The organism is Sorangium sp. So ce128 (genome assembly GCF_051525245.1).
GTDB classification, from domain to species: domain Bacteria; phylum Myxococcota_A; class Polyangia; order Polyangiales; family Polyangiaceae; genus Sorangium; species Sorangium cellulosum_B.
The window spans coordinates 2,819,457-2,875,810 of record NZ_CP150313.1; the positions used below are offsets into that span (position 1 = coordinate 2,819,457).

The window sequence follows — 56,354 nt, forward strand, 5'->3', positions numbered from 1 at the left end:
TTGGCCTCGTGGGTTGGGTAGAGCCGGGAACGTACGCGTTCTCGAACGTGGTCAATCGGCCCGACCCGCCAGCATCGACGCCTCCGCTCGTCGCCTTCACGACGCGAGACATCTCGGACCGAACCGCAATCGCGGAGCTGTGCAAATTCGGCCATGTAAATCTCCGACAGCTGCGCAGACTGAACCACGAGCTTGCACTATGGCTTCGTAGCAACTGCACGATGGACGAACTTACCGCTGCCCATGATGGCACGCTGTCGGACGCGTGCCTCGGGTGACGACGATGGCCAGGCACGCCGCCGAACAAGCCGCTGCTGACTGACGGCCCGCGCAGCTTCGCTCCGCGCAGCAGCGCGGCCCGCGGCAGAGCGGCCAATCGTTGAGCCGGAAGAGTGCGGGGACGCAGGCACGATCCCGAAACAGGCGGCAGCGCATCGAAGGGTCCGGCAACAGGGCGGCGAGCGAAGGAGAATCCCTTGGCGCTGCGCCGCCGGGCTAGGCGCCGACCCCGATCGGTGATGCCGCGAGCCCTTCACCGTGGGCGACGCTGCGGCGCAGGGCGCCCCGTTGGGCCACACCGGAGCTGCCCTCGGCGGCGAAGCAGGCGGAAGCTACGAAAATCGCCACTGTTCCCGGCCGCCGTTCGTCTCGACCGGTTTCTCTGGCGGGATTTCTGACCCGCGGGACAAGGCCATCACGCCGCCCCGCGCGACCCGTCGCCGAAGAGCATCGCCCGCAGCGCCTCGGCCTCCCGCTGCGCCCGCGCCACGATGGGCATCAGCCCCACGAGGCACTCGACCGGCACCTCCCGCACCAGGATCACCCCGTTCTGGCTGCGGAACACGCGCACGCCGCGCGCCCGGAGCCTCGCCGGGCTGATCTCGAGCATCACGTCGACCTTCGCGCGCTTGCCCACGGCGCTGCCCAGCGCGTCGGTGCAGTGGACGTGCGTGCGCGCCGCCGGCCGGATCCCGTCGCGCGCGATGCCCCTCACGGCGTCCACGCTGGTGCCGTGCCAGATCGACGCGTCGCCGTGGACCTCCTCCCACGACGCCTCGAGGCCCGCGAGCGTCACCGGCATCCCGTCGCGCGAGTGCCCTTGCGAGGCGCGCACCCGGTCGCCGCGGATCTCGAGGCGGTTCTTCGTGTTCTTCTCCACCACCTCGTCGAGCACCGGCCGGGAGATCCGGAGCGCCTTGAGGACGTCGTCCACGGCCACCCAGCCGGCGTCGTCCATGGCGACGCCCTGCGAGGGCGCCGCGTGGCGGAGCAGCCAGGAGAGCTTCTTGCTCGTGTCGGTCAAGCGATCGCGGCCCATCGTCAAGCTCCATTCCCGTCTCGTGAACCGGAGCCGCGGCCCGCGATTCGCGCGGGCACGCAGAGGCCTCCGGAAGGTCCCTGGACGGCGCAGGGACCGGGACCGAAACCGTGAAGGGAATCGGCAAGAGGAAAGAATAGACGCCCGGTTATCATCCGGAAGAAGTATTTCTGGAGTCGCTATCGCGTTTCTCGATAGCTTGCCGCCATGCTCAACCTCGACTGGCTCGGCGCCTTCGTGGTGTTCACCGAGCACCTCAACTTCACGCGCGCGGCGCGGGCGCTCCACGTCTCGCAGCCTGCGCTCCACGCCCAGATCGGCAAGCTGGGCGAGGCGCTCGGCGTCACGCTCTACCAGCGGCGCGGACAGCGGCTGGAGCTCACGGCCGACGGCAAGCGCGTCGCCGCGTTCGGGCGCGAGGTCGGCGAGCGGACGCGCTCGTTCCTCGGCGTGCTCCGCCGCGGCGAGAGCCGGGAGCCGGTGGTGCTCTGCGCCGGGGAGGGCTCGTACCTCTACCTGCTCGGCGAGGGGATCCGCGCCTTCTCCGCGCGCGCCGCCGCCCCGCTCCGGCTGCTCACGCCGACCTGACGCGCGCAGGATCCACGAACCGCCCGCGTGTCTGCGTGTAGTCGAGGAACGCCGGCACGAGCACGGGGGCGAGCTCGTCGGCGCGCAGCACGATGGCCTTCATTTTGTCCGGGAGGATCACGCGCGCCATCGCGCCGTAAAACCACCACGCCGCATCCAGGCCCGCGCACACCGCCGCAGTGGTCTGCTCGAACGACGGCCACACGAACTGGTAGCGGCTGTACGCGAGCGTCACCACGAGCGCCCACAGATTGCGAGCTCGCTGCGTCGCTGGGTCCAACAGCCTACCCATCAGGCCGAAGTCGATCTGCGCGACCTCGCCGGGCTCGGTGTCCGCGACGCGAACCGTCGGCGTCTTCTTGCGCCACGCGAGCTCCTCCATGGCGAAGCGCCGGAGTGTGTCGTAGCTCGCGCTGACGCCGTGGTCGCGCTCGAGCAGCAGGTGGATCTTCGTCAGCTTCAGCGGCCGAGGTTGGGCGAGCCAGGCCTCGATGCGTGCGCGATACGCGTAAAAAAACTGGGTCACGCCCCCGCGCGGGTGGCCCCTCCTCCTGCGTTTGGGGTGGCCCCATGACCCTGCAAAAAACGCGTCAGATGGCCCCATGAGGCTGCAAATTGGCACCCCCGCGAACGGCAGCACCCGCACGCGACCCAACGTGGGAACCGATGGCGTTCGGGTTCGATGCGGCGTAGCTGGGCACACCGCCCGAGCCCGTCATGGCGAGCGCACGCCGCCGTCCTCGAGGCACAGCTCGCGGTCGCGTCCTCGGAAAGGGGGGGCGACGCCTCTTCGGTTTCGGTCGTCCTGGTCGACGGCGCCCTTTGTCACGAAGGCTTGGCCGCGTCTTTGGGGAACGACTCCGGCGCCGGCAAACGAGCGAGAGGCTCCCCCATGGGCGGCGGAGCGAGGTGCCAGCTCAGGACCCCCAACACCGCCACGGCGACGTAAATGACGAGGAAGACGCCAAGCCCGAAGACCACGCCCTTTTCGGAGGCATAACCGAGCACCGGAAAAACAAGCGAAAAAAAGAGCTCGCGCACGCCGATGCCAGAGACAGAGATCGGCAGCAAGCCGAGCAGGCTGGCGACGGCGAGCAGGCAACAGATATCGAAAAAACCAATAGGAGCCCCGAGCGCGCCAGCCAGCCAGTAACCTTGGAGGAAATTCAAGAGCAGCGCGGAGAGCGAGAGCAAGAGCGCGAGCCCGACGTGATGCGCCCGCTGCGCCCGAAGCGCGGCGAGGAAACGCTCGAACCCTTCGCTCGAGAAATCACCGGGCAGGCGCCGATACACAGCGCCGACCGCGCGACGAGCGAGCGGACGATAGAAAAGGACCAACGGCCCGAGCGCGACGAGGCCCACGCCGAGCCAGGTGATCTTCGCGAGATCCCCGGCGATGACGCTGGAGAAACGAGCAATGCCGACCGCGACGAACGCGAGGAGGACGTAGAGATCAAAGAGCCTGTCGAGCACGACGAGCGCCATTCCCTCGGAATAAGGCATCTCGATGTCGTGCCGGAGATACTGGACCCGCAAGACATCGCCCACGCGCCCCGGGGTCATCAGGCCGACGTAGACAGTGGCGAGGAACGACGTCCAGGCCCGCGCCCGAGGGAGGCGAAGCCCACGCGCCGCGAGCAACACATCCCAGCGGAGCACCTTGAACCATAAAACGCCGAGGTTCACGGCGAGGGCGAGGAGCAGAGGCGTGACGTCGGCCGCGAGCAAGGCGTCGAGCGCGACGCGCGAGTCGCGCATACGAAGGAAAACGAGCACGAGGAGCAGAGGCCCCACGAGCTGAATACCGAGCCTGAGGAGCCTCCTCCGCGAATCCTTCGAATTCTTCGACGCCACGGGCCAAAGCCCTACTCAGGGTCCTTGCGACCGAGGATGCAGAGGTTGATCATGAGCCGGGAGACGACCTGCAAATGCTCGTCGAAATAACGAGAAAGCTCGTGGAGGCCAAACTGGAACGGGAAGAGATGCAGCCCCTTGCGCCGGATGATCTTGACCCCCCCGTCCCCGAGAGGACGCGCGAGCGACCCCCACGTGCTGAAATTCTCGTGGCCGTCAAAAGCCCGAAGCTCGAGGCGAGACGCGAGGCGGACGACAGGCTGCCACAAAAGATTCGGCGTGCTGAGCGAGAGATACCCGCCGGGCTTGAGCACCCCCGCCATTTGCCGGAGGCAAGCCTGCGGATCCGGGGTATGCTCGATGCACTCGGACGAGAGCACGAGATCGAATCGATCGCGGCCGAATTGATCGACGAGGCGGAGGGCGTCGGCGACGACGGCCTCGCAGCCGACCCTCTTGCGCGTGGCCTCGACGAGGTTCGGGCCGAGATCACAAGCCGTGACGATAGCCCCGCGCTTCGCGAGCGCCTCGCTGAAGTACCCGAGGCCGCAGCCGACGTCGAGCGCGTGTTTGCCGCGGACCATCTCGTCCGTGAGAAACTCGTCGACGAGCGTCTCGACGCGGCGCCGCGTATCGTACTGGGAGAGCGCTCTCTCGAAGCGATCACCGAGCCGGTCGTGGGAGTATTCTCGTTGATCGGGCACGCGGCTTGACATCGTCATCCCTGCTCATTCGCGAACTCGAGGGGCGCCTCCGTCCGTGCGTTTTTCTTGGCCGCAGCGGACGTCGCGCGCCTCGGGCGCTCTTCGGGGGTTTGTTTGAAAACGTAAAGGGGCCTGCCCTTCACCTGCTCGAATATACGCGCGAGATATTCACCAATGAGCCCCGTGAACGCGAGCTGAAGCCCGCCCAGGATGAGCAGCGTGCCGAGCAGCGAGCTCCAGCCGGGCTCCGTGTCGTGCAGCCATAACGCACGCCCGATGACGTACACGAGGTAGAGCGCCCCGAGCGCGGCGATCCCCACGCCGACCCGGGTCGCGAGCCGGATCGGCGCGACGGAGAACGCGAAGACGGCATCGAGCGCGAGCCGCAGCATCTTCCGCAACGAATACTTCGAACGCCCCGCGGCGCGAGGCGGCGCGACGTACGGGAGGTACGCGCGGCGAAAACCCATCCACGCGACAAGGCCCCGGACAAACCGGTGCCGCTCGGGCATACCGGCGAGCACCTTGCGCGCCTTGCGCGACATCAAGCAGAAATCAGCCGCGCCAGGCTCGATCCGGGTGTCGCTGAGCCAGTTGATGACCGTGTAAAACCCATCCGAGCTCAGCCGCTTGAAGAGCGTGGCGTCGTCCGTGCTCCTCCGGACGGCCGATACGACGTCATGCCCCGCCCGCCACGAAACAAGCATCTCCGGGATCAGCGTCGGCGGATGCTGGAGATCCGAGTCCATCACGATCGTCGCGTCCCCGCGCGATTTCGCGATGCCCGCCGAAATGGCCACCTGATGCCCGAAATTGCGGGACAACGAGTACACGAGCACCCGCTCGTCCCGGTCGGCGAGGGCGTTGAGCTCGTCGAGCGTCGCGTCGTTGCTGCCGTCGTCGACGAGCAGGATGCGGTGATCGATGTCCTTCAGCGAAGAAAGAACAGCCTTCAGCGCGTCGTAAAATGCGCCGATGACCTCTGCTTCGTTGTAGCAAGGGCTCACCACATAAAGCACAGGCTTTTTGACGCTCATCAGGCGCGGCTCGCGCATGCTACCCGCGCATGCTACCCGATAAGCTTGCCATGTCAACGACCAATCACAGACCCCGAGGCCTCACCCGAGCCCCCCCGGGCACGCCTCGCCGCCTCCGCGCGCCCGCTCTTCGCCTCCGCGCGCCCGCTCTTCTGCCCGCTCTTCTGCCCGCTCTTCTGCCCGCTCTTCTGCCCGCTCTTCTGCCCGCTCTTCTGCAAGTCCGAGAGGTAGTCCGCCGTCCGACCGAGCCCGTCCTCCCAGCGCACGCCGGGCTCGTACCCGAGTAGCTCGAAAGCCCGAGAAATATAGGTGAGCGAGTGATGCACATCCCCAGCCCTCGGGCCCTCGTGCTCGATCGACAGAGGCCGGCCAGGGTGCCGCTCGAGCTCTCGGCAAAGCGGAATGTGTCAATGTAATTGAGACACCAACTGGTCGAGATTACTGTAGCTCTGACACCGTATCGTCGGGGGCGGCGCCCCCGAGCCCCCGCGCCTCGGCCATGTCGCCTGCGCCCTGCGCGGCGTGGCGAAGACCTCGGCCGGCGGAATGTGTCAGCGCTCGGGATGCCTGCCGGCAGGTCCAGAAATGTCGAAGTACCACCAGCGGAGGAAGGAGGAGGCGCCCTACGCCTACAAACCGATCACGCCGGTGGTGCGCTCTGTCGAGGAGGCAGGGATCGCGCGGCGTGTGGCGCGGTTGTGGCCACTCGTCACGGTCAAAGGATAGGAGACGATCCAGGCGGCCGCTCCGCCCGCGCGGGTGCCTGAGCGCCAGGACGATCACGTGTCCGGCGGGACAGGTCGAAGTATTCGAGCCAGGCGACATGGTCGAGTTCGATCCCGAGGAGTGTGGCGCGTGCCCCCTCCGAGCCCAATGCACCCAGGCTGCCTCGGGGCGAGGTCGGACCGTCGCCATTGCCGAAGATGAAGCTCTGTCGAGGTGACGCGCGCGGGGCCCGCGTGCTCCAGCTGGACGTCCCATGGGACCGCCCGCGGGGCGCGCGCGAGAGGGAGAAGGACACAGAAAAGGGGGGCGTCGGCGGGGGGGCGGGGCGGCGTAGGAGGACGGCGGCGCGGCGCATGCGCCGCACCATGGTTGTGCAGGACACGAACTGTCGTGAGCCGGAGCCGCAGCCCGCGATTCGCGCGGGCACGCAGAGGCCTCCGGAAGGTCCCTGGACGGTGCAGGGACCGGGACCGAAACCGTGAAGGGAATCGGCAAGAGGAAAGAATAGGCGCCCGGTTATCATCCGGAAGAAGTATTTCTGGAGTCGCTATCGCGTTTCGCGATAGCTTGCCGCCATGCTCAACCTCGACTGGCTCGGCGCCTTCGTGGTGTTCACCGAGCACCTCAACTTCACGCGCGCGGCGCGGGCGCTCCACGTCTCGCAGCCTGCGCTCCACGCCCAGATCGGCAAGCTGGGCGAGGCGCTCGGCGTCACGCTCTACCAGCGGCGCGGGCAGCGGCTGGAGCTCACGGCCGACGGCAAGCGCGTCGCCGCGTTCGGGCGCGAGGTCGGCGAGCGGACGCGCTCGTTCCTCGACGTGCTCCGCCACGGCGAGAGCCGGGAGCCGGTGGTGCTCTGCGCCGGGGAGGGCTCGTACCTCTACCTGCTCGGCGAGGGGATCCGCGCCTTCTCCGCGCGCGCCGCCGCCCCGCTCCGGCTGCTCACGCGCGACCGCGAGGGCACGCTCGAGGCCGTCGCGGCGGGCGAGGCCCACCTCGGCGTCGCGCCGCTCGAGGGGGCGCCGGACGGGCTCGCCGCCGATCGCCTCACCGAGGTGGCGCAGGTCCTGGTCGTTCCCGACGGCCACCCGCTCGCCCGGAAGCGCCACATCCGGCTGCGCGACCTCGAGGGGGCGCGGCTCGTCGTCCCCGGCCCGTCGCGGCCCCACCGGGCCCTGCTCGCGCAGGCGCTGCTCTCGGCGGGTGTCCGCTGGGAGCCGGCGGTCGAGGCGAACGGCTGGGAGCTGATGCTCCACTTCGTCCAGCTCGGGGTCGGCATCGCGGTGGTCAACGCCTGCTGCCGCCTCCCCCGCGGCCTCGTCGCGCGCCCGCTGCCCGAGCTGCCGCGCAAGGTCTTCTATCTCGTCCGCCGGCGCGGCGGCGAGCTCCAGGGCGCGACCGCGGAGCTCCGGGACGCGCTGCTCGCGCACGCCGCGGCGTGGCAGAGAAATCATGCGTCGGGCGCGTCGAGCGCGCCCGACGCCGCCCCGACGCCGCCCCGACGCCGGCGCTGAGCCCCGGCATCGCTATCGCTCTTCCTGCCGCCTGCCGGTCTCTGCCGGTCTCCCTCCCGGACTCTGGCTTCCGGGCTCAGGCCGCCTTTCTCGACTTCTGCTTGCCCTGCTTCGCCTTCTTGCCGCCGACGTCGTCCGGGCGGCTCACGAGCTTCGAGAAGTAGCTCGGCTCGCCGCTGGCCTTGGCCTCCTGGTACACGAAGGCCAGGTTGGACGATTCGAACTTGTCGAAGAAATCGTCCCACGAGATCTCCTCCAGGGTGTCTTCCCCGCTGTACCCCGGGAAGTCGATCCGGAGGACGCCGGGCTCCCCCTCTTTCTCGGTCCGCGCCACCGTCGCCGGGTGGCCGCCGCGCGCCTCGACCCACGCGCGGATCTCGTCATGGTCGATGGTCATGTGGGACGCGTGGTCGCCTTCGGCGCCTCTCTGGCGGGTCTGCTTCCCGCGAGGACGCTGCTCGGCGCCGCCGGGCTCCCCGTCGAGATCGATCTGGACCTCCACCTCGACGTCGAGCTCTTCCTTCTCGCGCTCCTCTTTCGCGCCCCTGGCGCTGCTCGCCTTCTCCGTGCTGCCCTTCGCCGCGCGCGACGTCGGCTTGCCCTTCTGGACCATGTCGTCCGGGCGGCTCACCAGCTTGGAGAAGTTGCTCGGCTGCCCGTCCGCTGTCTTCTCCTGGTACACGAAGGCGAGGTTCGCCTCCTCGAACTTGTCGAAGAAGTCCTCCCACGAGATCTCCTCCAGGGTGTCTTCCCCGCTGTACCCGGGGAAATCGATGCGGAGGATGCCAGGCTCGCCGCCCTCCTCGGTGCTCTTCACCGTCGCCGGGCGGCCTCCGCGCGATTCGGCCCACTGGCGGATCTCGTCATGATCGATGGTTGTCTTCGATGAGCTGGCCGACATGGTCTTCCCTCCTGTGCTCGTGCATCGATGGCGCGGGGACCGGCAATCTGCATGCCAGAGGTCGATGAGAAGATCCGGGCACGCGATGGACGACCTCGGCCATACGGCGGCTCCCTGGACCGAGCGCGGCGCGCCGCGGAGCCCGTCGCGCTGCCGAACAACCGTGCCGTCGTGCCTGCGACGCGTCGCGGTCACCAGGCGGAGACCGGGGTGAAAGCAGGGGAGCTCTGCTGTGGTCGAGGATGGGCTCGGCGATGCAATTTGCCCCGCCTGCGGCGAAATGCTGCCGGCCGGCGCAGGTCCTCGTCGGAGATCGCGTTCCCCTGGATCCGCTTGAACCTGAAGCAGACAGGCCGACAGACTGCCTGCTTGAATGCTGACAGACAGACTGCCTGGCTGACAGAAACAGACCGACACGCGACGCGCGGCGCTCTCATGGAGGCACACGTGTACGCAGTGAGGGCATCCCGGTGGCGCTCGCCACGGAACCAGGCGTCCCCAGTGTAGCTCGCGCTCGATGGAACCCACGTGCGCCGGGCCAACCCGGTTGGGCGGCCGAGAGATCGAGAGAGCGCGTGTCGACGCGGGGGAGCCGGTCGTGCTACCTAGAATCGAGCGCCGCGATGCGCGCGCTGCCGAGGCCGAGGACGTGACCGCCGCGCACCATCTGCTCCTCCGGGTCGCTGTGATCGTCGTCGCCACGGCGACCGCCGCGACGGCGGGCGCGCGCCCGCCGCGCCCCGCGCCGGCCGCCCCGCAGGCCCACCCGCCGCGCCCCGCGCCGGCGGCCTCGCCAGTGGGCCCGCCGCGCCGTGCGCCAGCCCCCTCGCCGGGGCGCCCGCCGCGCCCTTCGCCGGCCGCCCCGCAGGCGCCCCCGGCTTCGCCCGCCCCGCCGGCCCTGCCTTCCGCGGCTTCCCCCGAGCCCGCGGCCTGGCGCGCGCTCGTCGTGGGCGGCGGCCCGAGGCCGCCCATGAACCAGGTGGCCATCGAAGGCCACATCCGGTACTTCCAGTCGCTGCTCCCGGCCAGGGCGGAGCGGCGCGTCCTCTTCGCCGACGGGCGCCGGGGCACGCGCAGCGTGCAGTTCCTCGACGGCGACCAGACGCGCTACCGCGCGCCCAGGCTGCCGCGCATCGACGGGGCGACCACCCGGCCCGGGTTCGACGCGATCTGGCGCAGGTTCGTCCACGCGCGCCCCGCCGACCCGTTGCTGCTGTATTTCGCCGGCCATGGGAGCCCGGATCCAGGGCACGACCTCGACAACAACGTATTTGACCTCTGGGGCGGCGGAGCGCTGTCCGTGCGCGACCTCGCTGCCCGCATGAAGGAGCTGCCCGACGGCACTCCCGTCGTCCTCGTCATGGCCCAGTGCTACTCCGGCTCGTTCGCGAACCTCCTCTTCGAGGGCGGCAGGCCCGACGGCGAGCTGGTCGAGCGCGACATCGTCGGCTTCTTCGCGGCGACCCGGGACCGCCCCGCGTCGGGCTGCACGCCCGAGATCGACGAGGCCGATTACACCGATTTCAGCAGCTTCTTCTTCGCCGCCCTCTCGGGCGTCGATCGCCTCGGGAAGCGCGTCGACGGCGCCGATTACGACCGGAACCAGCTCGTGGGGATGAACGAGGCGTTCGCGTACGCCCTCCTTCACCAGGAGACGGGCGATGTGCCGGTCGCGACGTCCGATGTGTTCCTGCGCCGCTTCGTCAACAAGCCCGATCACGAGACCATGGCGACGCCCTATTCCAGGGTCCTCTCGTGGTCGACCCCGGCGGAGCGGGCCGCGCTCGAGGGGCTCTCGGACGCGCTGGGCCTCCACGGAGAGCACCGCCTCCGGGCCGCCTACGATCGCGAGTTCGGGCCCCGGGCGGGCAGGAGAGACGTCGAGGACGTGGACTCGGCCCACCGCCTGCGGTTCATCCGGCTCGCCAAGAGCGTCGTGCTCGCGCGGACGCTGCGGCAGAGCGGCAACCGCGCGAGGATCGAGCGCTTCGAGCGGCTGCGCGCCGCGGAGGCGCGCAATCCGCTCGTCGAGGTCAGGGCGGCGAGCCTGGCGCGACAGGACAGCCGGCGGCGCGCCGCCCGGTGATCCCGGGTTGGCCTCGCTCGCCCGCCCAAGGTGCTATCAGACCACCGGACAGCCGCGCTCGCCGCGGGGCGAGGCGCGCGTCATCGCCCGCGGCTCTCGTCCCGCAGCATCGCGATCAGATCGGTCGCGCCAGGGTCGATTCCCCTCTGTGTGAGCAGGGTGGTCACCTGACCGCGGTGATGGGTCTGATGATTGAAGAGGTGCCCCACGGACCACCAGAGCGGAGAGGTGTAGACCGTCCCGCTCCGCGTGTACGTCAGGTCGCCCGCGAGCGCCCGGTCATCGATCTCGTGCACCCAGGCGAGGATATCCGCGTCCGTCCTGGCGCGCTCGCGGGAGAGATCGCCGAAGTCCGCGTAGAGCTCCTGCGAGAGCGCGGTGAACTCGATGGCCTTCCCGCTCGGATCGCGGGAGGTGAACCGCTCCGCGTCGCCGGTGAAGCGCCCCATCCAGATGCGGTCGGCGAGCAGGATATGGTTCAACGTGCCGTGGATCGACCGGAAGAAGGCCCCGCGATCGCGCTTGCGCTCCGCGTCGTCGAGCTCGCCGACCAGCGCAAAGAGCTTGTCGTTCATCCACCGGTTGTAGCGAGCCAAGGCGCGGTACTGGTCGATCCAGCTCATGAGCGACTCCTCGTGGTTCGAGAGCTGGCGCGAACGCTACCACGCCCGCCCGCGACGGCGAAACCTGGCCAGCAACGCCGCTATCGCCCGCGGCGTCACGGCCGGCGCGCACCCCCGGGACCGCGCGCCTCGGACGCATCGCCGCCATCGCGCGCAGCCGTCGAGATCACGCTTGCTCGGTCCGTTATGACGGACTATTGTCCTCGATAACAGACGCGTGGCGCTCGGGGGGAGACCCTCCATTCGGACCCGTCTTTCGCCGATCTCCACCTCCTCTCCCAAGGAGCCATGATGGTCAGCCTTTCGCTCGATTCAGCTGTCCTGGCCGAGACGTATGATCGCGTCAGCGATCGGCAGTTCAACCACGGAAAGCTGCTCATCGAAGATCTCCAGATTTCCCCGGGCGAACGCGTCCTCGACGTCGGGTGTGGGACGGGCCGGCTCGGGGCTTACGTCGCGGATCTGGTCGGCCCCTCCGGCGCGGTGGCCGGCGTCGATCCGCTGCCGCTCCGGGTCGAGCTGGCGAACGAGAAGCGCCGGCCGAACTTCGGCGCCAGCGTCGGGCAGGCCGAGGATCTCTCGCAGTTCGCGGCCGGGAGCTTCGATGTCGTGTTCCTGAACAGCGTGCTCCACTGGCTGCCCGAGAAGCTCGGCCCGCTGCGCGAGGCGCGCCGGGTGCTCAAGCGGGGAGGGCGTCTCGGCATCAGCTCGGCTGCCAGGGAGCGCCCGCACGAGTTCGAGCAGGTGATCGAGGGTGTGCTGTCGTCTCTCGGCCTGACCGGCACCGCGGAGACGCTCGGCAGCACGACCTACAAGGTGACCTCCGACGAGCTGGCGAGCACCCTCCTGCTCGCCGGCTTCGAGGATCCGAGGCTCCAGATCCGCTCCTTCACGGACCATTTCGCGGACACGGACGACGTGATCGCGTTCTACCTGGCCAGCTCGTTCGGCAACTTCCTGTCCGACCTCGATCCGGCGGAGGCCGCGCGGGTCAAGGCGGCGCTCGCGGCCGAGCTCGAGCGCCGCCGCGCGCCGGAGGGGATCCGGCTGCAACGTCACCTGATCTTCGCCGTGGCGCGCGCGGGAGGGGCTTGGTAGGTCGATCCTCCGGCGAAGGCCAGGGCCTGCCGGATGTCCTCGTCGTCCTCACGCCTGACCCGGAGGGGGCTGGCAAGCTCGGCAACCGGCGGCCAGAGGCGACGGGCGGCCGGCTCGAGCTCTCCAGAGCCCTCTCCGAGGTAGCGCGCGCCGGTTGCGTGGCCGCGCCCCTCTGCGAGGATACGGCGCCGGCAGGGGCGGGGAGCCGGGTGAGCGCCCGCGCGCGCTCGACGACGACCGACGAGCGCCGAGGAGCGCTGAGCCCGCCGCTCGGAGGGCAGGTGAGCGAACGACTCGACGTAGAGGTGCTGAGCCGCCGCGAGGAGCTCGAGGCGCTGCGGGAGCCGTGGAGCGCGCTGTGGCAGCGCTGCCCGGCGGCGACGGCGTTCCAGCGGCCGGAGTGGCTGATCCCGTGGTGCCGCGCGCTCGGGCCCGAGGAGGTGCTCGCCCTGGTCTTCCGGTCGGACGAGGGGCTCGTCGGCCTCGCGCCCCTCGCGGTTCACCGCATCGGCGACGAGCGCGTCGTCGCGCTGCTCGGCGCCGGGATCACCGATTATAACGATGTCCTGGCCGCGTCCGGGTACGAGCGCGCGGTCGCGGACGCGGCGCTCGCTTGCCTCGAAGAGCGCGCCGACGCGTGGGACGTCGCCGATCTCCACGACCTGCGCGCGTCGTCGCCGCTGCTCCTTGCCGAGGCGCCCCCCGGCTGGTCGGACGAGGTCGAGAAGCACGAGGCATGTCCGGCGGTGACGATCCCCGAGGGCGCCGCGCCGGACGAGCTGTTTCCGCCGGGGATGCGCGCGCGCGTCGCCCGCGCGCGGAAGCGGCTCGCGCGGGCCGGGGACCTGCGCCTCGACGTGGCCGACGCGGCGAGCGTGGACGAGCTGCTCGACGCGCTGTTCGCGAACCACAACGCGCGCTGGCGCTCGCGCGGCGAGGGGGGCGTGCTCGACGAGGCGCTCCGGCCGTTCCACCGCGAGGCCGCGCGCGCGCTGTGCGCTCGGGGCGCGCTGCGGCTCTTCGGCCTGCGGCTCGACGGGCGGATCATCGCGTCGCTCTACGGGCTCGCCGAGCGCGGCGGGCTCGCGTCGTACATCACCGGCTTCGATCCGGAGCTCGCGTGGTACAGCCCGGGGCTCGTGATGCTCGCCAGCGCGATCGAGCACGCGGCGCGCGAGGGCGCGCGGACCGTGGACTTCCTCCGCGGCCGCGAGCCGTACAAGTACGACTGGGGCGCCGTCGACCGCTGGACGTTCCGCCGGCGGCTGCGGCGCCGGGGCGCGCGCGGGCCCGGGCAGGACGGCGGGCAGAGCGACGGTGAGGGCGCGGTGCAGGCCGTGATGTCCGGCGAGGCGTCGCCGGAGGTCGGCCTTGTGCGGCTGCTCGGCGCCACGGGGGACCTCGCGGCCGCCGCGCGCGCGATTGACGCCGCGCACGCCGCGCGGCCGGCGGCGGCGGAGGGGGAGCGGGCGGCGCGCCTCGAGGCGCTGCGCCGCTGCCTGGACGAGCGGCGCGCCGCGTGCGCGACCGTGGCGGCGATGCTGGGCGCGCACCGGGACGCGGGCCTCGCCGGGGCGGACGCGCGGGGGGCCTGTCGCTCCGCCGCGCGGCTGTTCGACGAGCTCTGCGAGCGCTCGGAGGAGGCGAGCGTCGCCGCGTACTCGCTCGGCGATCCGGAGATCCTCGAGCGCGCGACGCGGGAGGTGGTCGAGCTCCTCGAGCGGTGGGGCGCGATCGGGGAGGACCGCGCGATCCTGCAGATCGGCTGCGGGATCGGCCGCTTCGAGGCGGCGCTCGCGCCGAGGGTGCGCGAGGCGTGGGGGCTCGACGTCTCGCCGCGCATGATCGAGGCCGCGCGGCGCCGCTGCGCGGGGCGCTCGAACGTCGTGCTCGCGGCCTCGTCGGGCGTCGATCTGGGCGACGCGCCGTCGGCCCGCTTCGATCTCGTGTACGCGGTCGACTCGTTCCCGTACGTCGTCGCCGCGGGCGCGGAGGTCGTGGATCGGCTCGTCGCCGAGGCGCGCCGGGTGCTGCGGTCGGGCGGGGAGCTCGCCGTCCTGGGCTACTCGTACCGCGGCGACCCCGCGCGCGACGCGGCCGACGTCGCGCGGCTCGCCGCCCGCCACGGGTTCGACGTCCTCGCGAGCGGTGAGCGGGCGTTCTCGCTGTGGGACGCGCGGGCGTACCGGCTGCGAAGGATCGAGCACCGGTGAGGGGCGCTCGAACCGTGACTTCACGAGGGAGATCGACACCAGGCCGACCGAGGACGAGGCCTGTCGGAATCCTGCCGTCCCGGCGGTTCAGCGAGGAAGAAGCGCTCGCTTGCGCACGTAGCAATCGACACAAGGTGCTTGCCATGAAGACATCGATCCACGCTGCGTTCGCTCTCCTCCTGTGTTGCCTGACCCTGCCCGCGTGTGCCGCCGTCGAGCTCAACCCGGGCGCCGAGAAGGTCATCGTCACCAAGCAGTCGGCCCCGCAGGGGTGCCGGTTCCTGGGGACGGTGATCGGGGAGCAGGGCGGCTCCGTGTCTGGAGCGTTCACCAGCAATGCGAACCTGCAGGAGGGCGCCGTCAACGACATGAAGAACAAGGCCCATGGCCTGGGCGGCAACTACGTGGTCCTGGAGAACACGAATGCCGGGACCACCATCTCCGGCGACCGCGGCAACATCTCTGGCCAGCAGACCGACGTCACCCACATGGGCAACGCGTACAGCTGCCCGCCGCAGCTCGTCGGCCTGTAAAACGGCCCGAACACGCGAGGTCGCTGCGGCGATGGTCCGCAGCGCGAGGCTCCCGAAGGCGCCGCCGGCGGGAGCCTCGTGCTTCGTGGACAACGCGGCAACGCGGCTTGTCCGGGCGCCGCCGGGGAGGCGTGCTCGACCAGGCGAGCCGATATCGAAACGGTCCGACCGCAACGCGGTGGGCCGGGGCTCATCCAAATCGACGAAGGGCGTGTGGAGCGCGTCGTCTCGGCGGGGTGCCCGCCGGTCGACCGTGCGGCCTGCGCCAGCCGTCGGATGGCTCCACGGTCGGGCGCGGCCGCTGCCGCGCCTCGGTCCGCGCCGAGGGGGCCTGCCGCAGGGGGAGATGAAGAGATGGAGATGTCGTTGTCCAGGCGTACGGCCGCAGAGTTTCTCGGAACGTTCTGGCTCGTGCTCGGAGGCTGCGGGAGCGCCGTGCTCTCCGCGGCGTACCCCAGGCCGGGGATCGGCTTCCTGGGCGTGGCGCTCGCGTTCGGGCTCTCCGTCCTGACGATGGCCTACGCGGTGGGCCACATCTCGGGCGCGCACTTCAACCCTGCCGTGACGCTCGGCCTGATCGCCGGCGGGCGCTTTCCCGCGCGAGACCTCCTGCCGTACGTCCTCGCCCAGATCGCCGGCGCCATCGTCGCCGCCGGGATCCTCTATGCGATCGCCAGCGGCGCCGCCGGGTTCGCCGTGCACGCAGGCTTCGCGTCGAACGGATATGGCGGGCGCTCGCCCGGCGGGTACTCGCTCTTCGCGAGCCTCCTGACCGAGATCGTCCTCACGTTCGGCTTCGTGATGGTGGTCCTCGGCGCGACCGATCACGGCGCGCCGCGCGGGTTCGCGCCGATCGCCATCGGGCTCGCGCTCACGCTGGTCCACCTCATCGGGATCCCGGTCACGAACATGTCGGTGAACCCGGCGCGCTCCACCGGTCCTGCCCTGTTCGTCGGCGGAGGGGCGCTGTCTCAGCTCTGGCTCTTCTGGCTGGCTCCGCTCGCCGGCGGCGTGCTCGCCGGCGCCCTCTATCCGGTGCTGGTGGGCCCGAGGCCGGTCCGGGCCGTCGTCACGTCGCCGCCGGTAATCTGACGAGGCCGAGGAAGGAGGAGGCCGACGGCGGGGATCAGGCCGGCCCGGCGCCCGGCTTCCCGGCCTGCCGATCCCCGGCGGCGGCCAGCGCGTCCTTCGCCGAGATCCGCTCGATGAGCAGCGCCGCTCCGGCGCCCAGGAACGTCACCCCGATCTGCAGCACGTACAGCCAGAACACCGCGGCGGATCCGGGGCCGATCACGTCGCGCGGGGCGATGTACATCGACAGCCCGGCGTAGACCGAGATCTGGAACGCGCCGAAGAACCCGGGCGCGTTGGGCACGAGCACCCCGAGCGCGAGCACGCCGATCACCACGCACGCCTGGCCGAAGGTGAGCCCGGAGACGCCCGCGCCCCGGCACACCATCCAGATCCCGGCCGCATTGACGGCCCAGTACACCAGAAGATGCGCGCCTCGCTGGTGCGCACGCCCCACGACGACTCCACGCCCTCCTCGGCCTGCACGTCGAGGAAGACCGCGCCCGCACGCCCGAGAACGAGGGAATGGGGCAGGTGGGCGCCTCCACGGACCCGGAGGATCGGAATGAACGACGGCTCCGGAACAGCTCCGCGATCACGGCCGGAACTTGGTCGAACCCGCCGCGCGCTTTCAAGATTTCACGCACGCCATCTTGCCACCTATGCTAGGGCTCGCGCCCCGAGATGAGGACCAAGATCGGGACCGGGCCCGGGGCGCCCGAGGCCGAGGCCGACACGGACGCTGCCGCCGGCGCGGATGACGAGATCACCGCCGACGCAGACGGCGAGGAGAGCTCCGGCGCGGAGGGCGCAGACGGCGAGGAGTGCTCTCCGCGCGCCGCGCGGCCCGAGGCGGCCGGGCCGGCGCGGCCCTCGCCGCGGCAGAGGCTCGCGCCGCTCCTCCGCGAGCTGCCGGCCGCGCTCATCGCGCTCGTCGTCTCCATCTGCTTCGGGCTGAGCTACGGCGTCAATTACGGCGTCAGCAACCAGACGGCGTACATGCTGGGCGCGCTCCGGCTGCTCGATCCCAGCGTGCTCACGAAGGACTGGTACGCGACCGGCTCGGCCAACTACCACCCGGCGTTCTCCTACGTGGGCTGGCTGCTGCTCGCCATCGACCGCGGCGGCGCGGCGGTGGGCTGGGGCCTCGTGGTCACCGCGGCGCTCGGCGCCATGTGCGTGTACTGGCTCGCGGTCGAGCTGCTGAACGAGCGGCGCCTCGCGCTGGCCACCTTCCTGCTGGTGATGGCGATCGCCTTCGTCACCCGCACCGACAGCGTCGCGGTCAGCTACATCTTCGATTTCACCCTGCAGCCCTCCACCCTGGGCAGCCTCTTCCTGCTCGCGGCGCTGCCGCCCCTCGTGGCCGGCCGCTACCTGCTCTCGGGCGTGTTCCTCGGCCTGAGCGGCCTGTTCCACGCCAATTACCTCGTCCTCGGGATCGGCACCTTCGGCCTCACCCAGCTCCTGCTCGGCTGGAGGGACGGCTGGAAGGATCTGGCGCGGCGCATCGCCATGCAGGTCGGGCCGGCCATCGCGGTGTTCCTGCTCCTCTCCCCGCTCATCCTCCGCTCGGTGCGCTCGCCGGACGCGGCGTTCGCGCAGGAGATCCTCTTCAACATCCGCGCTCCGCACCATTACGCGCCCACGACCTACAAGGGCAGTTTCTTCCCGGTGGCGGCGTGGCAGATGCTCGGCCTCGGCGCCGGCGGGTGGCTCTTGCGCGGCCGGGAGGGGCGCGGGCGCCGCCTCGGCGCGGTGGTGCTCGCGTTGGCGATCCTCATCTGGACCGGGACGCTGCTCACCACCTGGGTGCAGATCCCGCGCGTCGCGCAGCTCTTCGTGTGGCGCTTCGCGCCGTTCCTCGACCTCCTCATGCAGCTGCTCGCCTGCGCGGCCTCGGCGAGCATCGCGGCCCGCCCCTCCCTCTTCCGGCGCATCCCGCCCGCGGGCCTCACGCTGACGCTGGGCGGCTTCGTCGCCCTGGCCATGCTCGACAAGGAGGGGGATCTGGGGCGGCCGCTCGTGCTGGCCCTCGCGCCCGGCGCCGCGGGCGCCCTCGTCGGCGCGGCGGCGCCGCTGCTCGCGCGCCGGCGCGTCCGTCTCGCCCCGGCGCGCGCATTTCTGTTGCGCTTCGGCGCCTATGTGGTCGTCGCCTACGCGGCGTTCGCCTGCCTCCGCGTCGGCGTGCCCAAGGTGAGGGGCTACCGGGAGCGGTCCAGCGTGATCAAGGGCATGCGCGGGCCCGAGGCCGATATGTACGCGTGGATCCGCGCCAACACCCCGAAGGACGCGGTGTTCCTCACGCCGCCGCAGCTGGAGCGCTTCCGGCTCCTCGGCGAGCGCGCCATCGTCGTCGACTGGAAGAGCAGCGCCTACGTGCCCAGCGAGCTGGTGGAATGGTACCGGCGGCTGGAGGACGTCTCCGGGCGCAAGGGCTTCCGGCGCTCGGACGACCTGTCCGACGGCTACGGGGCTCTCGACGCCGCCCGGCTCGACCCGCTGCAGAAGAAATACAAGCTCGATTACGTGGTGGTGGCCCGTGGCCGTCAGAGGGACCTGCCCGGCAAGGTCGTCTATCAGAATTCGCGCTTCGTGATCCTCGACCTGGCCGGCTGAGACGTGATCGGGACTCGAGGCTCGCCGCGGGTCGCGTAGCGCCCGGGCTACGCGCCGAGCCGGTCCCACGCGAGCTTGGCCGTGAGCGTGAGGCCGAGCGCGACAACGAACCACCGCACCTTCCTGGGCTCGATGCGGCGGGCGACCACGGCGCCGGCGAGCGAGCCGACCACCGCCGCCGCCATCATGATCGGCGTGGCGACCGCGTCGACCGCGCCCGCGAACAGGAACGCGAGCGCCGCCACGCCGTTGATCAGGCTCGCGAGCACCGTCTTGATCCCGTTCAGCCGGTGGATGTCCACGTCGCCCGCGAACGAGGAGAGCAGCGCGAGCATCATGATGCCGATGCCCGCGCCGAAGTAGCCGCCGTAGACGCTCACGAGGAACTGGAGCAGGAACACGAGCCACGGCCGGGAGGGCAGCGCGAAGCGCTCCGCGCCGGGATCCGCCGCCGAGGATGGCGCCGCGGAGGGCTTCGCCGGGCGCAGGTTCTGCCAGAGCAGGAGCAGCGTCGCGACGAGCACGAGCCCCGGCACCGCGGCGTCGAACACCCGCTGCGGCGTCACGAGCAGGAGCGCCGAGCCCACGACGCCGCCGAGCAGCGAGGGCAGGAACAGGACGCCGAGGACCCGGTAGTCCCGGGAGAGCTCGCGGCGATACGCCCACGCCGACGCGAGCGACGCCGGCGTGAGCGCCACGGCGTTCGTCGCGTTCGCCGCGAGCGGGGGCAGCCCCGCCGCGATCGCCGCGGGGAACGACACCAGCGTGCCGCCCCCGGCCACCGCGTTGATGGCGCCGGCCACGGCGGCGCCGCCGGCGAGGAGTGCCGCTCTGGTCAGATCCACGGCGCGAGATCGCCCGAGCCCCGCCGGCCTGTCAACCGCCGCGCTTGAGGGGGCGGGCGCGGCGCCCCTAGGATGGAATGGCGGCCGACCCTGGCGGTCGCTCCTCCTCGGAGAGCCGAGCGACATGCCGCGATCCTTCCCGCACCTCCCCGCCGCGCTGCTCTCCGCCATGGCGTGCGGCGCGCTCGCGAAAGCGGCCGCCAGCGAGGGGCAGCCCGAGCGCGCGCGCGTCTGGGTGGCCGACGACGGCACGCGCGTCCGCCGGGAGGATGTCGGCCTGCCGCTCTCGCGCGGCGAAGGAAACGCGGTCTTCCGGCCCGGCGAGCCGATCCGGCTCGGCGCGCTCCGCGCGGAGGTCGTCGCCTTCCAGGTCGTCGTCGAGGCCGGCGCCGAGCCCGTGCGCGGCGTCACGGTCGAGCTCTCCGCGCTCGGCCCCGCGGCCGGCCCGGGCGCTCCGGCCAAGGCGCACGAGCAGCCCGCGCAGGGGCAGGGAGCGGCGCCCGCGGGGACGATCTCGATCCGCCGCTTCGTCGAGCACTACGTCGAGATCACGCGGCGCTCGCGCAACGAGCAGCGCCCCCTGGAGTCGCTCGGGTGGAGCCCTGCGGCGCGGCCGCCCGACGACGTGCACCTCGGGTTCCTCCCCGACGCGCTCATCCCGGTCGAGCTCGCGCCCCCCTGGGCGCCGTACCCGCTCGAGGTAGGCGCTCGCGAGACCCGGGCGGTCTGGATCGATCTCCACGTCCCGGAGGGCGCCCTCCCCGGCGCTTACGAGGGGAGGGTGGTGGTCGGATCGGCGTCGCACGGCGAGCTCGCGTCGCTCGATCTGAAGCTCGACGTCGCCCCGCCGGCGCTGCCGTACGGCGCTGTCGACTTCATCGCGTTCTACGACGCCGATCACGTCGCCGAGCGGGTCGGCGACGGGCCCGCCGTCGAGCAGCAGCTCTGGCAGCTGCTCCACGAGCACCACGTCGACGGCTTCGCGTCGGTCCGGAGCCCCGCCGAGGTCGAGCGGCTGCGCGCGGCGATCGACGGCTCGCTCTTCACGGAGGCGCGCGGCTACCGGGGGCCGGGCGCGGGCGTGCCGCCCGGGGCGGTGGCGCTCGGCGCCTATGGCAGCTTCGGCGATCCCGGGGAAGCGACCCTCCACCGCGTCGAGGCGGTCGCGGACCTCCTCCCGCCGGCGGTGGACGACGTGATGCTCTATGCGATCGACGAGCAGTGCGAGAGCCCCCGCGGGCCCGGCTGGCGCCGGCTGATCCGCGGCTCGCGCCTGTCGTCGCGCGTCCTCGTGGGGCACTCGTGCGGCGAGGTCCCTCCGGTGGAGCAGGACGTCGACCTCGTGCTCACGCCGGCGAACCGCTTCGACTCCACGTGGGCGCGGGCCGCGCGCGAGGCGGGCCAGCGGCTCTGGGTGTACAACGGCGCGCTGCCGAGGACCGGCACGTTCATGATCGACGCGCCGCTCACCGGGCTCATGGCCGACGGCTGGATCGCGGCCTCCCACGAGGTGGACCGCTGGTTCCTGTGGGAGACGGCGTTCTGGCACGACGGCAACCGCGGCGGCAAAGGGCCCATCGACCCGTTCACGGTCGCCGAGAACTTCCACAACCGCGACGGCGACGCGTGCCTCGGCGACGGCATGCTGCTCTATCCCGGGACGCAGCGGGGCGCGTTCTCCTCCCGATCCGTCGGCTTTCCCGGCGTGTTCCCGTCGATGCGCCTGAAGAGCCTTCGCCGCGGGATCCAGGACGCCGGCTACATCGCGCTCGCGAGGTCGGCGTCGCCCGGCGCGGTGGACGCGATCGTCAAGGAGGTGATCCCGGCCGCGCTCGACGAGGCGCTCGACAGCGCGCCCGCGGCGTGGAGCCGCGACGGCGCCCCGTTCTTCAGGGCGCGCTCCGCGCTGCGCGCGCTCATCCCGGCGGGCGCCTCGCTCGACGCCGCCGGCGTCCGCCGCGCGCTCGCCGAGGCGGCTGCGGCCCGCCGCGCGCTCGTCCCGCTCCCCCGCGCGGGAGGCGGGGCGGACAGCGCGGGACAGACCAGCCCGTGGCCGTTCGGCCGCTGGAGCACGACGGCGCGGCTCATCGCCGCCGCCGGGCTGGGCGCCGCCGTGCTCGCGCTGGTCATCGGGCTCTACCGCCGGGGGAAGCCAGGGCGGGGGACCGAGGGGCGCTGACCGGCGTACGCCTCACTCGCCTGCCTGGCGGCTCAGCCCGCATCCCACGAAGCTGCACCCCGCTATGAAGAGGGTTCTATCGCCGGCGGATGGAACGGCGTTTTGGGCTCGTCGGGCTCACGATGATCGCATGATGAGCTGCTGAGTCGCCTTGCGCTCGCCCACGACGGCGACCACCGTCTCGGAGGCGAGCCCCGCCGCGCCCTGCGACGTGCGGCGGATCGCGCCGAGCAGCGCGAACCAGCCGAGCTGGCTGCTCGAAATGGCGCGCTCGGTGATTCCGTCCACGCGGGCCAGCGTCTTGCGCGCAACCCGGAACATGCTCCGATCGACCCCCTCGAGCAGGTCGAGCGTGGCGCCGAGCCGCTCCTGCGTCTCGACGCGCACGTCCTCGAGGAAGCCGAACCCCGCGCGCACGACCTCTTCGACGACGCCGAGGCTGCCATCAACCCAGGTGGTGATCAGGCCCTCTTGCGGAACGCTGAGCTTCGCGCGTTCAGAACCATTGCTGCCGGCCGCGGCTTGGCCGGAGATGCTTTCGTCCATCTCGAACCCCCTTCCTCAAAATGGCTCGCAGGCCATTCGCCTGCTGCGAACCCACTATCAACAGCTGAGTTCTCGGATGGGTTATCACAGGGCAACAAAGGCGTGAACTCTTTCTTCGTCATCTCGTCATCGCGATCGCGCCCTCTGGTGCTCTGGTCGGTCGCGTCCGTTGCGCAGGTTGCGCAGGTTGCGCAGGTTGCGTCCGTTGCACCTTGCGTCCGTCGCGTCCGTTGCGTCCGTCGCGTTCGTTGCGTCCGTTCCCGGGGCCAGACGTGCCGCGCGGAGTGAGGTCGTGGTGGCGCCCTCCCACGCGTCCTGCCGAATCCGCTCTACCTGGGTAAATTCGCTGAAAACTCGCGATAAACGGCCAGCGCGTCGGAGACGTAAGCTGGCGGCCACCGAAGACCCTTGGTCCTTGGCAGGCGCGCCCCGGCTGGGTACGGTCCCGCGGTGCCCACGAGGCCCACGAAGATCGAGCGATTTCTGAGGGGGACCACCTTGTCCACGCTGCTTGCCGCCTCCTGTGTCTCCGGCGCACCGCACGGCGAGGCGCCCTCCGCGCCGCCTGCTGAGCTCTTGGCCTTCGAGCTGCAAGAAGGCCAGATAGACAACCACTTCTTCCGTCGTGGTCAGATCGCCGCCCATCTCTTGACGACGTCGGGCGTGTCGCCGCGGCTCATCATCGCTTTTCCGGCAGGGAACATGGGAATCGCGGTGTGGTTCGATTCTCTGCCCGCGCCGGTCGATCTCTCGGTGGAGGGGGACGTCTCTGACGTGGAGCGCGTGGAGCGGCCCGGCGTCATGCGCGGCGTGTCGGCGCTCCTTGCGAGCGAGGCGCCGGTGCTGCGTGTCCATCGGGTGCTCCTAGGGAGTGTCCGTACGCTCCGCGACGTGGGGCGCGACGCCGAGGTTCCGGCCTGGCTCGGGAACGACGTCGAGGCGTTCGCCTCGCAGCGAGGAGCGGCGATCGCCGTGCGGCGCACGATGCTGGACGGCGATCATCACCTCGAGCTGCTCATCGAGCCGCAGGACGGCACGACGGCCGCGCTCGGGGGCGACGGCCGGATCGAGCTGGCGGCAGGGCCGAGCGGCCTCCGTGTCCGGGTGACGGCGCTCTCGGACGAGGCGCCGCTCACGCCGGTGCCCCTCGAGGAGCTCGTGACGGAGCGCGCCAGCGACGATCCGCGCCACCGACAGGCGCTCGGCTTCCTCGCGTACCGGGAGAAGCTGCTGGCCGGGTCCTGGCGTTTCCTTACGTACTTCGGCCGGGACACCTTGCTCGCGGTGAGGATGCTCCTGCCCGTCCTCGATCCGGCGGTGGTCGAGGCGGGCATCGGCTCGGTCCTCGATCGGCTGAGCCTGACCGGTGAGGTCGCGCACGAGGAGGCGATCGGCGAGTACGCGGCGTTCATGCACCTCGATTCGGGCATCCCCGGGGCGCTGCGCGAGCCCGTCTACGATTACAAGATGATCGACGACGACTTCCTCCTCGCGCCGGTCGCCGCGGAGTATCTCCTCGGCAGCGCGGCCGGCCGGGAGCGCGCGGCGGCGTTCCTGTCGCGCCGGACGCCGGGGGGCGACACGTACGCGGAGGCGCTCGCGCGGAACGTGGCGCTCGTGCTCCACCTCGCCGCCCCGTTCGCCGAGACGGGGGATCCGATGACGTTGATCGGGCTCAAGGCGGGCACGAAGGTGGGCGAGTGGCGTGACAGCCAGGAGGGCCTGGCGGGCGGCCGGATCCCCTACGACGTGAACGCCGCGCTGGTTCCGGCCGCGCTCCGCGCGTCGGCGCGGCTGCTCGCGAGCCCGCTGCTCGGCGCGGACGCGGAGCGCGCCGGCCGGGCGGAGCGGCTCGCGCGCGCGTGGAAGGACGCCGGCGTGTTCTTCCGTGTGGAGCTGCCGGAGGACGAGGCCAGGCGGCGCGTGTCGTCCTATGCGGCGTCGCTGGGCCTGGACGCGGCGCCGGCGCTCGCGTCGCTCTCGGGGACGCTCTCGTTTCCTGCCGTCGCGCTCGACGACCAGGGGAAGCCGATTCCCATCATGCACTCCGACGACAGCTTCGTCCTCCTGTTCACGGAGCCGCCGCCCGCTGCGCTGGAGGAGATCGCGGGCCGCCTGATCCGCCCGTTCCCTGCCGGCCTGCGGACGCCGGTGGGGATCCTGGTCGCGAACCCCGCGTTCGCGCAGGATCCAGCGATCCAGAGGGATTTCACGGCGGCCCATTACCACGGGACGGTCACGTGGTCGTGGCAGCAGGCGATGCTGGCCGCGGGCGTCGAGCGGCAGCTCGGCCGCGGCGATCTGCCGCCGCGCGCGCGGGGCGCGCTGGAGCGGGCGCGGAGCGCGCTCTGGGAGGTCATCGCGGCGACGCGCGAAGCGAGCACGCGGGAGCTCTGGAGCTGGGCCTTCGAGGGCGGCTGTTACAAGCTGGTCCCCTTCGGCGCGGAGCGATTGCACCACGACGAGTCGAACGCGGTGCAGCTCTGGAGCACCGTGTACCTCGCGGTACGCCCCTGACAAATCCCCTCCATGGTTGGCATTTTTGGCGGGGAATTGAAGATCGCGCTCAGGCCTTTGCGCCGGCGATCAAGTCCATCAGCGATCGCCGCTCCCCGCCACGATCGGCCCCTTCAATCGATCCCAGCTCGACATCCGGCCGGATCCCCGTCCCGTGGATCGGCTCTCCGCCCGGCAGGACCATCCTCGCGGCCGGCGCGAGCACCGGCGCGTGATCCTCCGGATCCGCCGCGACCTTCAGCGCCGTCCCCTTCCCGTACGTGCGCTCCCCCGCCACGACCGCCCTCCCGTGCCACTGGAGGCAGCCGGCGAAGAGCTCCGCCGCCGACGCCGTCCCGCCATTCACCAGGATCCACAGAGGCGCGCGGCACGGATCCCGGTGGCTCGACCGGTACACGATCTCGTCGCCGTCCGCGTCGATCGCCCTCCCGAGGACGCTCCCCGGCTCCAGGAAGTCGCCCGCGAGCTCGAGGAACGCCGTCAGCTCCCCACCGGGGTTGTCGCGCAGATCCAGCACGAGCGTCTCCAGCCCTTCGGCCTCGAGCGCCCTCACCGCCGTGTGGATCCGGGCGGGCACGTCCAGCGAGAAGGTGCGGATCTTCACGTACCCGACCCCCGGCTCGAGCTGGACGCTCTCGACGGGCGACGCGCCGCCGCACGGGTGGAGCGACGCGACCAGCGCGTCCAGATCGGCCAGCATCGGGGCGCCGGCGGGCCGCGCGCCCCCGGCGCTCCCCGCGTTGTACGTGATGAAGACGTTGGTCACGCTCGGCAACACCTGGACGCCGATGAAGCAGTTGTAATTGTTGCCGGCCCTCGGAGAGAGCAGCGACGTGGCGGGGGCATAGTTGATGAAGACCCGCACGTTGCCGAACGTGTACTGGCCTGTTCCCATGAAGGTCCAGTGCAGCGTGCCCAGCCAGTCGCCCATCGTGAGGATCGCGCGCGCCAGGAGGCTCAGCGCAGGCCCCATCGAGAACCACACGTTGAACGAGAACGGGAACTTCACCGCGTTCGGGTCGAAATTGGGGAACGGGAACGGGCCGAGCGCAGGCGACATGCACACGTCGGGGAACCCGGCGCTCATGCCGGTACACTTGTTGTTCGCAGGCAGCATCGCGCCGGCCTCCTATCCCAAGAGGATCTGCTTGCCGTTCACCGTGACCGTCTCCTCGGTCAGGATCGTGGCGTTCTTCGCCTTCGTGAAGGCCGTCTTCTCCACGATCGTGTGCGACTCGCTCGCTTGAACGCTCAGCAGCGCGCTCACCCGCTGGACCATCGAGGTGAACCTCTGGACCACGGCGTCGGCCACCATCCGGATCTTGCCCGCCTGCACATCGAGTTCCGGCCCCCGGATCGCGACGCCCTTGTCCCCGGACAGCGAGAGCTCTCCGTCCCTCGCGTGCACCGCCACGTCCCCCTGGAGCGACAGCACCGTCCGACCCGCGCCGTGGAGCACGCCGATGGCGTAGTAGCGCTCCTCCCTGCCGATGACGAGCAGCGTGTCGCCCACGGCGGGCTCGTAGGGCAGCGCGAGCGCCATCTCGACGGCGACCGGCTGGCCGCCCGGCAGCTCCACCGCGATCGCGCCCCCCTCCGCCGCCGTGACCCGGCCCGGGCCCAGGTACTCCCTCGGGAGCGCCGCGGCGCCGTCCTGGCCCGCGTCGTCGGCCGCCGCGCCCCCGGCCCGCGGGAGGCCGATCCGAAGCACGTCCGCGCCGCGCGAGCCGTGCGCGCCGTACGCCCGGAGCGCGTGCTCCTCGCCCGCCGCCGCATCCACCCGCACGGCCGCCGCGCGATCGCTCTCCTTCATGGCTCCCATCGACATCGCTCCTCCTTCATTGCGAGCGCCGCTCGGGCGGCATCCATGCTTCGGCCTCGAGCCGATCGACGTCCGTGCGCCTCGCCGTGGCGAGGTTGGCATCGAGATAACGTGTCTTCTCGTCGCGGACGTGGTGCAGGTTCGCCCAGTGCAGGTCCGCGCCGGTGAAGTCGGCGCCCGAGATGTCCGCGTGCGAGAGATCGGCGTGGTGCGCCTTGACCCCCACGAACAGCGCCCCGGCAGCGCGGACCTCGTGCATCACCGTCTCGCGGATGTCGGCCCCCGCGAGGTTCGCCCCCGAGAGATCGGCCTTCACGAAGATCGCATTGCGGAGCATCGCCTGCGTCAGCCCGGCGCCGGCGAGCACGCCCTCGCCGAAGAAGGCGGCCTTCGCCATCGCGCCCGCCAGCGAGGCCTGCCGCAGGTTCGCCCCCTTGAAGTTCGCGTTCGCCAGGATGGCGCCGTCGAGCCGGGTCCGCTCCAGGTTGCACGAGGTGAAGTCGCAGTTCGACAGGTTGCACCCCGAGAGGTCCATCCCCGAGAGGTCCCCGAGCGCGAAGAAGCACCGCGAGATGGTCAGCCCGGAGAGCGACACCCGCGTCAGGTCCACGCCGGAGAAGTCCACGCAGTCGAAGATCGCCTTCTCGAAGGTGATGCCCTCCACGACCGCGGTCCGCAGCGTGGTCTGCGAGACGAGCGCGCGCGTCAGGTTCGCGCCCGTCAGGTTGGCCCCCTCCAGCATGCAGCGCACGAGCCGCGATCCGGACAGGTCGGCGCCCGAGAGATCGGCCTCCTTGAAGACCACCATCTCGAGGTCCTTGCCCGAGAGATCCGCGCCCGGCAGCCGCGCCCGGTACAGCATGCACGACCTCAGCGTCGCGCCCCGGAAGTCCGCGCCGGTGAGGTCGCAGCTCGCGAGCACCGTCTGGTCGAGCGTCGCTCCCCGGAAGCTCGCGCCCCGGAGGTCCGTTCCCTGGAGCGACGACAGCGTGAGGTTCGCGTTCTCGAAGCTCACCCCCGCGAAGTCCATCCCCTCCAGCGCCGCGCCCGCGAGGTCCGCCCCGGAGAGGTCGAGCCGGCCGAGGCGCGCGCCGTCGAACACCGTCTTCGTGAGCTTCTTCGGGAGCACGGCCTCCCGGAGATCGGCCTTCAGGAACACCACCGTGTCGAGCTCGGCGCCCGACAGATCGGCCCGCGTCAGGTTCGCCTCGGCGAACGACGAGCCCTCGATCCGCGCCTGCGACAGCGAGGCGCCCGAGAGGTCCGCCCGCGTGAACGACGACTGCGAGACGGTCACCCCGTCGAGCGCCGCGCCCGACAGGTCGGCGAGGTCGAGCCGCGTGCCCTTCAGGGTCGCGCCGGACAGCTCTGCCCCCGCGAGCTTCGACTCGGCCAGGTTCGCCTCCTGGAGCCGCGCGCCGCGCAGGTTCGCCCCGGTCAGCTGCCCGCGGACCAGGCTCGCCCCCGTGAGGTTCGCCCCGGCGAGGTTCGCGCCCGAGAGGTCGCTCTGGGCGATGGCCGCGCCCTGGAGATCGGCGCCCGACAGGTCCGCGCCGCGGAGCGCGCACCAGGCCATCTTGATGCCGCGGAGATCGGCCCCCGAGAGGTCCGCGCCCTCCAGCTGCACCCGCCCGAGCTTCACGCCGCGCAGCCGCGCCTTGCGGAGGTCGGCCCCCCGCAGATCCATGTCGCCGAGCGTCCTGCCCTCGAGCGCCTCGCCCGCCTGGAGCAGCGCCCTCAGCTCGTCCGGGGTCATCGATCTCGCTCCAGCGTCGACTTCTTCAGGTTCGCCCCCCTGAAATCACAGCCGGATCCCGAGGTCTCGTAGAATTTTGCATCGTAGAGGTTCGCGTCGACGAACTTCGCCTCCGGGACCCGCGCCTTGAGCAGGTCCGCCTCGAAGAGGTTCGCCCGCGTGAAGTCGGCGCGCGTGAGGTTTGCCCGGTCGAACCGGGCGCCCCGCACGTTGGCCCCGAAGAAGCTCGCCCCGTCGGCCGTGGCCTCGCTGAAGAGGGCGCCCGTCAGCACGGCGAGGCTGAGATCCGCGCCGGTGAGGGTCGCGCTCATCCACACGCTCCCGTCGCCCCGCGCGCCCGTGAAGACCGCGCCGGTGAGGTCGGAGCCGGAGAAGGACGTGCCGGTCAGGGTGGCGCCCGCGAACGTGGCGGAGGCGCCCTTGACCTTGGACACGAAACACCGCGTGAGCGAGGCCTGCGACAGGTCCGCGCGCTCGAGCACGGTGCCTTCCAGGAAGGCAACGGCCCACGCCGCCCCGCGCGCGACGGCCCCCGTCATGTCCGCCCTCGAGAAGACGAGCTGCGACCCTTGCGTGCCCGAGAGATCGGCCTCCATGAGCCGCGCGCCGTCGAACGTGGTGCCCTCCAGCGTGGCGCCGCGGAAGACGGCGCGCTCTGCCCAGGCGCCCTGCAGGGTGGCGAGGCTCAGGTCCGCACCCGTGAAATCGGCCTCCCTCACGTCGGCGTCGAACAGCACGGCCTGCTTGAGGAGGGCGCGCGTGAGCCTCGCGCCCCGGAGGTTGGCGCCCGTGAGGAGGGCGCCCGTGAGGTCCGCGCCGGTCAGGTCGCGGCCGCTCAGGTCCTGCTCGCTCAGGTCCTGGTCGCGGAGGTCGCTCCCCGGCCCGATCTGCCCGGGCGGCCGCGGCGGGGCCATGGAGAGGCCCATCGACGCGAGTTTCGGATCGCCGGCGAGCTTGTCCCACGCCGCGAGCGCCGGGACCTGGGCCCCGCGCGCGGCCGCGAGCGCCTTCGCCTCCTCCACCGCCCGCGCGACGCGCCGGAAGGCCGTCCGGAGCGCCGCGTCCATCAGCACGGGCGACGCCTCGGAGCTCATCGGCGGCAGGGCCTGCGAGGCCTTCGGCAGGTTGCGCAGCGCCTCCGCGATGACGCTGCCGAGGACCTTGCCCCCCGGCAACGCGATGCCCGCGAGCGCCGCCATCGCCCGGCCGATCCTCTCCTGCTGCGGCTTCGCGACGTCGCCGAGCCGCGCCTTGAGCAGCGCCGACAGCGGGTCGAGCCCCGCCGCGCCGCCGCCGTCGCGCGGCGCCGCGCCGTCGCCCTTCTTCTGCAGCGCCTGCAGCGCCCCCCACTCCTCCTTGAGCTCCGGCGCGAGCTGCTCCTCGATCTCGAGCGGATCGGCCTCGAAGCGCGCGAGGATCTCCCGGTAATGCTCCTCGGGCAGCGCCGGCCCGTCGAGCGGCTCGGAGGCGACGAGCGTGGTGACGCGCGAGAGGTCGTCGTCGGTCACCTCCGTGAGGCCGCGCCACGTGAGGAACAGGGCCCCCTCGTCCAGGTTGGCGAGCAGCGTGTCGAGGTGCATCGGCACCTCCCGGAACCCGCGCTCCGCGTCGTTCGCGAACACGCGGATCCGGAGGCCCGGCAGCCGCGACCGGAAGACCTCCGCGTCGGGGTGGAGGTTCTGGAACAGGAGCTCCTCGTCCCCGCGCAAATAGGGGAGCCACTGGTCGGGCCGGGCCGCGTTGAAATAGGTCCAGTCGAAGTCGTCGGCGAAGTAGGGCGCTCGCTTCTCGCGGTACGCCTTGCCGTAGTTCTTACCGACCCGGGCGCGCCGATCGGGCCGGTTCGGCGACAGGGGCCCGAACCCCGCGGGCGCCGGCCGATCCGAGCGCGACAGCAGCAGATCGTCCGCGCCCTCGACGTTGGGGAGCTCGCGCGTCCCCTGGCCCCTGCCCACCGGGTTGAGCGGGTGCCCAGGCCCTCCGAAGCTGCGCCGATCGCCGAGCGGCATCCGGTCGAACGGCACGGGATCGCTCATGGCGGGCCCGAGCAGGCCATCCATCCACACGCGCTCGCCGACCACGCGCAGGATCTTCGACCAGGACCCGACGCCGAACCGCACCGGACACTCGGTCATGCGCGCCTTGCCCGGCGTGTGGCACGTGCCGATCAGGAGCACGTCGGCGTGGGGCTTGAAGTCCGCCAGATCGCTCGGGTACAGGCACTCGCCGGTCTGCTCGTGATCGTCGTCGTGGAACACGTCGCCGCGCAGCGTCTCCTGCGCGAGCGCCGGGTGGCCCTCGGGCAGGGAGAGCGGCGCTCCGGGCGTGAGGGTGAACTTCGCCCGGACGATCAGGGTCATCTCCGGCTGGGGCGGCCTCCGCGAGGTGACCTTGCTGCCGAAGAGGAACGGGGTGAGATTCTTGTTCGCCATCCGTGAGGGTCGTCGCGCGTGCGCGTCACGTCATGAGGTGGACTGCCGCGATGTTCGTGCGGACGGGCACGACCTTGCCCCGGTCCAGGGTGACCTTCAGCTTCTCCGTCCCCATCGAGAGCGTGGGCCCGATGCTGGCATCGAGGGACGCGGCGACGGTGACGGACGCCTCCAGGCCGATCGTGGCGCTGGCCGAGATGCCGCCTGTGAAGCTCACCTCCGCGCCGAGCGTCGCCTCGATCATCGCCCCCAGGACGACCTCGTTGACCATGCCGAGGTTGATCGTCGTCTCGATCCCGTCGACGACGGTCTTGCTGTCGCCCTGCGTGTAGGAGTCCGCGTCGCCGTACTTCTCGTCCTTGGTGTCGGCGTGGGTCTCGGAGATGATCTTGCTCGCCTTCGTATAATTCTTGATGATGTCGGCTTCGGTGTGGTCATCGATGGTCCCGGTGACCGTGGTCGAGGTCGTGATCGACCCCGCCTTCATCGTCGACTTCGACGGTCCCTCGACGGTCGTCTCGTCGGTCATCGACGTGGCCTGGGTCTTCGACACCATCGTGTCCGCCCATGTCTCGTTGGAGATCGAGGGCACCGGCAGCTTCGCCGAGCCGGTATAGGACGAGATGCTCTTGGCCCACGTCCTGTCGACGATCGTGGGGTTCTCCCCGAGAACGCCTGAGGGCGGGAGCCCCCAGGCGTCCGTGATCTCGTCCAGGTTGCGCGGCGGGCTGTCGTGTCCGGTGACGCTCTCCATCTTGCTGCTGTAATGGAACTCGAAGGCATCGCCGTGGTAGGTGGTGTGCACCTCGCCCTTCACGGTCTTCTCGCGCAGGCGCTTCTCGCCGCGGGGGCCCTGGATGAAGTCGAACTCGCCCGACCCGTAGAAGGTGATGCTCTTCTCGTTGATCTGCCCGTCCTCCGCCTTCCAGCCGCCCTCGAACTCGCGGCGACCGAGGACGGTCATCTTGTAGGTGCCCCCGATGACCTCGACCTTGTCGCCCCGCGTGGTGATGACCCGGTTGCCGTCGGTGTGATCTCGCCAGGTGTACTCGTCGCCCTCGGCCGCGCCGATGCGCAGGTACGACGACATGCCGTCGCCGAAATCAGGCACATGGAGGATACCGTACTTGCCATCGCCGGCCATGGGAGCTCCGTATCCGGTGGCGCGTGGAGCGTGGTGCTCGCGCCCTCAAACGAAGAGGTTGAACGCCGAGACGATCTTGTTGGCGAGCGCGATCTCCGTCTTGCTCATGTGGAGCTCCACGCCCGCCGGGCTGATCTCGAGCGTGGGGCCGGCAGAGACGTCGATGCTCCCGGTCAAGCTGAAATCCGCCTTGAGCCCGACGGTCACGTCGACGATGCCGCCGGCCGTGAAGGTCACCTCCGCGCCGAGCGTCGCCTCGATCATCCCCCCCAGGACGACCTCGTTGACCATGCCGAGGTTGATCGTCGTCTCGATCCCCTCGACGACGGTCTTGCTGTCGCCCTTCGTGTAGGAGTCCGCGTCGCCGTACATATCGTCCTCGGTGTCGGCGTGGGTCTCGGAGATGATCTTGCTCGCCTTCGTGTAGCTCTTGATGATGTCGGCCTCGGTGTGGTCATCCATGGTCCCGTCGACCTTGGTGGAGGACGTGATCGACGCGGCCTTCATGGTGGACTTCGACTCCGCCTTGACCGTCGTCTCGTCGGTCATCGAGGTGGCGTTCGTCTTCGACACCATCACTTCCGCCCAGGTCTCGTCGGTGATCGACGGCACCGGCAGCTTCGCGGAGCCGGTATAGGACGAGATGCTCTTGGCCCACGTCCTGTCGACGATCGTGGGGTTCTCCGTCGGGATCGCCTGGGGCGAGGGCGGATTCTTGTCATCGATGAAATCGTCGGTGACATTCAGCGTGGGGAACGTGTCCGTGCCGGTCTGGCTCTCCTTGATCTTCCCGAAGTAATAGTCGTAGACGTCGCCGTGATAGAGCGTGTGTACCTCGCCCTTGATGGTCGTCTCGACCACCTTCCACGTCCCGCCGTAGTTCTGCACCCACTCGATCGTGGTGCCGCCGCCGAAGGTCTCGCTGACCTCGGTGACGTGTCCTCCCGACACGTCCCAGCCCGCCTGGTGCTCCCCGCGGCCGAGGATGAGCAGGCGGTAGTTCCCCCCGATCACCTCGACCTTGTCGCCCTTGGTGGTCGAGATGCGGTTGCCGTCGGTGTGATCGCGCCAGCCGCCCTTCGTGTGCAGCTTCGCGGTCTCGGCCTTTCGCTCGCCCACAGGCACGAAATTGGGCGAGCCGTCCCGCTTGCGGTCGTCGTCGGTGAACGTCTGAATCCGCTCGGCGAGATCGTCGCCCGCGCTCTCGCCGAGCGGCGCGGCGGCCCCGAGGCGCAGGTAGGACGGTTCCCCACCATTCAGATCCGGTACTTCGAGGAGCGCGAACTTGCCTCCGGACACTGGAGCCTCCGAGCGTGATCGACGACGCATGGCGTCGCCGTGTCGCGGACCGCACAATCCTATGTCAGGGGGAGCCGCCCGTCCACGCCGAACCGCTCGCCGCGATCGTCGTGATCGAGCGCGCGGCTCACGGGGCCGCGTGGCTCACGAGGCCTCGGCGGGGCGCTGCGCCGCCGACTCGGGGGCTTGGTGCGCGATGGCCCAGACGAACTCCGGCAGCAGCGCGAGGGAGTGCGGATCCTGCGTCACGCCGATGAGACCGCTGATGAACTCCATGGGGTGCTCGCGCCTGCTCCCGTCGATGAAGCGCAGCTGGGCGCTGGTCAGGCCGGGCGGCAGCTCGGAGAGCCCCGGTCCCTGCGGGTTCCCGAGGCCCCCGAGCGCGTCGCTCCGGGCCTCCGCCGTCAGCCATCGCTCGTGCCAGCTCTCGAGATAGGGATTCGGGGCGAAGTAGTCGTTGGGCCACGCGCGCAGGTAGGGGAACAGCACGTGGATCCACCCGGTCAGCTCGTCGGCCGAGCTCTCGTACCTGAAGAACGCGCGCCAGAACATCGTGTCGGCGCGCCCCTCCGCCGAGGCGGCGATCTGGTCGAGCACGGGCAGGAGCGCGCGGGTCCACCGATCTTGCCCGACGGAGCCGAGCATCGCCACGCGCTGGCGCACCCAGCGCCAGTCGTCGGACGTGCCGAGCAGGTAAACGCGCGGGATCCCGCGCTGCGGGAACACCATGTCGCCCGGGAACGGCGGCTCCCACGCGTAGTGCGGCGCGAGCGGGGTCGCGACCGTGAGCTCCGACGACACCCGCTCGACAGGCCCCGTGGTGGAGAAATTGGAGGTCACGAGGTCCCGCAGCGAGCCGACCCGCCCGGAAACCTGCCTGGAAAAGTCCGGAAACAAAGCTGGCCACGGGTTCACCTCGCCGAGGGTGAAGTCCGGGCGATCGACGACGAGCGAGAACTCGTGATCGTCGGGGAGGAAGCGGCGTCGATGCTCGTCGTTCGCGGCGAGGTGGAACGTGAAGCCGCGCGCCAGGCAGAGCCAGACCACGTCGGGCGAGAGCACGAGGGGATAGCGCTGGGTGAAGGCGGTATAGGCGGCCTGGACGAGCGGGTGGAGGTCCGTGCGTCCCACGAGGGGCAGGCGGTGGCGGTAGGAGGCCTCGATCTTCGAGACGAGCAGGCTCTGCACCGCAGCTTCGCTATCGAACCCCGGCAACGGCGCCGTTGCGGGCTCGACGTCGGCAACGGCGATCGTCGTGACGTTCATGAGACCTCGTCCTCCCCAAGCCTGCGCGGCGCGCTCGTGATCCTTCGCTGTCCTTCGTACACGAGCGTGCGGCGCGCGACAACGGGCCGCGCGCAGGCGCCCACCGCGGCGTCGCTGCATGGGACGGAGCGCGCCCGGGCGCGGCACATTTCTGCTGCCCGGCGTGAGCGCTGGGGCCCGGCAAGGTGCTTGTTCCGAGGCATCGATTGGTGATGGGTCGTGATCGGTCGTGCTCCGGGTCCGCTGGGAGGCGTGCGCTGTCGTTCTCCCGGACCTCCGAGAAGACAGGAGTTCGTTCTCCTGCTTTCCTTCCCACTGCGCGCGCAGCCAGGTCGACGGCGCTGTCGCTCGGCGCCGGCGTTGCAGCCGAGCGGGTTGTCGTCGCAGCCGAGCGTTTTCTCTGGATCCGGGCTGCTCTTCGCCGTAATCGAGAAGTATTTATCTAGATTCAGGCCGTGTTTAACCTGAATCGAGAGATGATTCTCTGGATACAGGCTGCTTTTAGCCTGAACCGAGAGATGATTTTCTGGATGTGGGCTTACCATGGCCGGAATCGAGAGGATTTTCTCTGGATCCGGGCTGCTCTTCGCCGGAAGCTACACGATGTCGGCGCGTCGTTCACGCCGGTTCACGCCGCGCCGGCCCCTCCGTGCGCGCGCGGTGCCGCTGGAACGTGATTTTTTTGCGGGCGGCAGATGCCCGAGGGCTTCGCCATGGCGGTGTTGCATGTCCGTGGTGAATGGTGCACGACTAGGCGCTCGTGCAGCCGCGGCGAAACGCCCTGAAGGAGGGGCGCAGCAGATGAACTCACGCCAGGCGAGTCCCCTCGGGGCGAGCGTATCGGCCAGCCCGAAGCTGGCGCTGCGGATCGACTTTCTCAAGAAGGTGTACGGGCTCTTCACGGCGAGCCTGGTCGTCTCCTCCCTGGGCGCCATGTGCGCGCTGTACATCGGGGCGCCGGACGTGGAGGAGGGGACACTGGGGCGCGAGATGCCGCCGCTCGTCGAGCTCTTCGCGCAGCACCCGATCCTCTCGATGGGCGTCGTGTTCGGCGTGATGTTCGGCGCGCGGGCGGTGCGCAAGATCCCCGGGGTCAACGTCCTCGCGCTCTTCGGGATGGCGGCCGTCCTGGGCGTCACCGCAGCGCCTGCGCTCTACATGGCCCAGGCGGCGGCGGGCCTCGGCGGCACCCTGTCGTCGGCCCCGGTGCGGGACACCTTCATCCTGACGGTCCTCACGTTCGGGAGCCTCACGCTGGGGGTCTTCCTCTCGAGGGAGGACCTGTCGTTCATGGCCAGCGGGCTGGTGATGGGCGCCATGGTCGTCCTCGGCGCGATGCTGCTGAACGCCCTGCTCGGGAGCACGCTCCTCGGCCTCGCGATCGCCAGCGTGTCCGTCCTCGTGTTCGGGGGATACGTCCTCTACAACACGTCGCGCCTGCTCCACTCGAGCGAAGAGGACCCGGTCGGCGGCGCGCTCGACCTCTACCTCAACTTCATCAACCTCTTCTCGTCGATTCTGCAGATCCTCTCGGGCCGCCACGTTTGAGCCGGCCGCGTTGCGTTCACGTCGCGGCGCGCGCCCGTCTGCGCCGACCTCCCTTGGGTCTCGCGCCCGGGGCGGACGGCTGGAGGGCGGCTTGACGCGCCATTTGGGCCGGGTAAGAACGCGCTGACCATGAGCCTGCAGCTCCTCGTCGCCACGCTTGCCCTCTCTCTCTCATCGCTCTCATCGCTCTCCTTGCTCGCTTGCAACAAGCCCGCCGAGGAGGCGCCGGTGGTGGCGGCCGCCGAGCTCGCCGCGCCGGCGAACGTCAAGCGCGTCGACATCGCGGTGAACGACAGCGGGTTCTCCCCGTCGACGATCGAGCTGAAGAAGGGAGAGCCCGTGGTGCTGCGCTTCACGCGGACGACGAAGAGCGAGTGTCTGAAGGCGATCGCGATTCCCGATCTGAAGATCGAGAAGGACCTGCCGCTGAACACGCAGGTCGAGGTGGCCATCACCCCGCAGAAGGAGGGGAAGATGGTGCTTCAGTGCTGGATGGCGATGGTCAAGGCGACCATCAACGTGGTCGGCTCGTGACGCGGCCGCGCCCGTTGCGAGACGCGCGCGCCGTCAGAGCATGAGCCAGAGCTCGGCGTCGTAGCGCTTCGCGCCGCCGCCCGCGTCCTGCGCCGCGCGGCGCCTCCCCGAGGCGGGCTCCCCCGCGCTGCCCGGCGCGTCGTCCCGGCGCGCCCCGTCGCGTCGAGCGCGCGCGCCGGCGTGGGCCAGGTCGATGCCGGAGGCGGCGCAGCGGGCGACGGCGAAGCGGAGCATCTCGCGCACGTCGCCCGAGCGGAGCATGCCGCGCGTCCGGTGGCGCGCGATCGCGGCCGCGCGCTCGACGCACTCGGCGCAGGGGGCCACCTCCGATCGGAACCTGAAGAGCAGCGTCCCCTCGGGCCACCCGAGCGCCGACGCCTCGATGCTCACCACGACGAACTCGCCGTCGCGGACCACCCGGGTCCGGGCCGCGCTCGTGCTGTCCTCGCCGGCGCCGTGCGCCTCGCCTCTCAGCAGGAACCAGTAACGATCCATGAGGCGCTCGACGTCGCGCGGCTCACCGTGAGCGATGATGTCTGTCATCCCTGACCTCCGACGACCCAATGTGAGGCCCGCTCCTTCGAACTTCGATGGCAGGGAGAGACAGGAAATGTCTGCTCAGAAGGACAATGTCCGAGTGGACGTGACGCGACGCGCCTCGGTTGAATGTTGTCTGTATTACCGTTGTGGCGGTGGTTTTCGCTTCCCTTTGGGGGCCCCGTGAGTAAGCTCTGCGCCCCCCAACGTGCCCGGCGGGAAGCCGCCCCGGTTCTTCGCTCCGAACCGGCTCGTGACGAGGCGCGCCGAGGGGATCGCTCTGGCGGCGCGCCGCGCGGAGCCTGTTTCAGCCACCCCAGACGGAGCGAGCAAGGCGATCCCATCATGAATCAGCATCCCGGCATCATCGGCAAGAAGATCGGCATGACGCAGATCTTCAACGAGACGGGCGAGGTCCTGCGCTGCACGGTCGTGCAGGCGGGCTGCGTCGTCATCGGCAAGCGCACGCTCGAGAAGGACGGCTACAGCGCCCTCATCCTCGGCCTCGGCGAGCGGGCGGAGAAGCACACGACGAAGCCGGTCGCCGGCGCGTACAAGAAGTCGGGGCAGACGCCGAAGCGGATCGTGCGCGAGCTGCGCTGCAGCCCGGAGCACGCGGCGAAGTACGAGATCGGGACCGCGCTCAAGGTCGACGAGATCTTCGAGGTGGGCCAGCGGGTTGACGCGCAGGGCCGCTCGCGCGGCCGCGGCTTCAGCGGCGTCATCCGCCGGTGGAGCTTCGCCGGCGCGGTCAGCTCGCACGGTACGCACGAGTACTTCCGCCACGGCGGCTCGATCGGTACGAACATGACCCCCGGCCGCACGCTGCCCGGCCTGAAGATGCCCGGCCACTACGGCGACGAGACGGTGAGCGCGCTCAACCTCAAGATCGTGAAGCTCCTCCCCGAGGACAACCTGATCCTCATCGAGGGTCCGGTCCCCGGCCCGAAGAACCAGGTGGTGACGATCCGCGGCGCCGTGAAGAAGCGCGGCGGCAAGGGGATCGTGCCGGTGCAGCAGCCGACCGGCAAGAAGAAGGGCGGCTGATCCCGGCCGCCGGCGGGGCAGCTCCCATGAGCGAGCGCCCCGCCGGTCGTGCCCGCCGAGTGTCCCTCCGTGTCGCAGAAGCCGAAGAACCCGTACAAGCGGCCTGACGCCTTCACGAAGGCGGCGAAGGCGCAGGGCTATCCTGCGCGCAGCGTCTTCAAGCTCGAGGAGATCGATCGCCGGGTGCGGCTGCTCCGCCCCGGCCAGCGGGTGCTCGACCTGGGCGCCGCGCCGGGGTCGTGGTCGATGTACGCGGCGCAGCGGATCGGCGCGGGGGGCAAGCTGCTCGCGGTGGATCTGTCGCCGATCACGGCGGCGTTCGGCCCGCAGGCGACGGTGGTGCAGGGGGACGCGCTGTCGCTCACGAACGAGGCGCTCGCGCAGTTCGCGCCGTACGACGTGGTGCTGTCGGACATGGCGCCCGCGACGAGCGGCAGCAAGATCGCCGACCAGGCCCGGAGCTACGAGCTGTTCATGCGCGCCGTGGCCGTGGCCGAGGCGCTGCTCGCGCCGGGCGGGGCGTTCGTCGGCAAGATCTTCATGAGCGAGGACTTCGTGAAGGCTCGAGACGCGCTGCGGAACCTCTGCGAGGAGGTCCGGAGCATCCGGCCCGAGGGGACGCGGGCGAGCAGCGTGGAGATCTTCCTGGTCGGGCTGAAGCGGAAGGCGGCGGGGAAGACGGGGTAGACGCCTGTCACTGTTCAGGAAAAGCCGATAAGAGAGGTATCCTGAGCTTCCTCTCTTCCTTGGCGTCCTTGGCCGTCAATCCGCGCTGAATACCCGCCGGCATCCCCTCAGAACGCGCTGTGCCCCGTGATCGCGTTGCCGAGGATCAGGCAATGCACCTCGTCGGTGCCCTCGTACGTGTACACGCTCTCCAGGTTGAGCATGTGCCGGATGACCGGGTAATCGAGCAAGATCCCGTTCGCGCCGAGCACGCCCCGCGCGGTCCGCGCGATCTTGAGCGCCCAGCCCACGTTGTTCCGCTTGCACAGCGAGACCTGCACCGGGCTGATGCCGGTCGTGTCCTTCAGCCGCCCGAAGTGCAGCGCCATGATCTGCCCCTTCGCGATCTCCGTCGCCATCTCGACGAGCTCCGACTGGATGAGCTGCCGCGACGCGATCGGCTGGCCGAACTGGACGCGCTCGCGCGCATAGGAGACCGCCGTCTCGTAGCAGGCGCGCGCGGCGCCCAGCGCGCCCCACGCGATGCCGAAGCGCGCCTGGGTCAGGCAGCCGAGCGGGCCCTTCAGGCCGACCACACCCGGGAGCACGTTCTCCTCCGGCACGCGCACCTCGCTGAGCACGATCTCGCCGGTCGGGCTCGCGCGCAGGCTCATCTTGCCGTGGATGAGCGGCGTCTCCAGCCCCTTCATCCCGCGCTCCACCACGAAGCCGCGGATGGACTCGGCCCCTCCGTCATCGACCTTGGCCCACACAACGCAGAGGTCCGCGATCGGCGCGCTCGTGATCCACATCTTCGTGCCCGTCAGCACGTACGCGCTCCCGTCCTTCCGGGCGCGGGTCTTCATCGAGCTCGGATCCGACCCGCTGTCGGGCTCCGTCAGGCCGAAACACCCGATCAGCTCGGCGGCGGCCATCTTCGGCAGCCAGCGCTGCTTCTGCGCCTCGGAGCCGTACTTCCAGATCGGATACATCGCCAGCGAGCCCTGGACGCTCACGAAGCTGCGCAGGCCGCTGTCGCCATACTCGAGCTCCTGCAGCGCGAGGCCGTAAGCGACCGAGTTCATGCCGGCGCAGCCGTAGCCGGTCAGCGAGCCCCCGAGCAGGCCGAGCGCGGCGATCTCGGGGATCAGGTCGGTCGCGAACTCCTCGCGCGCGAACAGGTCCGCGGCGCGCGGCAGGTACCGCTCGCGCACGAAGCGACGGACGGCGTCGCGGATCATGCGCTCTTCCTCGGAGAGCAGCGGATCGATCGCCATGAGCTGATCGAGCGAGAGGGGCTCCTGGATGGCCATGGAGCGAGCGTGTAGCGTGCCTTCGCGCGGCGCGGAAGGGGCAGCGCCGGCGGGCCGCCGGCTCAGGGGCGGATGGAGACGAGCGTGCCCTTCCGTAGCGAGAGCGCGCCGTGCCATTCGGCCGGGACCTCGGGGGTCGTCCACTCGAACAGCCAGGCGGCGTCGAGCGGAGAGAGGTTCACACAACCGTGGCTGCGCGGGGTGCCGAAGTCGTCGTGCCAGTAGGCCGCGTGGAACGCGAAGCCCTCCGTGAAGTACTGGACGAAAGGCACGTCGCGGAAGTCGAACGGATCCTCGTCCTCCTCGTCGCCGTCCATCGTGACCGTGACGTGCTTCGTGTGGATGCGGAACAGCCCCTGGATGGTAGAGCGCGTCGTCTTGGGATCGCCGAGGCCGTCCGCCCCCGTCGAGACGAGCGTCACGTAGACGGGGCGGGCGCCCTCGTAGGCGACGAGGCTCTGCTTGTCGATCGAGACGTCGATCCACTTCCGCCCGCGCACCGCCCACGCAGGGGTCCGGGGGAGCGGGTCGACGCGCACGACCTCGTCCGAGCGGACGAGCGAGCCGTCCCGCGCCTCGAGGTAGTCGATGCCGCCGACGCGCCGCGAGGCGCCGGACAGCGGGATCGTCTCGCGGAAGCGGAGCGGGGCGCGGGTGACGCCCCCGCGCTCGCCCGGGACGAGGCGCGCGGCGTGGCGGCGCCTGGCGAAGGCCACAGGCAAGGTGACGCCCTCAGGGAGCGCCAGCCCGGCGAAGGCGCTCGGCCGGATAACGCGGGTGCGGTCGAGCGGCAGGACGGCGAGGTCGGTCGTCAGGCCGAAGCGGCGCCCGTCGTGATCGAACGTCGAGAGCAAGGCAAAGCCGGAGCGCGTCCGGGCGCGGCCCAGGACGAGCGCGTCGGGAGAGCGGCGATCGCCGGCGAGCCCGGGCGCCGGCCGTCCATAGAGCAGGATCGAGGGCGTCGCGTCCGGAGGCGGCGGCGCGACGAAGTCGGGCGCGCGCGCGGCGGTCGCGGCGCGGAGCAGGTGCCCGGCGAGGTCGGGCTCGGCGCCGCGCTGCTCGTCCTCGTCCGGAAGGCGCGCATAGAGCGGCGGGGTCGGGGAGCGAGACATCGCGTACGTGTAGGGCAGGCCGCCGAGCAGGGTTGTCGCGTCGCCTGCCTGCGTTGCGGCAAGTGTGTTTGCGCCCGGCTGCGTTGCAGCAAATGCGGTCTCGCCCGGCTGCGTTGCAGCAAATGCGGTCTCGCCCGGCTGCGTTGCGGCAAGTGTGGTCTCGCCCGGTTGCGTTGCGGCAAGTGTGTTTGCGCCCGGCTGCGTTGCAGCAAGTGCGGTCTCGCCCGGCTGCGCCGCGGCAGGCGCGGCCTCGCCTCGAACGACCGGCGAGGTGGGCGAAGCGAACCGACGGACAGGGCGGCGAGACGATGCCTCGACCGCCAGGTCGTGAATGTTGAGCGTCGCGCTGGCGCCGATGCAGACGTAGCCGTTCGGCTCGATGCGGTACCAGCCCTCGGCGCACGACGTCCTGCCGGAGGGCTCCGGCCTGCGCGCGACCACGGCGCCGGCGCGCAGGTACCCGATGCGCCGGCTGGTCCAGCGCGGTTCGGCGAAGATCCACGTCTCCCTGGCGATGCTCGCGAGCTCGTGGACCTCCTCCTCGGCCGCCGTCGGCGAGGTGGCCGGGGGAGGATCGATCTCGGGCAGCTTGTCGGATCCGTCATCGACGAGCTCCGGCGGCAGCGCCGGCAACGCGAGCGGGTCGCCGCCCGGCCCCGCGGCGACAGCGCCCGGCGTCCTCGCGGCCTCCGCGCTGGGCGGCGCGGCGTCCTCCGCGCGGGCAGCGGCGGGCGCCGGGGCAGCGACGGCGGGCGCGGCTGCGGCGAGCGGCGCGGTGACGGCGGAGGCGGGCGCCGGGGCCGGGGAGGTCGCGGCGGGCTCGGAGGCAGGGCGCGGGCAGCTCACGCTCAGCGTCGCGAGCGCTATCGCCGGCAGGAGGAAACCACCTCTCACGCGCATGGAGCGCGCGTATCAGGAGGCGCCGGCGAGGGCCAAGTTCAAGGGGGGTTCAGGAGAGCGGGAGGGCACAGGAGCGAGCGGCTCGCCGGCAGGAGGCGTCCGCCTGGACGCCCAGCAGGGCCGGCGGGCGCCTTGGCGCGGTGTGCGGCGGATCCTCGCCCGCCGGCTTCACCAGGGCGGCGCGCCGTCGCCTCGCCGGGCCGCCGGCTGGAGCGGCGTCACGGCGTGGGGAGATCGCGCGCGCACGTCGCCGTGACGTAGTAGCGCCGCGAGGTGCCCGCGTAGGAAGCCCGAAAGTCCGTCGTCTGCTTGTACCCGGCGGCCAGGAAGCTGCCGCCGTGCATGAAGCGTCCGCTCGAGGTGTTGTCGAGCCGCGAGCAGTCGTTGCAGGGCATCAGCAGCTGATAGTTATCCGAACCGTCACGGGTGGCCTTGTACGCGTTGCCGGCCAGGTCGAGCTGCCCCCACCGCCCGGCGCCCTGGGGGAACTTGCCGACGTCCGTGAGATCCGTGTGCGCGCAGGGATAGTTGCTCGGGTACGGCTCACCCAGGCAGCGGTTCGTTCCATCACCCGCGACCGTGCCGTCACCCTGGCAGCACCAGGAGGCATACCGTGTGACATCCGTGGAGCCGTCCTGGTTGACGCCGATGATGCTCTCGACGCTCGAGCCGCCCCACGGGAAGATGCGCTGCTCGTTGCCGCCGGCAGAGGCGTAGTTGATCTCCGCCTGGGTCGGCAGCCGGCCGCCGTCCCACGCGCAGAATCCGAACAGCTCGTACCACGTCGCGCAGACGATCGGCTTCTTCTCCTTGGCTCCCGGGATGTCGCTCCAGGACGGCCATCCGTAGGGATCGCAGATGAGCGCCGTCTTGAGCGCGCTCGTGTTGGCCGCGAGATACATGTTCCACGTCGGGTCCCAGCCGCTGTTCGGGATCTTCGGGTGTGCGCCCGCGCCGGCGGCCGGCGGGTTGGCCTGGGTCGGGCCGCCGGTCTGCTCGAGGTACTGCCGGAAGCGCCCCACCGTGACCGTGTACTTGTCGAGGTAGAAGCTGCTGACCGTCGCCGGCAGACCCGCGTTGTTGAGCCGGTTGAACGTGCCGCCCGGGACCGGAAGGGTCGAGCAGCAGTTATCGCCCCCCTCGACGCCGCAATTGGCACCTGCGCCAGGAGTGCCGCTGTTGCAGCTGATCGGCAGTCCAGGCACGCCGCCCCCGCCTCCGCCGCCGGCACCACCCGCGCCCCCCGCACCGCCCGCGCCGCCGGCACCACCCGCGCCCCCGGCGCCGCCCCCGCTGCTGGAGCTCGACGTCGTGGTCGAGGTCGTCGAGGAGCTGGAGCTGCTCGACGTCGTGGTGGAGGTCGTCGAGGAGCTGGAGCTCGACGTCGTGGCGGAGGTCGTCGAGGAGCTGGAGCTCGACGTCGTGGCGGAGGTCGTCGAGGAGCTGGAGCTGCTCGACGTCGCCGTCGAACCCCCCGTCTCGCTGTCGTAGCAGACGCGGAGATACGGCCGCCGATCCAGCGAGCTCTCGCTCGTTCGGATGTGGGTGCGATTCATGGTTTGTTCGAAGAACACACCGTTGTTCGTGGTGGGGTCGTTCACCCAGCTCTGCACGGTGCTGGTGAGGCTGACCGTGTGGTAAGCGTACGTGTATCCCGAGCTCGCCGTGAGGGTTCCCAGGACCGTGGGATCCCAGGCGCTCGAGTGCGAGTTCCACGTCACGGTGTTCTCGTCCCAGGGCGTCGTGATCCGGTGCACGCGCATCACGTCGGGGGTCAAGGCGCCGATGTTGAGGTAGAGATACGCCGAGACGATGGAGGCGCCGGCAGGGATCGACGAGAGATCGAACGCGATCAGCGCACGCATGTAGGTAAAGCCGGTCTCGGCAGTGCCGGTCCTGCCGGCGTACATGTCGGCTCCGGTGGGTGTGTAGGTGGGATAGGTCGAATTGATGAGGGCATCCTTGACCACGCCCGTCGTCCCGGTGCGCTGGAGAGTCACACAGACGGTCGCGGCCTGCTGCGCCTCACCGAGCAGCTCGTCTCCTTCGTCTTGTGCGCCGACGCACCCGGCGAGCGCCGCGCCGGAGGCGGCGGCGAAAGAGGCCAGGAGCAGATGCCGAGACCCTCTCATGATCGTTCGATTCCTCATGATGCTCTCCGATCCGCGTCGTCGGGCCAGCTCCGCCCGCGAGGCTTCGTGTGATGCCGTCGCGCAGGAACGCCAGAGAGCGCCCCCGCCAAAACCACCATCTGCCTGCGCGCCGTAAAGCATCACCTTCATCAGGTCAGCCGTCGGATCGTTCTGGCGTCAAACAGCGCGCGAGGAAAACGATACCGTTTTACGGCTTTGATTTGAACGCGTCAATTGGGAATAGAGGTTTGCCGTCAAAAATCTGTTGATGTTGCTTGTGATGTCGGAGCAAAACTAAGCATTATTGCTCGAATCCTTGGTAAGTGTCGAGCGCCGCGAGGCGCATTTGCGATGCCGCTCACATTCGCTCAGGTTTCGCTCACGTGTCGCTCACGTGTCGCTCACGTTCTGCGCGTGCCGCGCGATATGAGCAGCTACATCCGCCTGAACCGCCGGTGATCAGCTTGCCGGGGCGCGTGAGTCGATGGCGGATTCTGCCGTTCAGGCGAGCGTGAGGGGTGGTGGTGCTGGGGCAGAGATGCCCGCTTTTGTCTACCTGCACGCTCGTCGGCTTACCTGGTGCTTTTTCCTCGCGCGGGTTCGTGGGCGGAAGCGCTGGAGAGGCCTTCTTCGACCTCGGTGACAATCATCGTCGCGAGCAGATCGAGCAGCGCGCGGCCTTCGTCCTCGGACGCCTCGCGCGGAGATCCAGTGTAGGCGGCGTCCATGCCCAGCGCGCGGAAGCTCTTCGCTGCTGCCTTGATGCCCTCGGACAGGCTCAGGTCGAGGTCCGGCAGGTCCTGGGCGATGTCTTTCCGGACGAGCGCGGAGGCCGCGGCGAGGACGAGCGATGTCTCGTAACGGCCCGCGTGGCAGGCGCCGCTCCGGAACTCCGCGGAGAGCGTCCGCGCCCAGCGGCGCGCGAGCGGGCACGCGACCGAGGCGCGGCCCAGGGGCAGGTCGCCGGTGGCGGCGCGCACGGCGCGGTCGTGCTCCGGCTCGAGGTGGTTGTTGATGAAGCAGACATGCGACAGGCCGGCCGACAGGTAGGCCTCGGCGACGGCGCGCAGAAAGGCGGTGAGCGCGGGCGCCGGGATCGAGATCGCGCCGGCGAAGCCCGCCGCGAAGTCGGTCACGCCATAACCGATGGGCGGGGCGAGGAGCGCGGCGACGCCGCGCGCCCACAGCCGGCGGCCGGCCTGCTCGGCCGCGGCCTCGCCGATGAGCGTGTCCGTACCGAGCGGCAGGTGCGGGCCGTGCGGCTCGACCGACCCGACCGGCACGAGCGCGACGCACGGCGCGCCGCCCGACAGGAGCGCGGCGAGCTCCTCCGTCGTGAGCTCCGCGAGGCGCGGCGCGGCCTGCATGGGCTAAAGGCCCGCCGGGTTCTCGCCGGCGACCTCGCGCTGCCGGAGCGCCTTGCGATCGACCTTGCCGCGATCGTTCCTGGGGACGTCATCGACGAAGGCGACCCAGCGCGGGTACTTGTGCTTGCTCAGCCGGTCCTTCACGAAGGCCTTGAGCTCCTGGGCGAGCTCGGCCCTCCCCTCGTCGGTGGCGACGCGGCCGCGCGCGTCGTCGCGGACCACGATGAACGCCTTCGGCTTCACGAGGCCCGCCTCCTCGGCGCCGATCACGGCGGCGAGGCTGACGGCCGGGTGCTCGGTCAGGCACTCCTCCACCTCGACCGGCGCGACCCAGACGCCGCCCACCTTGAGCAGCTCGTCGGCGCGCCCGCTGAACCAGAGGTAGCCCTCGGCATCCATGCGGAAGAGATCTCCGGTGCGGCACCAGTGGCCGTGGAAGGTGCCCCAGCTCTTCTCGCGATCCTGGAAGTAGCCGAGCGCGACCGAGTCGCCCTTCACCCACATGACGCCGGTCTCGCCGGGCGGGAGCTCGGGCGCGCCCGGCCCGACCGCGTCCGAGGGGAGGATCTTGATCGTGTACCCCTCCACGACGCGGCCGAGCGACCCCGGGCGCACGTCGCCAGGGCGGTTCGTGCAGTAGATGTGGAACATCTCCGCGGAGCCGATGCCGTCATAGACGTCGGCGTGGAACCGCGCGCGGAAGCGCTCGAGGAGCGCCGGCGGCAGCGCCTCGCCCGCGGACAGGTGGAAGCGGACGCTGGAGAGGTCGAGGCGCGGCGCGCGGCGCGCCGCGCGGGCGTCGTCGTCATCGAGCAGCTTGCCCATCATCGTCGGGACGTTGGTGACGACCGTCGGGCGATAGCGCTCGATGTACCGCGCGAGCGACTCCGGCGTCGGCCGCTCGACGAAGAGGCCCGACGTCGCGCCGACGGCGAAGGGGAACATCAGGTTGGTGCCCGTGGCGTAGCCGAAGAAGAGGCGCGGCACCGAGACGGTGATGTCGTCCTTGCGGTAGCCCACGGTCGCCTTGGCGTAGCGCTCGGTGTTGAAGGCGAAGTCGCGGTGCGTGTGCATGGCCGCCTTGCTCCTGCCGGTGGAGCCGGACGTGAAGAGCCAGATGGCGATGTCGTCGCGCCGGGTGGGCCGGGGGCCTGCCGGGGCGCGCTTCGCCGCGAGCGCCGCGCGCCCCTGCTCGAGGGCGCCGCGGAGCGAGGTGCCCCGCAGCGCCGCGAGGGCCGGCGAGACCGGGAGATCGGCCTCGAGATCGCCGCCGGTCGGGACCTCGGGCACGAGCACGACGGTGCGGACGTTCGTGGCCGCGAGCGCGCCCTGGAGCGCCTCGGCCACGCGCGGGATCGTGACGACCGCGGCGGCCCGCGTGTACTCGACGAGGTGCGCGAGGTCGGGCGCGGGCGCCTCGGGGTTGCCCATCGCCACGACGGCGCCGTGGCTCAGCGCCGCGAAGAAGGCCCAGACGAACGCGGGCGAGTCGTGCAGGACGATGAGCACCCGCTGCTCGATCGCGACGCCCTCGACGGCGAGGTGCCCCTGGAGCATCCGGACCTTCTCGGCGACGTCGGCGTAGGTGTGCCGCTGATCGCCGAAGAGCAGCGCGACCTTGTCGCCGAGCCCCTCGCGCAGCCGATCGAACAGGAAGTAGTCGGCGAGGTTGAGCTCGTCGGGGAACGTCGGTGCGGTCATCGTCACGCCTCCTCTCGCCTCCATCGCGGCGCCGTGAGCCGCCGCTTTCCGCCCTCCGTGGTCGCGATCCCCGGCTCGTCGAGCCCCTCGCGATCCCAGAGCTGGCACGTCACGGGTCGGTGGCGCTGATCGAGCGCCTCGCAATAATTGGAATAGATGCAGCGTCGGACCTCACCGCTGCGCCCGAGCCGCACCTTCAGGAACCAGTCGGGATCCGCGAGCGTCTGCCGTGCGGCCCCGATGAGATCGGCCTCGCCGCGCGCGAGGATCGCCTCGGCCTGGGCGAACGTGCAGATCCCCCCCGCCACGACGACCGGCGTGCCGAGGCCGGCCTCGCGCAGGGCGCGCCGGATCTGCGCCTGCTTCGGCACCTGCCGCCCGAACGGCCCCGCCGCGTCCGAGAGCGCGGTCGGCATGCACTCGTACCCGCTCGGGCCGGTGTAGGGGTACGCGGCCTCGCCGACCTTGGGCTGCTTCGCGTCCTCGAATTTGCCGCCGGTCGACAGCGAAAGGAAGTCCATGCCGGCGCGCGCGAACGCGAGCGCGAAGAACGCCGCGTCGTCGACCCGGCTGCCCCCCGCGATGACATCGTCGCAGAGGAAGCGGCAGCCCACCGTGAAGCGAGCGGAGACGGCGGCGCGCACCGCCGCGTAGACCTCGAGCGGGAGGCGCGCGCGGCGCTCGCGATCGCCGCCGTAGCCGTCCGGGCGGGTGTTCAGCGCGGACAGGAACGAGGCCATGGTGTAGGCGTGCGCGTAGTGGAGCTCGACCCCGTCGAAGCCCGCCTCGCGCGCCCTCACGGCGGCCGCGGCGAAGAGGCCCGGCAGCGTCCGCGGCAGATCGCGGATGTGAGGGAGCGCGACGTCGGTGACGCGCTCGCGCTCGCCGAAGCGCAGCGCCTCGAGCTCGCGGGGCGCGAGCACGGCCTCGAGCCGCGCGTCGTCGAGCGCGAGCAGCCGCTCGCGCACCTCGAGCTCCGGCGCGTCCCGGAGCGGCGGCTCCCCGAGCGCCTCGGACAGGGCGCGCCGGTGCGCGCCGGTGATCTCGAGGAACTCCCGCAGGAACCTGTCCTTCGCCGGGCGCCTGCGGATGCGGAGGAAGTCGATGAGCTGCAGGAACACGCGCGTCCTGCCGGCGCTCCGCGCGCGGACCGTCCGGACGAGCTCCCGGAGCCCCGGGACGAACCGATCGTGCCCGACGCGGAGCAGCGGGCCGCTCGGCACGTCGCGGATCCCGGTCGCCTCGACCACGAGGGCGCCGGGCTGGCCTTCGGCGAAGCGGCCGTACCAGTCGAGCACGTCCTGCGTGACGACGCCCTCCTCCGTCGCGCGCCACGGGACCATCGCGGGCACCCACGAGCGCTCGGCGAGCTCGAGGCCCGAGGCGAGGCGGAGCGGCGAGAAGAGGCGCGCGCGCGCCGCCTCGCCCGCGGCCTTAGGCTCCTCGCGGGGCAGCGCGTGGCGGATCCTCTCCGGCGGCCTCCACATGGCTACCGCGCCCCGTCGCGAGCGCGCTCGTCGGCAGGGGGCTCCGCGGCGGCGCGCTCGAGGATGCCCTTCGCGATGATGAGCTTCTGGATCTCCGTCGTCCCCTCGTAGATGCGCAGCGGCCGGATCTCGCGGTACAGCCGCTCGACCTCGGTCCCTTCGATGACCCCCATGCCGCCGTGGAGCTGGACCGCGCGGTCGATGATCCGCTGCGCCGCCTCGGTGGCGAACATCTTCGCCATGGCCGCCTCGGTCGAGACGCGCGCCGCCGCGCCGGCCGCAGCCGTGTCGCGCTTGTGGGCCGCGCGGGCGACGAGCAGGCGGGCGGCGTCGAGCTCGGTCGCCATCTCGGCGAGGTAGGCGCGCACCATCTGCTGCTCGGACAGGGGCGCCCCGAACTGCCTCCGCCGCGTGACGTGCGCGATCGCCTCGCGGAGCGCGCGCGCCGCCATCCCGTTCGCCGCCGCGCCGACCGAGATCCGGAAGGCGTCGAGCGTCTGCATCGCGAGCTTGAAGCCGCCGCCCACCTCGCCGAGCCGCGCGCTGTCCGGCACGCGGCAGCCCTCGAAGCGGAGCCGGCCGATCGGGTGCGGGACCGACATCGGGAGCGGCTCCGAGGCGACGCCCTGCGCGCCGCTGTCGACGAGGAACGCCGTGATCGCGGCGCGCCCGCCGCCGCGCTCGCCCGCCGCGCCGCCGCCCTCGCGCGGCGGCGCGCCCGTGCGGGCGAAGACCACGAGGTGGTGCGCGAGCGGCACGTTCGAGATCAGCACCTTCTCGCCGTCGAGGACCCACCCGTCGCCCTCGCGGCGGGCCTCGGTCCTCAGCGAGGCGACGTCGCTGCCCGCCTCGGGCTCGGTCAGCGCGAAGGCCCCGATGCGCCGCCCCGAGAGCACGTCGGGCAAGATCGCGCGGCGCTGCGCGTCGCTGCCAGCCAGCACGATCGGGTACGAGCCGAGCCCTTGCACCGCGAAGATCGCGTCGGCGAGCGGGGCGACCTGGCCGAGCGCCTCGCGGATGAGGACCAGCGAGCGCACGTCGATGGCGGTCGCGTCCCCGGGGAGGCCGCTGGGGCTCGGCGCGCCGCCGAGCGCCTCGGGGACGAGGTGCGCGTAGAGCCCGAGCGGCTCGCCCATGCTGCGCGCCACGGCGGCGGCGTCGTGCGTCTTGGCGAGCCGCGCGAGCGGCGCGAGCGCCTCGGGCGTCAGCCGCGCGGCGAGCGCCGCGTGGCGCTCCTCGAAGAAGACGGGGAGCTCGGCGGAGGAGAGCGCGAGCCCGCTCATACGCGGGGCGTCTCCTGGCCGGTGGACCGCGGGGTGGGGGGCGCGTCGGCGTCGCCGGGCGCGGCCGGCGCGTCGCCCCGGTCGGCGCCCTCGAAGCGCGGCGGGCGCTTCGCCCTGTTCGCCTCGTGGGCCTCGCGGAAGTCGGGGTGGGCCATGCAGATGGCCTGCGCCTGCGCCTCGGCCTCGATCGCGGCGGCGAGGGGCATCGTGCGCTCGCTCTCGAGCATCTGCTTGGTGATCGCGTGCGCGAACGCCGGCCCGCGCGCGAGGCGCTCGGCCCAGCCGCGCGCCACGCCCAGCGCGTCGCTGTCGGCGACGACGCGGTTCACGAGGCCGATGCGTAGCGCCTCGTCGGCGCCGATGAGATCGCCGAAGAAGAGCAGCTCGGCGGCGCGCCCCTGGCCGACGATGCGCGGCAGGAGGTACGAGGCGCCCATGTCGGCGCCGGACAGGCCGACCTTGGGGAAGATGAACCCGAAGCGGGCGCTCGCCGCGGCGATGCGCAGGTCGCAGGCGGCGGCGATCACCGCGCCCGCGCCGACGGCGACCCCGTTGACGGCGGCGATGACCGGGCGCCGGAGCTCGCAGATGCTCTGGATCAGCGCGCCCGTCGCGCGGGTGAACTCGAGCAGCCCCCGCGCGTCGCGCGCGAACAGCTCGGCGATGATCCCCTCGACGTCGCCGCCCGAGCAGAAGCCGCGCCCCGCTCCGGTGAGCACGACCGCGCGCGCGGCCGAGCGCTCGAGCGAGCGGAACGTGGCCGTGAGCTCGCCGTAGACCTCGAAGGTGAGGGCGTTCAGGCGGTCGGGGCGGCTCAGCGTGATCTCCGCGACGCCGCGGCTGAGCTCGAGCTGGAAGGAGCGGGGTGTGAGGGTCATGGGCATCTCCTGGGTCCGGCGCGCGCCGGACGCGAGCCTCGCGCGATCAGGGCTTCGTCCGCGTGCGCCGCGGGGGGCTCCGCGCGCTTCGCTCGGCGTGCGCGCGGGCGCTGCCGGGGCGCGACGGGACGGGCATGTCCGGCTCGCGGAGCGTGGTGCGCAGCTTGTCGAGCAGCCGCGTCAGCGTGGAGAGCTCGGCCGGGCTCAGCCCGGAGAACACCTTCGCCACGCGCGCGGCGTGCCGCCGCTCGGCGTCGCGGAACGCGCGCTGCCCCTTGGCGGTCAGGTGCACCCGCCACGCGCGGCGGTCGCTCGGGTCGGCCCGCCGCTCGACCATGCCGTCGCGCGCCGCGCGATCGACGAGCCCGGTGAGGTTGCCCGCCGTGACGAGCATGCTGCGGGAGAGCGACGCGAGCGTCTGCCCGTCGCTGCGCACGAGGTTCGCCAGGAGGTCGAAGCGCGGGAGGGTCATCTCGTGCTCCAGGTCCTCCCGGATGGCCGCGAGCGCGCGCTTGTGGACCGCGAGGATGCGCACCCAGGCGCGCACGGCGGCCTGGTCGCCGCGCGCGCTCTCCGGCGGGGGGACCACGGCGAGCGGCCGCCTCGCCGGCGCCCCGCGCCTCACGGGCCGCCCCCGCCGCGCGCGTCGAGCGCCGCGACGGCCTCGATCTCCACGAGCGCGCGCCGCTCGACGAGCCCCGCGACGCCGAGGAGGGCCATCGCCGGGAAATGCTTGCCGAACCGCGCCCGCCACGCGGCGCCGATCGCGCGGAGCGAGCCCCTGTACGCCTCGAGATCGGTCACGTAGACGGTCATGCGCGCGACGTCGCCCGGCTCCCCGCCGGCGGCCGCGACGACCGCGAGCACGTTGTCGAGCGCCTGGGCGAACTGCTCGGCCAGATCGTCGCTCCGGAACCGCCCGGACGCCGGATCCCACCCGATCTGCCCCGCGATGTGCAGCGTCCTGCCGCTCGTCACGACGCCGTTGACGTAGCCTCGCGGCGCAGGCCACCCGGCCGGCTGCACGATCTCGAGATCGCCGTTCACCGCATCACCTGCCCCCCGTCGACCGGGATCGCCTGGCCATGGATGCTGCGCGCCTCGTCGCTGCAGAGCATCGCCACGACGAGCGCGACCTCGCCGGGCTCGACCATCCGGCCCTGAGGCGACATCGACTCGAGCGACCGCCGCGCCGCGTCCTCGCCCCGCCCGGTCTTCTCGGCGATGCGGGAGATCGCCTCGTCCGCCATCCTCGTGTTCACCCACCCGGGGCAGACGCAGTTGATGGTCACCGGCGTCCGGGCGATCTCCAGCGCGATGGCGCGGGTCATTCCGACCATGGCGTGCTTCGACGCGCAGTACGCGGTCGAGTAGGCGCACCCGACGAGCCCGGCGGTCGAGGCGACGTTGACGACGCGCCCGAACCCGCGCGCGATCATCTTCGGGATCAGGGCGCGGCAGAGCGCGAAGGCGCCGGTCACGTTGACCGCGAGCATGCGGTCCCAGAGCGCGTCGCTGGTCCTGTCGAACGGCGCGCTCTCGGCGACGCCCGCGTTGTTGACGAGCACGTCGATGCGCCCGAGCTGGGCTTCGAGCGCGGCGATCGCCGGCGGCGCGCCCTCGCGATCGCCGACGTCGAGCCGGACGGCGACGCCCCCGATGGCCGCCGCCGTCTCCTCGATCTCGGCCTGCGTGCGGCCTGCGACGGCGACGCGCGCGCCGCCCTGCGCGAGCCGCTCGGCGATCGCCCGGCCGATGCCGCGACCCCCACCCGTGACGAGCGCGATCCTGCCTTCCAGGGACATCCGGAGCACCTAAATCATATATATATGAAGCACAAGCCGAAGTCACCCTCGTCGGCGCGCGCTGCGGCGCCCGCTCGCTGAGGTCGGAGTCGGCCACCTCGCGACGGAACGCGCGGCTCGGCCTCGCTCTCCTCGCTCTCCTCGCTCTCCTTGCTCGTCTGGAACGTAGTGGGTGGAGAGCATGGACGAAGACCAGAGCGGGCGTGGCCGAACGATCTGCGCCGCGAGGGCGGCATGGTCCGGCTCGACGGCCACCACAACCCGCGGCGCCTCAGGATCCTGGACGAGTACATCCACGAGATGGACTCGGTCCTCGACGGCTTCTTCCGGGCTCGCCGGAGCGCGGTGCACGAGCTCCACCCCGCGATCTCGCTCGCGCAGTCGATCGTCGACGTGGTCGATCCGATCTACTACGCTGCGCGCCTGTTCGTCGCGCCCCGCGACGGCTTCGCGCCGAAGAGCATCTACATGACCGAGAGCATCAACCGGATGGCACCGGCGACACGTTCGCGCAGCCTCGCGGCACCGAGATGCACGCCGTGGCGATGGGCTTGCCGCTGCAGCTGCCGGCGGGCGCCGTGAGCGCGGCCGGCGCGCTCGCGTCGCGCGTCGCCGCGCTGCTCGCATGCGCCGGCGTGGAGGCGCGGCCCCCGGCGGCGGAGGCGGGCGCGTGGTCCCTCGCGCTGGCCGAGCCGCCGGATCTCGCGGCGCTCTACGCCGCGGCGGACGGCATCGCGCTCCCGGACGGCACGCTCATCCTGCCGCGCGGCGACGTCGCGCGGGCGACGGCGTGGCTCGCGGAGGAGCGCTCGCTCGACTGGGCGCGCGACCTCCTGGTCATCGGGGAGCGGGAGGATCTCGTCATCGTGCTCGACCTCGACGTCGCGGGCGCGCGCGCCGGGGGCGGCGTGCTCGAGGCGCCGACCGACGGGCTCGCCTCGTTCCAGCGCGTCGCCCGCTCGGTGGTCGGCTACCTGGAGCGGCGCCTCGGCGTCGCAGGGGCCGAGGCCGCGGCGCCCGAGGTGCGGGCGCGCGAGGCCGCGGCGCGCCGCGACCTCCCGGCGCTCGTCGAGGCGCTCGCGGAGGCGATGTACCCGGGCGCGGAGCGGCAGGTCGCGCACGCGGCGCTCACGCTGGGCACGCTCCTGTCGGAGCGCGGGGACGAGGCGGCGCTGGACGCCTTCGCGCGCTCGGTCGAGGCGCGGGTCGCGGCGGCGCCGCGGGGCGCCGCGGGGCCGGAGCGGCTCGCTGCGTGGCGCGCGTGCGAGATCGTGGCGCGAGAGGCGGGGTCGGAGGCGATCGCCGCGGCGTGCGCGGCGCGGGCGAGCGGCGGGGGGTAGGAGGCTGGTCGCGAAGCGCCTCGGTGGACGGCGCTTCGTCGCTCAGCGGACCGAGCTCACCTGGCGCCCCGCTCCCGGAGCCTCGCGCGCCACGCGCGCACCACGGTCGTCTGATCCCCCTTGCGCAGCATGAACTCCGTCAGCCCCACGACGTCGAGCCCCGGCAGGAGCCGGCTCTGCCCCACCTCCGCGTAGCCGTCCGGGCCGAGGAGGTGGATGGAGAGCTTTCCCTTCTTCAGGAACCAGACCTCGGGCACGCCGAGCCCCGCATAGACGGAGAGCTTGTTGATTGTCCCGCTCTTCTCGATGATCTCGATCGCGAGCTCCGGGATCTCGCCGTCGTCGACCGTCCCGAGCACGTAACACTCGTCCGGCTCTACGCCCCGCTCCGCGAGCCTCTTGCGGACGGTCATGCTGCCGTACCCGCTGAGAGGCAGCTCCGCCTCCTCTGCGTAGGCCTCGACGAGGCGGGCAAGGATCGTCTTCCGCCCCTCGTGCGGTCCGCCCGGGCTCATCAGCTCCAGCACTCCCTCGCAGTACGTCACCCGCACGCCCGCTCGGTCGCCGAGGGCGGCGAGGATGGCCTCGTACTCCTCCCACGAGACGTCATGAACGACGAAGAGCTGGTCTTCCGAGCCGTTCGCCGCGCCCGCGTCGGCGGCGCCGGCAGGGGGGACGAGGAGGGGTGCAGCGGCGGCCATGACAGCGTGCTCCTCCGGGGAGTATCACCCCCGCGCCGCGCGCTGGCAACCGCCGATCCGAGCGCCCGCGCGCCGCTGCCCTCCTCGACGGCCCTTACGCACGCCACGGACTCGCCGGACGCTGCCAGGGGCGGCCCGGGGGCGCTCGGGTGCCGCGCGCCCTCAGAACACGCGCCCCAGCCCGTCGAGCGCCGCGACGCGGTAGGCCTCGGCCATGGTGGGGTAGTTGAACGTCGTGTTCACGAAGTACCGGATCGTGTTGTGCGGCGCAGGTTGCGACATGATCGCCTGTCCGATGTGGATGATCTCCGCGGCGTTCTCGCCGAAGCAGTGGATGCCGAGCAGCGCGAGCGTCTCGCGGTGGAAGATCAGCTTCAGCATCCCGACCTGCTGGCCCGTGATCTGCGCGCGCGCGAGCGTCTTGAACGTCGACTTCCCCACCTCGTACGGCACCTTCTCCGCCGTGAGCTCCCGCTCGCTCTTGCCCAGCGACGAGATCTCGGGCGTCGTGTAGATGCCCGTGGGGATGTCCCGGACCAGCTTGTCGTCGGCTTGGCCGCAGATGTGGCTGGCCGCGTACCGGCCCTGATCGTAGCTCGCGCTCGCGAGCGCCGGGAAGCCGACCACGTCGCCGACCGCGTAGATGTGCGGCTGGCTCGTCTGGAAGGTCTCGCTCACCTCGAGCTGACCGCGCTTGTTCGGCGTGATGCCGACGCTCTCCAGGCCGAGATCGGCCGTGTTGCCCGACCTCCCGTTGGCCCAGAGGAAGACCTCGCTCCGGAGCTTCTTCCCGCTCTTCAGGGAGAGCACGACGCCCTCCTTCGTGGCCTCGACCGCCTCGTGCTCCTCGCCGTTCAGGACGCGGATCCCCTTGTCGCAGAAGTGGTACCCGAGCGCGTCGGTGATCTCGTCGTCGAGGAACTCCAGGAGATGGGAGCGCGTGTTCACGAGGTTCACGGCGACCTGCATGTTGCGCAGCATCGACGCGTACTCGCAGCCGATGACGCCCGCCCCGAAGATGGTGATGCTCCGGGGGGTGTGATCCATGCGCAGCAGCGTGTCGCTGTCGAAGACGCGCGGGTGGCTGAAGTCGATGTCGGCCGGCCGGTACGGGCGCGAGCCGGTCGCGATGACGAAGCTGTCGGCCGTGTACCGCCGGCGCTGGCCGCCGTCGCTCTCCACCTCGATCGTGTGCGGATCGACGAACCTGGCCTGCCCCGGAACGAGCTGGACGCGGTTCCGGTCGTAGAAGCTCTCGCGCAGATCGACCTGCTCGTCGATGACGCGGTTCGCGGTCGCGAGGAGCTCGGCG

General features: G+C 71.3%; 50 protein-coding genes and 1 pseudogene (2 of these 51 cut by a window edge). 19 read left to right on the forward strand and 32 right to left on the reverse strand.

The window, feature by feature from the left end:
- On the forward strand, positions 1-278 hold the 3' portion of the coding sequence (locus tag WME82_RS10980) for a hypothetical protein (RefSeq protein WP_438042783.1). Its footprint begins 424 nt before the window's first position; only the last 278 of its 702 coding nucleotides appear in the window; the start codon falls outside the window, past its left edge; the stop codon is at positions 276-278.
- A gap of 416 nt (positions 279-694) precedes the next feature.
- Here the strand turns inward: WME82_RS10980 and WME82_RS10985 are convergent, their stop codons facing one another.
- Positions 695-1,318 (reverse strand): RNA 2'-phosphotransferase, encoded by a 624-nt coding sequence (locus tag WME82_RS10985; RefSeq protein ID WP_438042784.1) that lies wholly within the window; start codon positions 1,316-1,318, stop codon positions 695-697.
- A 207-nt stretch (positions 1,319-1,525) separates the two neighbouring features.
- On the opposite strand from WME82_RS10985, the gene WME82_RS10990 reads away from it, so the two are divergent.
- The gene (locus WME82_RS10990) at positions 1,526-1,906 is read left to right on the forward strand and encodes a LysR family transcriptional regulator (RefSeq protein WP_438042785.1); all 381 of its coding nucleotides are present in this window, start codon (positions 1,526-1,528) and stop codon (positions 1,904-1,906) included.
- Here WME82_RS10990 and WME82_RS10995 read toward each other — a convergent pair.
- The 5 genes from WME82_RS10995 to WME82_RS11015 form a co-directional block, all read right to left on the reverse strand.
- Positions 1,893-2,552 (reverse strand): DDE-type integrase/transposase/recombinase, encoded by a 660-nt coding sequence (locus WME82_RS10995; RefSeq protein WP_438042786.1) that lies wholly within the window; start codon positions 2,550-2,552, stop codon positions 1,893-1,895. The genes WME82_RS10990 and WME82_RS10995 overlap by 14 nt on opposite strands.
- A gap of 179 nt (positions 2,553-2,731) precedes the next feature.
- Positions 2,732-3,760, reverse strand: a complete 1,029-nt coding sequence (locus WME82_RS11000) for a lysylphosphatidylglycerol synthase transmembrane domain-containing protein (RefSeq protein ID WP_438042787.1) — start codon at positions 3,758-3,760, stop codon at positions 2,732-2,734.
- An 11-nt stretch (positions 3,761-3,771) separates the two neighbouring features.
- Positions 3,772-4,482, reverse strand: coding sequence for a class I SAM-dependent methyltransferase (locus WME82_RS11005; protein WP_438042788.1), 711 nt, complete (start codon positions 4,480-4,482; stop codon positions 3,772-3,774).
- Entirely contained in the window at positions 4,479-5,501 is a 1,023-nt protein-coding gene (locus tag WME82_RS11010) for a glycosyltransferase family 2 protein (RefSeq protein ID WP_438042789.1), read from the reverse strand. The genes WME82_RS11005 and WME82_RS11010 overlap by 4 nt, the downstream gene beginning before the upstream one ends.
- Before the next feature lie 53 nt (positions 5,502-5,554).
- Entirely contained in the window at positions 5,555-5,767 is a 213-nt protein-coding gene (locus WME82_RS11015; protein WP_438042790.1) for a hypothetical protein, read from the reverse strand.
- Positions 5,768-6,086: 319 nt separating this feature from the next.
- On the opposite strand from WME82_RS11015, the gene WME82_RS11020 reads away from it, so the two are divergent.
- The 3 genes and pseudogenes from WME82_RS11020 to WME82_RS11030 all read left to right on the forward strand — a co-directional run bounded on the left by WME82_RS11020 (position 6,087) and on the right by WME82_RS11030 (position 7,741).
- Positions 6,087-6,227: an RtcB family protein gene (locus tag WME82_RS11020; protein WP_438042791.1), complete on the forward strand. Its 141-nt coding sequence runs from the start codon at positions 6,087-6,089 to the stop codon at positions 6,225-6,227.
- A gap of 49 nt (positions 6,228-6,276) precedes the next feature.
- Positions 6,277-6,441, forward strand: a pseudogene (locus tag WME82_RS11025) (transposase); the annotation flags it as partial.
- A 361-nt stretch (positions 6,442-6,802) separates the two neighbouring features.
- Positions 6,803-7,741: a LysR family transcriptional regulator gene (locus WME82_RS11030; RefSeq protein WP_438042792.1), complete on the forward strand. Its 939-nt coding sequence runs from the start codon at positions 6,803-6,805 to the stop codon at positions 7,739-7,741.
- A 76-nt stretch (positions 7,742-7,817) separates the two neighbouring features.
- On the opposite strand, the gene WME82_RS11035 is transcribed toward WME82_RS11030, so the two are convergent.
- The gene (locus WME82_RS11035; protein WP_438042793.1) at positions 7,818-8,642 is read right to left on the reverse strand and encodes a hypothetical protein; all 825 of its coding nucleotides are present in this window, start codon (positions 8,640-8,642) and stop codon (positions 7,818-7,820) included.
- A gap of 598 nt (positions 8,643-9,240) precedes the next feature.
- On the opposite strand from WME82_RS11035, the gene WME82_RS11040 reads away from it, so the two are divergent.
- On the forward strand, positions 9,241-10,728 hold the full coding sequence (locus tag WME82_RS11040; protein WP_438042794.1) for a hypothetical protein: 1,488 nt from the start codon (positions 9,241-9,243) through the stop codon (positions 10,726-10,728).
- Positions 10,729-10,808: 80 nt separating this feature from the next.
- On the opposite strand, the gene WME82_RS11045 is transcribed toward WME82_RS11040, so the two are convergent.
- On the reverse strand, positions 10,809-11,351 hold the full coding sequence (locus tag WME82_RS11045; protein ID WP_438042795.1) for a DinB family protein: 543 nt from the start codon (positions 11,349-11,351) through the stop codon (positions 10,809-10,811).
- Positions 11,352-11,639: 288 nt separating this feature from the next.
- Between WME82_RS11045 and WME82_RS11050 the strand changes: the two genes are divergently transcribed.
- The 4 genes from WME82_RS11050 to aqpZ all read left to right on the forward strand — a co-directional run bounded on the left by WME82_RS11050 (position 11,640) and on the right by aqpZ (position 16,287).
- Positions 11,640-12,449, forward strand: coding sequence for a class I SAM-dependent methyltransferase (locus WME82_RS11050; protein WP_438042796.1), 810 nt, complete (start codon positions 11,640-11,642; stop codon positions 12,447-12,449).
- Entirely contained in the window at positions 12,443-14,662 is a 2,220-nt protein-coding gene (locus WME82_RS11055; RefSeq protein ID WP_438042797.1) for a GNAT family N-acetyltransferase, read from the forward strand. Before WME82_RS11050 ends, WME82_RS11055 begins: the two co-directional genes overlap by 7 nt.
- 143 nt (positions 14,663-14,805) lie before the next feature.
- Complete coding sequence (locus WME82_RS11060) at positions 14,806-15,195, forward strand: DUF4156 domain-containing protein (protein ID WP_438042798.1); 390 nt, start codon at positions 14,806-14,808, stop codon at positions 15,193-15,195.
- Between the two features lie 360 nt (positions 15,196-15,555).
- Positions 15,556-16,287, forward strand: a complete 732-nt coding sequence (gene aqpZ, locus WME82_RS11065; protein ID WP_438042799.1) for an aquaporin Z — start codon at positions 15,556-15,558, stop codon at positions 16,285-16,287.
- Positions 16,288-16,321: 34 nt separating this feature from the next.
- On the opposite strand, the gene WME82_RS11070 is transcribed toward aqpZ, so the two are convergent.
- Entirely contained in the window at positions 16,322-16,723 is a 402-nt protein-coding gene (locus WME82_RS11070) for a hypothetical protein (protein ID WP_438042800.1), read from the reverse strand.
- Positions 16,724-16,950: 227 nt separating this feature from the next.
- Here WME82_RS11070 and WME82_RS11075 point away from each other — a divergent pair, with 227 nt between their 5' ends.
- Positions 16,951-18,885 carry a DUF6798 domain-containing protein gene (locus tag WME82_RS11075; RefSeq protein WP_438042801.1) on the forward strand — a complete coding sequence of 645 codons (1,935 nt, stop codon included), beginning with the start codon at positions 16,951-16,953 and terminating at the stop codon, positions 18,883-18,885.
- Positions 18,886-18,932: 47 nt separating this feature from the next.
- Here the strand turns inward: WME82_RS11075 and WME82_RS11080 are convergent, their stop codons facing one another.
- On the reverse strand, positions 18,933-19,730 hold the full coding sequence (locus WME82_RS11080; RefSeq protein ID WP_438042802.1) for a sulfite exporter TauE/SafE family protein: 798 nt from the start codon (positions 19,728-19,730) through the stop codon (positions 18,933-18,935).
- A 124-nt stretch (positions 19,731-19,854) separates the two neighbouring features.
- Between WME82_RS11080 and WME82_RS11085 the strand changes: the two genes are divergently transcribed.
- Positions 19,855-21,909, forward strand: coding sequence for a hypothetical protein (locus WME82_RS11085; protein ID WP_438042803.1), 2,055 nt, complete (start codon positions 19,855-19,857; stop codon positions 21,907-21,909).
- Between the two features lie 117 nt (positions 21,910-22,026).
- Here the strand turns inward: WME82_RS11085 and WME82_RS11090 are convergent, their stop codons facing one another.
- Positions 22,027-22,455 carry a hypothetical protein gene (locus tag WME82_RS11090; protein WP_437870465.1) on the reverse strand — a complete coding sequence of 143 codons (429 nt, stop codon included), beginning with the start codon at positions 22,453-22,455 and terminating at the stop codon, positions 22,027-22,029.
- Positions 22,456-22,953: 498 nt separating this feature from the next.
- Here WME82_RS11090 and WME82_RS11095 point away from each other — a divergent pair, with 498 nt between their 5' ends.
- Positions 22,954-24,972 (forward strand): hypothetical protein, encoded by a 2,019-nt coding sequence (locus WME82_RS11095; RefSeq protein ID WP_438042804.1) that lies wholly within the window; start codon positions 22,954-22,956, stop codon positions 24,970-24,972.
- A gap of 49 nt (positions 24,973-25,021) precedes the next feature.
- Here WME82_RS11095 and WME82_RS11100 read toward each other — a convergent pair whose 3' ends face one another.
- The 7 genes from WME82_RS11100 to WME82_RS11130 form a co-directional block, all read right to left on the reverse strand.
- On the reverse strand, positions 25,022-26,089 hold the full coding sequence (locus WME82_RS11100; protein WP_438042805.1) for a S41 family peptidase: 1,068 nt from the start codon (positions 26,087-26,089) through the stop codon (positions 25,022-25,024).
- A 12-nt stretch (positions 26,090-26,101) separates the two neighbouring features.
- Positions 26,102-26,800: a DUF3540 domain-containing protein gene (locus tag WME82_RS11105; RefSeq protein ID WP_438042806.1), complete on the reverse strand. Its 699-nt coding sequence runs from the start codon at positions 26,798-26,800 to the stop codon at positions 26,102-26,104.
- Between the two features lie 10 nt (positions 26,801-26,810).
- A complete protein-coding gene (locus WME82_RS11110) occupies positions 26,811-28,550 on the reverse strand; it encodes a pentapeptide repeat-containing protein (protein ID WP_438042807.1) in 1,740 nt (579 codons plus the stop codon).
- Complete coding sequence (locus WME82_RS11115) at positions 28,547-30,982, reverse strand: DUF2169 family type VI secretion system accessory protein (RefSeq protein WP_438042808.1); 2,436 nt, start codon at positions 30,980-30,982, stop codon at positions 28,547-28,549. The genes WME82_RS11110 and WME82_RS11115 overlap by 4 nt, the downstream gene beginning before the upstream one ends.
- Before the next feature lie 25 nt (positions 30,983-31,007).
- On the reverse strand, positions 31,008-32,126 hold the full coding sequence (locus WME82_RS11120) for a hypothetical protein (RefSeq protein WP_438042809.1): 1,119 nt from the start codon (positions 32,124-32,126) through the stop codon (positions 31,008-31,010).
- A gap of 45 nt (positions 32,127-32,171) precedes the next feature.
- Positions 32,172-33,425, reverse strand: coding sequence for a hypothetical protein (locus WME82_RS11125; protein ID WP_438042810.1), 1,254 nt, complete (start codon positions 33,423-33,425; stop codon positions 32,172-32,174).
- Between the two features lie 144 nt (positions 33,426-33,569).
- Positions 33,570-34,691 carry a DUF4419 domain-containing protein gene (locus WME82_RS11130; RefSeq protein WP_438042811.1) on the reverse strand — a complete coding sequence of 374 codons (1,122 nt, stop codon included), beginning with the start codon at positions 34,689-34,691 and terminating at the stop codon, positions 33,570-33,572.
- Between the two features lie 801 nt (positions 34,692-35,492).
- Between WME82_RS11130 and WME82_RS11135 the strand changes: the two genes are divergently transcribed.
- Entirely contained in the window at positions 35,493-36,239 is a 747-nt protein-coding gene (locus WME82_RS11135; protein WP_437745438.1) for a Bax inhibitor-1/YccA family protein, read from the forward strand.
- A gap of 129 nt (positions 36,240-36,368) precedes the next feature.
- Positions 36,369-36,773 (forward strand): cupredoxin domain-containing protein, encoded by a 405-nt coding sequence (locus WME82_RS11140; RefSeq protein WP_437915653.1) that lies wholly within the window; start codon positions 36,369-36,371, stop codon positions 36,771-36,773.
- Positions 36,774-36,806: 33 nt separating this feature from the next.
- Here the strand turns inward: WME82_RS11140 and WME82_RS11145 are convergent, their stop codons facing one another.
- On the reverse strand, positions 36,807-37,316 hold the full coding sequence (locus WME82_RS11145) for a hypothetical protein (protein WP_438042812.1): 510 nt from the start codon (positions 37,314-37,316) through the stop codon (positions 36,807-36,809).
- Between the two features lie 339 nt (positions 37,317-37,655).
- Here WME82_RS11145 and rplC point away from each other — a divergent pair, with 339 nt between their 5' ends.
- Positions 37,656-38,357 (forward strand): 50S ribosomal protein L3, encoded by a 702-nt coding sequence (gene rplC / locus WME82_RS11150; protein ID WP_437745441.1) that lies wholly within the window; start codon positions 37,656-37,658, stop codon positions 38,355-38,357.
- A 69-nt stretch (positions 38,358-38,426) separates the two neighbouring features.
- Entirely contained in the window at positions 38,427-39,044 is a 618-nt protein-coding gene (locus WME82_RS11155) for an SAM-dependent methyltransferase (RefSeq protein ID WP_044968202.1), read from the forward strand.
- Between the two features lie 107 nt (positions 39,045-39,151).
- Here WME82_RS11155 and WME82_RS11160 read toward each other — a convergent pair whose 3' ends face one another.
- The 11 genes from WME82_RS11160 to WME82_RS11210 form a co-directional block, all read right to left on the reverse strand.
- Entirely contained in the window at positions 39,152-40,336 is a 1,185-nt protein-coding gene (locus tag WME82_RS11160; RefSeq protein WP_438042813.1) for an acyl-CoA dehydrogenase family protein, read from the reverse strand.
- Between the two features lie 62 nt (positions 40,337-40,398).
- Entirely contained in the window at positions 40,399-42,348 is a 1,950-nt protein-coding gene (locus WME82_RS11165) for a L,D-transpeptidase family protein (RefSeq protein WP_438042814.1), read from the reverse strand.
- Between the two features lie 218 nt (positions 42,349-42,566).
- Complete coding sequence (locus WME82_RS11170) at positions 42,567-44,480, reverse strand: DNRLRE domain-containing protein (protein ID WP_438042815.1); 1,914 nt, start codon at positions 44,478-44,480, stop codon at positions 42,567-42,569.
- A 572-nt stretch (positions 44,481-45,052) separates the two neighbouring features.
- On the reverse strand, positions 45,053-45,847 hold the full coding sequence (locus WME82_RS11175; protein WP_438042816.1) for a creatininase family protein: 795 nt from the start codon (positions 45,845-45,847) through the stop codon (positions 45,053-45,055).
- Between the two features lie 3 nt (positions 45,848-45,850).
- Complete coding sequence (locus WME82_RS11180) at positions 45,851-47,548, reverse strand: benzoate-CoA ligase family protein (RefSeq protein WP_438042817.1); 1,698 nt, start codon at positions 47,546-47,548, stop codon at positions 45,851-45,853.
- A 2-nt stretch (positions 47,549-47,550) separates the two neighbouring features.
- A complete protein-coding gene (locus tag WME82_RS11185; protein WP_438042818.1) occupies positions 47,551-49,035 on the reverse strand; it encodes an NADH:flavin oxidoreductase in 1,485 nt (494 codons plus the stop codon).
- A gap of 2 nt (positions 49,036-49,037) precedes the next feature.
- Entirely contained in the window at positions 49,038-50,318 is a 1,281-nt protein-coding gene (locus tag WME82_RS11190; RefSeq protein WP_438042819.1) for an acyl-CoA dehydrogenase family protein, read from the reverse strand.
- The gene (locus tag WME82_RS11195; RefSeq protein ID WP_437870483.1) at positions 50,315-51,202 is read right to left on the reverse strand and encodes an enoyl-CoA hydratase family protein; all 888 of its coding nucleotides are present in this window, start codon (positions 51,200-51,202) and stop codon (positions 50,315-50,317) included. The genes WME82_RS11190 and WME82_RS11195 overlap by 4 nt, the downstream gene beginning before the upstream one ends.
- 40 nt (positions 51,203-51,242) lie before the next feature.
- Positions 51,243-51,785: a MarR family winged helix-turn-helix transcriptional regulator gene (locus WME82_RS11200; RefSeq protein WP_012234634.1), complete on the reverse strand. Its 543-nt coding sequence runs from the start codon at positions 51,783-51,785 to the stop codon at positions 51,243-51,245.
- Positions 51,786-51,817: 32 nt separating this feature from the next.
- The gene (locus WME82_RS11205) at positions 51,818-52,243 is read right to left on the reverse strand and encodes a RidA family protein (RefSeq protein ID WP_438042820.1); all 426 of its coding nucleotides are present in this window, start codon (positions 52,241-52,243) and stop codon (positions 51,818-51,820) included.
- Positions 52,240-53,001 (reverse strand): SDR family NAD(P)-dependent oxidoreductase, encoded by a 762-nt coding sequence (locus WME82_RS11210; protein ID WP_437555358.1) that lies wholly within the window; start codon positions 52,999-53,001, stop codon positions 52,240-52,242. Before WME82_RS11210 ends, WME82_RS11205 begins: the two co-directional genes overlap by 4 nt.
- A 234-nt stretch (positions 53,002-53,235) precedes the next feature.
- On the opposite strand from WME82_RS11210, the gene WME82_RS11215 reads away from it, so the two are divergent.
- Positions 53,236-53,583: a hypothetical protein gene (locus WME82_RS11215; protein WP_438042821.1), complete on the forward strand. Its 348-nt coding sequence runs from the start codon at positions 53,236-53,238 to the stop codon at positions 53,581-53,583.
- Positions 53,547-54,341: a hypothetical protein gene (locus WME82_RS11220; RefSeq protein WP_438042822.1), complete on the forward strand. Its 795-nt coding sequence runs from the start codon at positions 53,547-53,549 to the stop codon at positions 54,339-54,341. Before WME82_RS11215 ends, WME82_RS11220 begins: the two co-directional genes overlap by 37 nt.
- Before the next feature lie 56 nt (positions 54,342-54,397).
- Here WME82_RS11220 and WME82_RS11225 read toward each other — a convergent pair whose 3' ends face one another.
- The gene (locus tag WME82_RS11225) at positions 54,398-55,042 is read right to left on the reverse strand and encodes a Uma2 family endonuclease (protein ID WP_438042823.1); all 645 of its coding nucleotides are present in this window, start codon (positions 55,040-55,042) and stop codon (positions 54,398-54,400) included.
- 162 nt (positions 55,043-55,204) lie between these two features.
- Positions 55,205-56,354, reverse strand: partial view of a Si-specific NAD(P)(+) transhydrogenase gene (gene sthA / locus WME82_RS11230; RefSeq protein ID WP_438042824.1) — the 3' portion only. It continues 248 nt past the right edge of the window; the window shows 1,150 of its 1,398 coding nt (coding positions 249-1,398); its start codon lies beyond the right edge, outside the window — the gene reads right to left on this strand; it ends in the stop codon at positions 55,205-55,207.

Bases quoted from the DNA above. Each gene is read 5' to 3' on its own strand.
- WME82_RS11180 (WP_438042817.1), bottom strand. From the start codon at position 47,548: ATGACCGCACCGACGTTCCCCGACGAGCTCAACCTCGCCGACTACTTC.
- WME82_RS11010 (WP_438042789.1), bottom strand. From the start codon at position 5,501: ATGAGCGTCAAAAAGCCTGTGCTTTATGTGGTGAGCCCTTGCTACAAC.
- WME82_RS11060 (WP_438042798.1), top strand. From the start codon at position 14,806: ATGAAGACATCGATCCACGCTGCGTTCGCTCTCCTCCTGTGTTGCCTG.
- WME82_RS11185 (WP_438042818.1), bottom strand. From the start codon at position 49,035: ATGTGGAGGCCGCCGGAGAGGATCCGCCACGCGCTGCCCCGCGAGGAG.
- WME82_RS11120 (WP_438042809.1), bottom strand. From the start codon at position 32,126: ATGGCCGGCGATGGCAAGTACGGTATCCTCCATGTGCCTGATTTCGGC.
- WME82_RS11035 (WP_438042793.1), bottom strand. From the start codon at position 8,642: ATGTCGGCCAGCTCATCGAAGACAACCATCGATCATGACGAGATCCGC.
- WME82_RS11210 (WP_437555358.1), bottom strand. From the start codon at position 53,001: ATGTCCCTGGAAGGCAGGATCGCGCTCGTCACGGGTGGGGGTCGCGGC.
- WME82_RS11100 (WP_438042805.1), bottom strand. From the start codon at position 26,089: ATGCTGCCTGCGAACAACAAGTGTACCGGCATGAGCGCCGGGTTCCCC.
- WME82_RS11145 (WP_438042812.1), bottom strand. From the start codon at position 37,316: ATGACAGACATCATCGCTCACGGTGAGCCGCGCGACGTCGAGCGCCTC.
- WME82_RS11160 (WP_438042813.1), bottom strand. From the start codon at position 40,336: ATGGCCATCCAGGAGCCCCTCTCGCTCGATCAGCTCATGGCGATCGAT.
- WME82_RS11135 (WP_437745438.1), top strand. From the start codon at position 35,493: ATGAACTCACGCCAGGCGAGTCCCCTCGGGGCGAGCGTATCGGCCAGC.
- WME82_RS10985 (WP_438042784.1), bottom strand. From the start codon at position 1,318: ATGGGCCGCGATCGCTTGACCGACACGAGCAAGAAGCTCTCCTGGCTG.
- WME82_RS11105 (WP_438042806.1), bottom strand. From the start codon at position 26,800: ATGTCGATGGGAGCCATGAAGGAGAGCGATCGCGCGGCGGCCGTGCGG.
- WME82_RS11075 (WP_438042801.1), top strand. From the start codon at position 16,951: ATGAGGACCAAGATCGGGACCGGGCCCGGGGCGCCCGAGGCCGAGGCC.
- WME82_RS11225 (WP_438042823.1), bottom strand. From the start codon at position 55,042: ATGGCCGCCGCTGCACCCCTCCTCGTCCCCCCTGCCGGCGCCGCCGAC.
- WME82_RS11140 (WP_437915653.1), top strand. From the start codon at position 36,369: ATGAGCCTGCAGCTCCTCGTCGCCACGCTTGCCCTCTCTCTCTCATCG.
- WME82_RS11045 (WP_438042795.1), bottom strand. From the start codon at position 11,351: ATGAGCTGGATCGACCAGTACCGCGCCTTGGCTCGCTACAACCGGTGG.
- WME82_RS11115 (WP_438042808.1), bottom strand. From the start codon at position 30,982: ATGGCGAACAAGAATCTCACCCCGTTCCTCTTCGGCAGCAAGGTCACC.
- WME82_RS11190 (WP_438042819.1), bottom strand. From the start codon at position 50,318: ATGAGCGGGCTCGCGCTCTCCTCCGCCGAGCTCCCCGTCTTCTTCGAG.
- WME82_RS11090 (WP_437870465.1), bottom strand. From the start codon at position 22,455: ATGGACGAAAGCATCTCCGGCCAAGCCGCGGCCGGCAGCAATGGTTCT.
- WME82_RS11110 (WP_438042807.1), bottom strand. From the start codon at position 28,550: ATGACCCCGGACGAGCTGAGGGCGCTGCTCCAGGCGGGCGAGGCGCTC.
- WME82_RS11175 (WP_438042816.1), bottom strand. From the start codon at position 45,847: ATGCAGGCCGCGCCGCGCCTCGCGGAGCTCACGACGGAGGAGCTCGCC.
- WME82_RS11170 (WP_438042815.1), bottom strand. From the start codon at position 44,480: ATGAGAGGGTCTCGGCATCTGCTCCTGGCCTCTTTCGCCGCCGCCTCC.
- rplC (WP_437745441.1), top strand. From the start codon at position 37,656: ATGAATCAGCATCCCGGCATCATCGGCAAGAAGATCGGCATGACGCAG.
- WME82_RS11085 (WP_438042803.1), top strand. From the start codon at position 19,855: ATGCCGCGATCCTTCCCGCACCTCCCCGCCGCGCTGCTCTCCGCCATG.
- WME82_RS10990 (WP_438042785.1), top strand. From the start codon at position 1,526: ATGCTCAACCTCGACTGGCTCGGCGCCTTCGTGGTGTTCACCGAGCAC.
- WME82_RS11030 (WP_438042792.1), top strand. From the start codon at position 6,803: ATGCTCAACCTCGACTGGCTCGGCGCCTTCGTGGTGTTCACCGAGCAC.
- WME82_RS11005 (WP_438042788.1), bottom strand. From the start codon at position 4,482: ATGACGATGTCAAGCCGCGTGCCCGATCAACGAGAATACTCCCACGAC.
- aqpZ (WP_438042799.1), top strand. From the start codon at position 15,556: ATGTCGTTGTCCAGGCGTACGGCCGCAGAGTTTCTCGGAACGTTCTGG.
- WME82_RS11165 (WP_438042814.1), bottom strand. From the start codon at position 42,348: ATGCGCGTGAGAGGTGGTTTCCTCCTGCCGGCGATAGCGCTCGCGACG.
- WME82_RS11050 (WP_438042796.1), top strand. From the start codon at position 11,640: ATGATGGTCAGCCTTTCGCTCGATTCAGCTGTCCTGGCCGAGACGTAT.
- WME82_RS11020 (WP_438042791.1), top strand. From the start codon at position 6,087: ATGTCGAAGTACCACCAGCGGAGGAAGGAGGAGGCGCCCTACGCCTAC.
- WME82_RS11130 (WP_438042811.1), bottom strand. From the start codon at position 34,691: ATGAACGTCACGACGATCGCCGTTGCCGACGTCGAGCCCGCAACGGCG.
- WME82_RS11195 (WP_437870483.1), bottom strand. From the start codon at position 51,202: ATGCCCATGACCCTCACACCCCGCTCCTTCCAGCTCGAGCTCAGCCGC.
- WME82_RS11220 (WP_438042822.1), top strand. From the start codon at position 53,547: ATGGGCTTGCCGCTGCAGCTGCCGGCGGGCGCCGTGAGCGCGGCCGGC.
- WME82_RS11215 (WP_438042821.1), top strand. From the start codon at position 53,236: ATGGTCCGGCTCGACGGCCACCACAACCCGCGGCGCCTCAGGATCCTG.